This is a genomic window from Streptomyces sp. NPDC047130 (genome assembly GCF_040643475.1).
GTDB lineage: Bacteria > Actinomycetota > Actinomycetes > Streptomycetales > Streptomycetaceae > Streptomyces.
In genome coordinates this window covers 324,154-380,280 of the sequence record NZ_JBEYUK010000001.1, presented here as the reverse complement: position 1 = coordinate 380,280, position 56,127 = coordinate 324,154, and the positions used below count along the sequence as shown (strand labels likewise).

Below are 56,127 nucleotides of genomic sequence, written 5' to 3'. Positions count from 1 at the left end.
CTGCGCAACTCCGGGTTCGCCCGGCAGCTCCTGGTGGACGCCCGGGCCGACTTCCGGCGCGCGGGGGTGGTGCACGGCGAGGCGTGGACCTGCCTGGAGCTGGCGGTGATCGACGCGGGCAACTCCCGCGAGGAGCGGGCCCTGAGCCTGTGCGACGAGGCGATCGAGCTGGCGGCGTCCTGCGGCGACACCCGCGCGGAGGCCTGGGGCCGGTTCCTGCGCTGCACGCTGCTGCCGTGCACGTCACCGGACGGGGCGGAGGCGGCCCAGCGGGAGCTCACCGCGCTGGCCCCGGACGTGAAGGACCCCCGCCTGGCGGACTGCGTCACCACCTGGGAGCTCTACCTCCGCCGCGGGCTCCCCCCGGCGGACCCCTGGCCCGCCTGGCGCCTCGGCCTCACCCCCACCAGGGCCGCCCGCGAGATCCTCGGCTGACCGCCACGGCACGGGCACCGCACCGGGCGCCCGCGTGCCGCGCGGTGCCGTGCCGGACGGGCGCGTGCCGCGCGGTCTCGTGCCGCGCGGTCTCGTGCCGCGCGGGCAGCACGACGACCCGCGCCTCGCGTCCCGGCGCATCACGCCGGAGCGGCGGTGCGGGGACCGGGCACGGGCACGCCGTGCGGGCGGGGACTACTTCTCGGCGGTGGTCGGCGCGGAGGACGCCGCGTCCGCCCGGGCCGACGCGTCCGCGCCGCCCGTGCCGTCCGCGGGCTCCTCCTCGCGGCCGACCATCTTGGCCCGCTCCATGTGCTTGCTCATGGACTTCATGAGCCCCCACACCGCCAGCGCCATCACGGCGAAGACGATGAAGCCGAGGACACCCGGGGTGACCTTGTCCTTGTCGAATTCCTCCGCGGCCAGAACCAGGAGGCTTGCGCTTGCGCTCATGTCAGCCATTGTCCCGGATGCCCGCGAAGAGGTCCGACTCGGGGAGGTCGGTGGTGACCAACGACTTCGCCAGCTCGTAGTCCTCGGTGGGCCAGACCTCCCTCTGGAGGTCCAGCGGGATCCGGAACCAGCCGCCGTCGGGGTCGATCTGGGTGGCGTGCGCGATCAGCGCCCGGTCCCGGGTCTCGAAGAAGTCGCCGCAGGGCACGAACGTGGTGAGGGTGCGCTCGACCCGCTCGAACTCGTCCCACCGCTTGAGCCAGTCGCCGTAGGGGGAGTCCAGGCCGCGCTCGATCATCGCCTCGTGCAGCGCGACCGTGCGCGGGCGGTTGAAGCCCTGGTTGTAGTAGACCTTCAGCGGCTGGAAGGCCGGCCCGTACTCGGACTCGGGGTACTTCTCCAGGTCGGTCGCGCCCTCGAAGGCCACCATCGTGATCTTGTGGGTCATGATGTGGTCGGGGTGCGGGTAACCGCCGTTCTCGTCGTAGGTGGTGATCACCTGCGGCCGGAAGGACCGGATCTGCCGCACCAGCTCGCCGGCCGCCTTGTCGACGTCCTCCAGCGCGAAGCAGCCCTCGGGCAGCGGCGGCAGCGGGTCGCCCTCCGGGAGGCCCGAGTCGACGAAACCGAGCCAGGCCTGCCGCACGCCCAGGATCTCGCGTGCCGCGTCCATCTCCTTGCGGCGGACCTCGTGGATGTTCTCCTCGATGTACGCGTCGCCCTGGAGCTTCGGGTTCAGGATCGAACCGCGCTCACCGCCGGTGCAGGTCACCACGAGGACGTCGACGCCCTCGGACACGTACTTGGCCATGGTGGCGGCGCCCTTGCTCGACTCGTCGTCGGGGTGGGCGTGGACTGCCATCAGTCGCAGCTGCTCGGTCAAGGCTCAATCCTCAGAGATCGGTCGGCGCCCGGGCGGCGCACACGCGTGGGCGGCGGTCCCCCGTGCGGAGGGGCGACAGCCGCGCCTTCTATAGTGACGGAATCGGGGGACGATTGATTCCGGGGTCCGGACACCGCTCCCCGGCCCCGCCCGAGAGGACCAGCATGAGCACGGCCAGCCCGCAGCCCCCGGCGCCCCAGCCGCCCGCCGGCCGCTACGGCCGTGCCGCGGACACCGCGGACGACCGCCGCGCCGACCGCACGCTGAAGATCGTCGGCTCGGTCCTGGGCGCCCTGCTGCTCGCGCTCGTCGTCTGGTTCGGCGTCCACCACGTGGGCGGCAAGGAGATCAGCGGCCAGATGATCACCTTCCGGACCGCCGAGGACTCGGTCCGGGTGGAGCTGGAGGTCTTCAAGGACACCGGCGTCACCGGCTACTGCACGGTCCGCTCCCAGGCCGAGAACGGCGCCGAGGTCGGCCGCGCCGACTTCCGGTTCGACGAGGACACCGACCGGGTGCACAAGACGGTCACCCTGCGCACCACCAGCCGCGGCACCACCGCCGAGCTGCTGGGCTGCCACACCGACTGAGCCCCGCGGGGGCTCCCCCGACCGGCGGGCATTTCTTCTCCCACTTTCCCGGCCTGATTGTTAGGCTCGTGGTTTCGCCCACCCATGAGGGACCATTCTTCTGGGTAGGGCGTTGCTTTGTATTCCCAGTACGGACGAGGAGCACCTGTGACCCAGACCAGCGAGAACGTCACCTGGCTCACCCAGGAGGCGTACAACAAGCTCAAGGACGAGCTTGCGTACCTTACTGGTCCTGCGCGCACCGAAATCGCCGCCAAGATCGCGGCCGCGCGCGAAGAGGGCGATCTGCGGGAGAACGGTGGCTACCACGCCGCCAAGGAGGAGCAGGGCAAGCAGGAGCTCCGGGTGCGGCAACTCCAGCAGCTGCTGGAGACGGCGAAGGTCGGCGAGGCGCCGGCCGCCGACGGCGAGGTCGCTCCGGGCATGCTCGTCACGGTCGCCTTCGACGGCGACGAGGACGACACCCTGACCTTCCTGCTCGCCTCCAGGGAGTACGCCAGCGAGGAGATCGAGACGTACTCCCCGCAGTCCCCCCTCGGCCGGGGCGTGACCGGCCACAAGGTCGGTGAGGACGCGGAGTACGAGCTGCCGAACGGCAAGAAGGCCTCCGTGCGCATCCTGAAGGCGGAGCCCTACAAGGGCTGAGCCGCGGGGCGCGGACGCGCAGGCACCGCACGCGAGACGGAACCCCCGGGCGTCGGCCCGGGGGTTCCGGTGCGTCCGCGTCCTGGGCGGCGCCTCACACCGTGGCGTTCCGGTACTTCCGCACCGACAGCGTCCGGAAGATCACGATGATCGCCACCGAGTAGATCAGCGACGCCCACACCGGGTGCTGCATCGGCCAGGCGGTCGAGGTGGACTGCCCGGGGTTGGCGAACAGCACCCGGCAGGCCTGCACGATGGCGCTGAACGGGTTCCACTCGGCGATGTGCCGCAGCCACGGCGTCATGTTGGCCGGGTCGACGAACGCGTTGGAGATGAAGGTCACCGGGAACAGCCAGATCAGCCCGCCGTTGGTGGCGGCCTCGGGGCTGCGCACCGAGAGGCCGATCAGCGCGCCGATCCAGGTGAACGCGTAGCCGCAGAGCAGCAGCAGCCCGAACCCGGCGGCCACCCGGAACGGGCCGGTGTCGCCGTCGGTGCCCACCCGCCAGCCCAGCAGCAGGGCGACGGCCGCCAGGATCAGCACGGTCAGCGCCGTCTGCACCAGGTCGGCCAGGGTCCGTCCGGTCAGGACCGCCCCGCGCGCCATCGGCAGGGCGCGGAACCGGTCGATCAGTCCCTTGTGCATGTCCTCCGCGATGCCCGCCCCGGCGCCGGCGGTGGCGAAGGTGACGGTCTGGGCGAAGATGCCGGCCATCAGGAAGTTCCGGTAGTCCGCGGCGCTGGTCGACCCGCCGACCATCAGCGACCCGCCGAAGACGTAGGTGAACAGCACCACGAACATCACCGGCTGGATCAGCCCGAACAGCACGATCTCGGGGATCCGGGTCATGCGGATGAGGTTGCGCCGCGCCACGATCAGCGAGTCGCGCAACGACTGCCGCACCTTTCCCCCGCGGCCTTCCACGGGGCGGCGCTCCCGGGTCCCGGCGACGACACTCATGCGGAGCCCTCCTCCTCGGCCGCGGCGGACTCGGCCATGTGGCCGGTGAGCGAGAGGAACACGTCGTCCAGCGTCGGACGCCGCAACCCGACGTCGTCGAGTTCGATCCCGCGCTCGTCCAGTTCCCGGATCACCGACGCCAGCAGCCGCGGGCCGCCGCTCACCGGCACGGTCATCTTGCGGGTGTGCTCCTCCACGGAGACCTCGCCGACGCCGACCCGGGCCAGCACGGCCCCGGCGTCCGGCATCAGCTCCCGGGCGCGGACGATCACCTCCACCCGCTCCCCGCCGGTTCGGGCCTTCAGCTCGTCCGAGGTGCCGCGGGCGATGACCTTGCCGTGGTCGACGACCGCGATGTCGTGGGCGAGGTGGTCGGCCTCCTCCAGGTACTGGGTGGTCAGCAGCAGCGTCGTGCCGCCGGAGACCAGGTCCTTGATCACGTCCCAGAGCTGGAGCCGGTTGCGGGGGTCCAGGCCGGTGGTCGGCTCGTCCATGAACATCACCGGGGGCCGCACCACCAGCGCGGCGGCCAGGTCCAGCCTGCGGCGCATGCCGCCGGAGTAGTTCTTGGTGATGCGGTCCGCCGCGTCGGTGAGGTGGAACTGCTCCAGCAGCTCGGCCGCGCGGGTCTTCGCCTCGCGGCGGCCCCGCTGGTACAGCCGCCCCACCATCACCAGGTTCTCCCGCCCGGTGAGGTACTCGTCCACGGCGGCGAACTGGCCGGACAGCCCGATGTTGTGCCGCACGGCGTCGGGGTCCTTCAGCACGTCGATCCCGGCCACGACGGCGTGCCCCGCGTCCGGCCGCAGCAGCGTGGTCAGGCACCGCACCGCCGTGGTCTTCCCCGCGCCGTTCGGGCCGAGCAGCCCCAGCACGGTCCCCTCCGGGACGTCCAGGTCGACGCCGTCCAGCGCCCGCACGTCCCCGAAGGTCTTGACCAGCCCTTCAGCCCGAATGGCCCCCGGCATCTCGCCTCCGGCCCGCATCGACAACGATCCGCCTCCGAGCCTAGGTTTCCCGCGCCGGTTCCGCCCGTCGGGAGCCGCCCGCGGCGGCGGGGTCCGGGGCGGCGCGGGGTCCGGGGCGGCGCGGGGTCCGGGGCGGCGCGGGGTTCCCGTCCGACCCGTTACGCTCGGTGCGCATGAGCGACACCCACTTCAGCGAGCACTTCGAGACGCTGGCGATCCACGCGGGCAACACCGCCGATCCCCTGACCGGCGCCGTCGTCCCGCCCATCTACCAGGTCTCCACGTACAAGCAGGACGGCGTCGGCGGGCTCCGCGGCGGCTACGAGTACAGCCGCAGCGCCAACCCCACCCGGACGGCCCTGGAGGAGAACCTCGCCGCCCTCGAGGGCGGCCGCCGAGGTCTCGCGTTCGCCTCCGGCCTGGCCGCCGAGGACTGCCTGCTGCGCACGCTGCTCGCGCCGGGCGACCACGTGGTCATCCCCAACGACGCCTACGGCGGCACGTTCCGCCTGTTCGCCAAGGTCGTCTCCCGCTGGGGCGTGGAGTGGTCCGTCGCGGACAGCGGCGACCCGGACGCCCTGCGCGCCGCGATGACCCCGAAGACCAAGGCGGTGTGGGTCGAGACGCCCTCCAACCCGCTCCTCGGCATCACCGACATCGCCGCCGCCGCGCAGATCGCCCACGAGGGCGGCGCCCGCCTGGTCGTCGACAACACCTTCGCCACGCCGTACCTCCAGCAGCCGCTGGCCCTCGGCGCGGACGTGGTGGTGCACTCGCTCACCAAGTACATGGGCGGCCACTCCGACGTGGTCGGCGGCGCCCTGATCACCGGCGACCAGGCCCTCGGCGAGGAGCTGGTCTTCCACCAGAACGCGATGGGCGCGGTGGCCGGGCCGTTCGACTCCTGGCTGGTGCTGCGCGGCACCAAGACGCTGGCCGTGCGGATGGACCGCCACTCGGAGAACGCCGCCAAGGTGGTCGACATGCTCAGCCGTCACCCCAAGGTGACGAAGGTGCTGTACCCGGGCCTGCCGGAGCACCCGGGCCACGAGGTCGCCGCCAAGCAGATGCGGGCCTTCGGCGGCATGGTGTCCTTCCAGGTGGCCGGCGGCGAGGAGGCCGCGGTGGCGGTCTGCGACCGCGCCAAGGTCTTCACGCTCGGCGAGTCCCTCGGCGGCGTGGAGTCCCTGATCGAGCACCCGGGCCGGATGACGCACGCCTCCGCGGCGGGCTCCGCGCTGGAGGTCCCCGCGGACCTGGTCCGCCTCTCCGTCGGCATCGAGAACGCCGACGACCTCGTCGAGGACCTCCGCCAGGCCCTCGGCTAGTCCCTCCGGTCGGTCCCTGCCTCCGCCCCGGCTTGCCCGTGCTCGCCCGGGTCGGCGGCCGGGGGCCGGGGGCCGGGGCTGTGGGGGTGGCTACCTCCACAGCCCCGTCGCGGCGGCCGCCGCGGCGCCGGCCCCGGTGAGGAAGGCCGCCGCGGCCAGCGCCCGCCTCCACGCCCTCGCGCGCCGCAGCCGCCGGCCGGCCCCGACCGCCGCGTCCGCGAGGCCCGCGGGGACCACCGGAACCGGGAGGGCGCCCAGCACGCGCCGGGCCTCCGCCTCGCACTGCGGCCCGGCCCCGGCCGCGAACCGTCGCGCCGCCCCCGCGGTGAGCGCCTCCACCCGGGCCGTGCCGCATCCCAGCAGCATCGCCGTGCGCTCGGTGTCGATCCCCTCGTGCAGCCGCAGCACCAGCGCCGCCCGGGCGAGCGGCCGCAGCTCGCCCAGTGGACCGCCGATGCCCGCGGCCTTCGCGGGGCCCAGGACGCGGCGCAGCCGCAGTGCCCGCAGGAAGCCCCGCACCAGCTCGGCCCGCGTGCGGTCGTAGGGGTCGTCACCCTCGCCGGAGACCCGGGCCCACACGGCGTACGTCCGGGCCAGCGCGTCCGTCAGCAGCCGCCGGGCCACCGGCCGGTTCCGCGGGCTCTCGCCGGTGAGCAGCGTGGCCGTGAGCAGCAGCCGGCCGCCGGCCGCCGCGGCGAACACCAGGAACTCCCGCTCCCCCGCACCGCTGCCGCGAGCCGCCACCGTTCCGCCACCCCCCTCCCCCTCGGTCCCGCCCCTTCCCCGTCCTCCGGGTCCCGCAGCTCGTACAGGTCTCGCGGGTCCTGCGGGTTCCTGCGGCTCGTACTGGGCCCGCGGCTCGCACGGGTCGCGCGGTTCGTACGGGTCGCGCGGTTCGTACTGGGCCCGCGGCTCGCACGGGTCACGCGGCTCGCACGGGTCGCGCGGCTCGTACGGGTCGCGCGGTCTTACGGGTCGCGCGGTCTTACGGGTCTTGCCGGTAGCGGCTCGTGCCGGTCGGGCGGGTGCCGGTCAGTCGTCCGCCGGCTCCCCCGACGCGCGGCCCCCCGCCTGCACGGACATCCGCTCCGACAACGCCTGGTTCATCCGCGTCAGCAGCGAGCAGAACGCGTCGCGTTCCTCCTGCGACCAGTCCTCGGTCAGCTCGGCCATCAACTGGCGGCGCGACGACCGGACCTCCTCCAGCCTCCCGCGCCCGCGCGCCGACAGGTCGAGCACCACGGCGCGGCCGTCCTCCGGGTGCGAGGTCCGCCGGACCAGGCCGGACTCGACCAGCGGCGCCACCTGGCGGGTGACCGTGGACGAGTCGATGCCCATGCCGGCGGCCAGCGCCTTCACGCCCATCGGGCCTTCCTGGTCGAGCCGGTTGAGGAGCAGGTACGCCGCGCGGTCCATCGAGAAGCGCAGCCGTCCGACCGCGCCGAGCCGGGTCTGCTCGGCGCGGCGCGCGAACAGGGCCATCTGGTACTGGAGCGACTCGAGGAGTCCGTCGTCGGTGGTCGTCACGTCCATCGACTCCGTCGACTTGTCGGGTGCAGTGGGCATGGCCGGAAGCTCACTTCGATCTGGGCCGGTAGTGGTGGACAGGCTACGCGGACTCGCACCCGTCCGTAACGAGCCTGTGGAAAACACGTTCGCCCTCCGGGGGCCCTGTGGACGGGCCGCGCGCGCGGCCCGCCGGGTTCTCCACAGGGCGGGTGAGCCGCCTCCGCTCCTGCGAGACTGAGGCCATGAACCACCGCACCACCGCGGCTTCGCATCCCGTCACGCTCGACGACGTGCGCGGCGCCCAGAAGATGCTCTCCGGGATCGCGCGGGTCACCGGACTCGAGGGCAGCAGACACCTGTCCCGGCTGGTGGGCGCGCCGGTACACCTGAAGTGCGAGAACCTGCAGCGCACGGGTTCCTTCAAGCTGCGCGGCGCCTACATCCGGATCGCCGGCCTCCTCCCGGAGGAGAGGGCGGCCGGCGTGGTCGCCGCCAGCGCGGGCAACCACGCGCAGGGCGTCGCCCTCGCCGCCTCGCTGCTCGGCGTGCGGGCGACGGTCTTCATGCCCAAGGGCGCGCCGCTGCCGAAGATCAGCGCCACCCGCGAGTACGGGGCGGAGGTCATACTCCACGGCCAGGTGGTCGACGAGACGATGTCCGCGGCGACGGCGTACGCGGAGGAGACCGGCGCGGTCTTCATCCACCCCTTCGACCACCCCGACGTGATCACCGGCCAGGGCACGGTCGGGCTGGAGATCCTCGAGCAGTGCCCCGAGGTCCGGACGATCGTGGTCGGCGTCGGTGGCGGCGGGCTGGCCGCCGGGGTGGCGGTGGCGGTGAAGGCGCTCCGGCCGGACGTCCGGATCGTGGGGGTGCAGGCGGAGGGGGCCGCCGCCTATCCGCCCTCGCTGGCCGCGGGCCGTCCGGTGGCGGTGCCCCGGCCGGTGACGATGGCCGACGGCATCAAGGTGGGCCGCCCCGGCGAGGTGCCGTTCGCCCTGGTCAGCGAGCTGGTCGACGAGGTGCGGACGGTCGGCGAGGACGACCTGTCGGCGGCGCTGCTGCTCTGCCTGGAGCGGGCCAAGCTGGTGGTGGAGCCGGCCGGGGCCAGCCCGGTCGCCGCGCTCCTCGCCGATCCGCGGGGGTTCCGGGGGCCGGTGGTGGCCGTGCTCTCCGGGGGCAACGTCGACCCGGTGCTGCTCCAGGGCGTGCTGCGGCACGGCATGGCGGTCCAGGGCCGGTACTTCGCGGTCCGCGTCCGCCTCACCGACCGCCCGGGCTCGCTGGCCACGCTGCTGTCCGTGCTCTCCGAGATGGACGCCAACGTCCTGGACATCAGCCACCGCAGGACGGCCCCGCGGCTGGGCCCCGCCGAGGCGGAGGTGGAGGTCCACCTGGAGACCAAGGGACCGGAGCACTGCGCGGAGGTGAGCCGGGCGCTGCGCGCGGCCGGGTACGCGACGACGGACTGACCGGCACCGGCACCAGGCACCGCCGGCCGCCACCGGCACCGGCACCGCCGTCCGGCACCGACCCCGGTCCCGGTGAGGCCGACGGCCGTGCCGGGGGCGGCGCGTCCTTCCTCCGACGGAGCGGCCCTCCGGGCCCAGGGGCCAGGACCGGGGGGGAGGGGCCGGGGGCCCGGACCGGAGGGCCCGGACCGGAGGGCCCGGACCGGAAGGCCAGGACCGGAAGGCCAGGACCGGAAGGCCAGGACCGGAAGGCCAGGACCGGAAGGCCAGGACCGGAAGGCCAGGACCGGAAGGCCAGGACCGGAAGGCCAGGACCGGAGGGCCCGGACCGGAAGGCCAGGACCGGAAGGCCAGGACCGGAAGGCCAGGACCGGGAGGCCCGGACCGGGCCTAGACCGGAGGGCCCGGACCGGGAGGCCCGGACCGGGCCTGGACCGGGGGCCCGGACCGGGCCTGGACCGGGGGCCCGGACCGGGCCCGGCCGGCCGAGCCCGATGCGGGCCCCCGCGGCCACGAAGACGGCCGTGAGCCCGAGCACGACCGGCCCCCGCCTCACCGACCGGTGCGGGCGCCCGGCGTCGGCACCGGCGCGCCCGGAGCGCAGGTGGGCCCCACATTGGCCCTTCCCCCACCCCGTCTGGTTCGCTGGTGGCATGGAGATTATCTGGGTGCTCTTCGCCGTCGCCTTCCTCGGCTTCGTCGTGGCGTCGATCTACCGCCGCAGGAACGCCGGGGGCGGCATAGCGCTGGCCCGTCCCGGTGACCCCGACGCGGCGGACCCGGCGGCCTACGGCTTCCTCCGCCAGGAGGACCTGGACATCAGGCTGCCGGGCCCCGACCAGGACCTGGTCGACGTGCTGGACCTGGTGCAGCGCACCCAGGACTACCGGGCAGCGGCGCAGCTCCTGGCCGGCACCGAGAAGGAGGGGGAGCGGCGCTGGCAGCGTGTGCAGGCCTTCGCGGGCGCGGCCTCGCTGGAGCTGCTGCGCAAGCCGGCCGGCGACCCGTCGCAGACCCCCGGCGGCCAATGGCTGCGGGTGTGGCGCAGCGAGCAGCCGAAGGACGCGGGCGGCGCGGCGGTGCACGCGGAGTTCCTGGTGCAGCAGGCCTGGCGCACCGCGACGCCGGGCAGCGACGAGTTCCGCATCATCATGGAGGAGGCCAAGGAGGCCTGCGCGCGGGCCGCGCTGCTCGCCCCGGGCGACCCGGTGCCGTACATCACCGAGCTGTCGGTGGCCCGCGGTCTCGGCTACTCCCGCGAGGAGTTCGAGCAGCTGTGGCTGAAGCTGCTGGACCGGGCCCCGCACCACATGGGCGCCCACCTCGCCGCGCTGCACTACTGGTGCGAGAAGTGGTACGGCTCCCGTGAGCTCGCCTACTCCTTCGCCGAGGCGGCCGCCGCCCGGGCGCCCCAGGGTTCCCTGCTCTCCTCGCTCCCGCTGTTCGCCGTCTTCGAGCACCTGCAGGACCTGACGCTGGTGGCGAACCTGTACGAGAGCGAGGTCGTCACCAAGGCGATGCACGGCGCGCTGTACGCCGCGAGCCAGGCCCGGCCGGACGACGCGGTGCTGCCGCACGTGCGGCACCTGCTGATCTGGTTCCTGGTCAACGGCTCCCGCTGGTCCGAGGCGATGGGTCAGCTGGTCCACGTCGACGGGCACGTCGGCGCGCTGCCCTGGACCCTCAGCCAGGACCCCGCCGCCGAGTACGCGGTCTACCGCGCGCTCGCGGTGGCCGGCTTCGAGGCCAACGGCGGCAGCCCGGCCTCGCTCCTGCGCTGACCCGTCACCACCGGCGCTGACCGGTCACCACCGCCGCTGACCCGCCGTCACCCCCCGGTACTGACCCGCCGTCACCCCCCGGTGCGCCGACCGGTCCTGACCGGCGCTTCTCCCGCCGGGCAGGGCGCCCGGCCCACCACCGTCCGCCGCCCCGAACACCTTTGCGGTTCGGGGCGGCGGTGCGTCATAATCCGCTTCCCCCCACCCGGCCCCGGCCGTGCCTTGTCATGCCCTTTTCCGTGATGTGTAGGGAAGCTCCATGAGTTCCACGCTGCGGGCCGTCCGGGCCCTGATCCTGCTCGCGGGATTCCAACTGCTCAGTCTGGTGCTGCTCGCGCTGCTGCTGGCCGTCGACTGGGCCGCCGTCCATGCCCCGAGCGGCGTCACCGGCAAGGTCTGGCTGGTGTCGGTGGTGCTCGCGATCCCGGTGGTCCGCGGCATGTTCATGCTCCGTCTGCCGAAGATCGAGGAGCCGCCGGGCGTGCCGCTCACCGAGGAGGCCGAGCCGCGCCTGTGGGCCATGGTCCGTGACCTGGCCGAGGCCGCCGGCACCCGCGCCCCGGACACCATCGTCCTGACCGCCGACGTCAACGCCTCCGTGATGGAGCGCCCCCGCCTCGGTGGCCTGCTTCCCGGCCGCCGCAGCCTGCACATCGGCCTGCCGCTGCTCACGGGCCTGAGCGAGGCCCAGTTCCGCTCGGTCCTCGCCCACGAGTACGGCCACTACATCGGCGGCGACACCCGCCTGGGGCCCGTCGTCGTCCGCGGCCGCCTGCAGATCGAGCGCACCATCGCCCACTTCCAGGAGAAGGCCGACAAGAAGGTCGCCAAGGAGCGCGCGGCGCAGGAGAAGAAGGCCGCCCGCCGGGTCGCCAAGGGCAGGAAGGCCAAGGAGGTCGACACCACCGGCGTCGGGATCACCTACCGGGCCATGGCCCGCGTCTACACCTGGTACGGCAGGTTCTTCCTGCGCGCCTCCCGGTCGACCGCCCGCGCCCAGGAGTTCGCCGCCGACCGCAACGCCGCCCGCCTGGCCGGGCGGGACGCCACCGCCTCGGCCCTCCGCGAGGTCCCGGTCCTCTCCTCCGCCTACGACTTCTACCTCGAGTCGTACGCGACGCTGGGACTCGACGCCCGCACCATGCCGCCGCACGGCGCCTTCTTCGGCGGTTTCGGCGACCTGCTGAGCGCCCGCGAGCTCCAGCTCGCCGAGATGCGCGTCCAGCTCCCCGAGCAGGAGCTCTCCCCCTACGACTCCCACCCGCCGATCGCCGAGCGGGTCCGCGCCGTCGAGGCGCTGCCCGACGACGGCCGGGCGGACGACGGCCGCGGCTCCGCCCTGGACCTGCTCGCCGACCCCCGCGGCGCGGCCGCCGCCCTGGAGCCGGCCGTCCTCGCCGGGGAACTCCTCGGCTTCCGCCGCGCCGAGGACTGGCACGAGCTGCTGGACACCGGCATGACCGCGCGCCTCGGCGAGCTGGACACCCCGCTGCACCGGGCCGTCGCCCTGCACACCAAGTCCGCCCCGACCCTGCGCGCCCTGCTCCAGGTGATCGACGACGGCCACCTCTGGCAGCTCGCCCGCCGTCTGCCCCTCTCCGAGGAGGCCTCCACCGCGCAGGGCCGCGCCTTCCGCGAGTTCGTCCGGCCCGCCCTGGAGGGGCTGCTGCGCACCTGGGCGATCTCGGAGCTGAGCCGGCACGGGCTGCTGAGCTGGGAGTTCTCCTGGTCCGAGTCGGCGACCGTGATCCTCCCCGGCGGCGACCCGGAGGCCGCGGGCGAGGCCCTGGACGCCGCGGTCACCGCCGCGCTCGCCGACCGTCCCGACACCGCGCCGCTGCGCGCCCTGCTGCCCCCGACGCCCGCCGAGACGGGCACCGGCACCGACATCGAAAGCGTGTGATGACCGTACTGCTCTGGATCCTGGGGATCCTCGCCCTGCCCCTGGTCGCCTTCGGCGTCTGGTGGGTGGCCGTCTTCGTCAAGGCGTTCGTCAAGGCCGACCCCGAGGCGGAGGAGGAGGCGGAGAAGAAGGAGGAGGCCGTCCGCGTCCTGGGGCTGCTGCCCGCCTCCGCCCAGAACACCTCCATGGCCCGCCCGGTGCCCGCCGAGTGGTCGGCCGCCCAGGCCGCCGCGCGGCAGGGCGAGTGGCAGCCGGCCGCGGCGCTGCTGCGGAGCATCGGCGAGGACTGGAACCTCCGCTCCGGCTTCGTCGGCGTGATCGGCGACGTCGCGGTCGACGACGACACCTGGCTCCTGGCCTGGGAGAACGCCCTCCCGGACGACCCCGACGCCGCGGTGGTCCGCGCCTGGAGCACCGTCGGGCTCGCCGGGAAGGTGCGCGGCGCCAAGCGGGCGCAGCACACCAGCCAGGAGCAGTTCGCCGGCTTCCACCGGACCCTCGCCCGGGCCCGCGAGGAGATCGCCCGGGCCGTCGAGCTCAACCCGGCCGATCCCACCCCGTTCGTCAGCGAGATCTCCGTGGCGCTCGGCCTGGGCTACCCGAACTCCGAGATGAACAAGCTGTGGGAGCAGATCGTCCTGCGCGCCCCGCACCACTACGACGCCCACTACTGGGCGCTCCAGTACTGGTGCGCCAAGTGGCGTGGGTCGAAGAAGCTGGCCATGGACTTCGCCGAGCGGGCGGCCCGTTCGGCGCCGCTGGGCAGCCTGCTCACCGTCCTGCCGCTGGTCGCCCACTTCGAGCACGACGACTCCGACAGCGCCGACGTCGACCGCACCCCCCGGATGATCGCCCGGGTCGACGCCGCCCTCGCCGACGCGGCGGCCTCGGACCCGGCCCACCCCCGGCTGCCCGCGGTCCGGCACGTCCTCGCCTACTTCCTGGCCCTCCAGGACCGGCACGAGGCCGCGATCGAGCAGTTCACGATGGTCGACGGCCACATCGGCGCCCTCCCGTGGTCCTACAAGGGCGACCCGGCGCACTACTACTGCCACCTCCGGGACATCTCCGCCGCGGCGGTCGTCGCCGCGAGGAACGGCACCGCGGCCTGACACCGCGGCGAGGACCGGGCGGGCGGCGGCGCGGGAGCGGGTCGCCCGCACCGCGGGGGCGGTCGCCGGAGGAATCCGGCGGCCGCCCCGCGCGTTGTAACGGCGACGCCCGCGGAACCTTCCGCCACGCGATCACGATCTGGAGGAACGCCATGCTGTTCGGCCGAACGACGCCCGTGATGGTCACCGCGGACCAGGCCCTGCCCGGCCGTCCCGCGCCGGTCCTCACGCCGCAGGCCGCCGGTGCCCACACCGTCCTCGGCACGCCGCTGCTGGACCACCCCGAGGGCATGGCGACGGCCGACTTCGCCCTCGGCTGCTTCTGGGGCGCGGAGCGGAAGTTCTGGCAGCTCCCGGCCGGGGTGTGGACGACGCTCGTCGGCTACCAGGGCGGCTTCACCGAGAACCCCACGTACGAAGAGGTCTGTTCCGGCCTCACCGGCCACACCGAGACCGTCCGCGTCGTGTACGACCCGGACGTCCTCTCCTACGAGGAGCTCCTGAAGACCTTCTGGGAGGCCCACGACCCCACCCAGGGGTACCGCCAGGGCAACGACGTCGGCACCCAGTACCGCTCCGCGATCTTCACCCACACCCCCGAGCAGGCCGCGGCGGCCGAGGCGTCCCGCGCCGCCTACCAGGAGGTGCTCACCGGGGCGGGCTACGGCGCCGTCACCACGGAGATCGCGCCCGCCGCCGCGCACCCCTTCTACCCGGCCGAGCTCTACCACCAGCAGTACCTGTCCGACGCCAAGAACCCGGGCGGCTACTGCGGCATCGGCGGCACCGGCCTGTCCTGCCCGGTCGGCGTGGCCCCGGCGCCGGACGCGGGCTGACGCGACGCACGCACGCACCGCCCGTTCGGCTCACCCGTCCGAGCGGTGCGGGCGGAGCGCCGCGCGCCCGCCCTACTCCCGCGTCGACTGGTCGGTGACCTCGCAGTCGACCGGCCGTTCCCGTTCGACGTCGCCGGGGCCCTCGTAGTCGGCGCTCACCGCCGACTTCAGGTAGCCCTCCGTGTTCATCGGGACGAGGTGGTCGACGGCCTTCCCGACGACCGTGCCCTCCTCCGTGAACTCCACCGTGACGGTGTACGACGCGTGCTCCCCCGCACGGTTGTCGACGATCACCGTGCCCCGGAGGCCTATCTCGTCGACGACGCAGTCCGTGACGGAGACCTTCCGGTCGGTCCCCCCGGCCGTGGGCGTGCTGGTGGCCGAGGAGCCGGAGCCGGTGCCTCCGGTCGAGCTCGCGTGGTAGTCGTCGTCGTAGTCGGTGCCGGTGTCGTGTTCGGTGCCGGTGTCGTGGTGGTACCCGGTGTCGTGGTCGCTGTCGTCCGATCCGCCGCCGTGGCTGCTGCTGCCGCTGCTGCCGCCGTCGCACCCACCGCCTCTCGATCCCCGGGCCCCGGTGAGCGCGAGGACCACGACGACGAGGACGGCGACGGCACGGACATGCCGGCTTCTCATACGGACTCCCCCCGTACTGCATGACAGGCGCGCGACACCCTACCGGGCGCGGGGGCCGCACAGGGCCGGAACTCAGTACCCCCGCTCGACCGGGACCCTCAGCGGCACGGGCTCACCCGCCGCGATCGCCCGCCAGCACGCCAGGAGGTCGGTGACGACGTCCTCGTCGGTGGTGGGCCCGGAGGTGTGGGAGGTCAGGACGGTGCGGGGCAGCGCCCAGGCGGGGTCCTCGGGCTCCGCCGGTTCGACGGCGAGGACGTCCAGGACGGCGGAGCGCAGACGGCCCGCGGTCAGCGCGGCCTCCAGCGCCGCCCGGTCGACGGTGGCGCCGCGGCCGACGTTGACGAAGGTCGCGCCGCGCACGGCTTCCAGGCGGCGCGGCCCGAAGAAGCCACGGGTGGCGGGGGTGAGGGGCAGCACGTCGACCACCCAGCGGGCCTCGGGGAGCAGGGCGTCCGCCTCCGGCACGGCGGCGCGGCCCGCCTCGACCACCCGGATGCCCGCCCCGCGCAGGTACCGCGCGACGCACGAGCCGATGCGCCCGGCACCGTAGACCAGGGCGAGCTGCCCGGCCGCCAGCTCCGTCTCCCGCCGTGACCACGCGCGGCGGTCGTGGGCGTCGAGGAAGTCGGGCACGCGCTGGCACTCGGCGAGGATCCACCCCAGCACGTACTGGGCGATCCGCTCCCCCATCCGGCCGACGGTGCGGGTCAGCAGCACCCCGGCGGGCCAGTCGCCGTCCCGCAGCAGGGCGTCGACACCGGCGTTGACGCTGTGGAACCAGACCAGCCGCTCCCCGGCCGCGAAGGACGGGCGACGGGCTCCCACGCGGACGACGGGCCGCCCCGCGGATCCGGGAGGGCCGTACCGGACGGGGCGCCCGAGCGCCCGGGCGAGGTCCTGCCGCAGGCCCTCCGGGAGCTGGTCGTCGGCCACCACGACCGCCTCGTCGAGTTCCGCCGGCGTCGGTGCCCGCATCGTTCCTCCCGCCGCATCACGCCGTCGGCCCGCCATGCGACCGCCAGCCGTCCGTCACTTTGAGGTACCGGCGCGTTACCTACCGCTCCCTACCGTCGTGAGCATGACCAGGGAAACGCGTAGCCGAACCCTCAGGCCCACGACCGTACTGGTGATCAGCCTCGTGCTCACCGCCGGGGCGTCCGCGCCGTCGGCGGTGGCCGCCGACGTGCCCCTGCGGCAGGGTTCCCCCGCCACCGCCGTGCCCGCCCCCGGCGCCACGGTGGTCAGCCAGACCTTCGGCGGCACCTCGCTCCCGTCCGGGTGGAAGGCGGTCAGCGGCACCTGGAAGGTGCAGAACGGCCGTCTGGTCGGCACCGGCGGAAGCCGCGCCCGGATCACCTTCGGCACCCCCCTCACCGACTACCGCTTCGAGGCGACCGCGCGGTTCGTGAAGGTGGACAACACCTCCCGCTGGTTCGCCCTCGGCCTGGACCTGCCGTCGAGCGGGGCCACGCCCTGGTGGATCGCCACCCTGCGCTCCGGCTCCACCGCCTCCAACGGCGTGGAGTTCGCCCGGCGCACCCCGTCGGACACCTGGAACGTCACCGACACCGCCGCTGCCGTGGGCGCGGCCGGCACCGGCAAGGACGTGCGGGTGCGGGTCGACGTCCGCGGCATGAGGGCGACCTGGTACCTCGACGGGCGGAAGGTGCTGACCACCGACAAGCTGCGGCGGTCGGCGAACGGCCGCCAGGCGCTGCTGGTGGACGGCGCGACGGTCTCCTTCGACAACGTGAAGGTCACCTCGCTGCCGTCGGCCAACCCCTTCCTGCGCGGCGCGGGCGAGCCCGCTCTGGCGGTGGCCCACCGCGGGGCGTCCGCCGCCGCGCCGGAGAACACGCTCGCCGCGCAGGAACTGGCGCGGCGCGCGGGCGCCGACTGGATCGAGACGGACGGTCAGATCAGCAAGGACGGCGTCCCGTACGTCATGCACGACAGCACCGTCGACCGCACCACCGACGGCACCGGGGACCTCACCACCCTCACGTCCCGGCAGCTCGACGCGCTGGACGCCGGCTCCTGGTTCTCCGCGCGGTACGCCGGGGAGCGGGTGCCGACCCTGCGCGCGCAGGGCGCCGACATCAAGGCGCGCGGCGGCCGGCTGCTGCTGGAGATCAAGCGGGCGGCCTCCAAGGACCAGGTCGCGCGGATGCTCGGCGTGCTCCGGGAGGCCGGGATCCTCACCCCCGACCGGGTCTTCGTGCAGAGCTTCAGCAAGCAGCACCTGATCTGGGCGCGCGAGCTGGCGCCCGAACTCCCCCGCGGCTACCTGACGTCCACCCTGGACGCCGACCCGGTGGCGGTCGCCCGCGAACTGGGCCTGACCGCGTACAACCCGAAGGCGACGGCGCTCACCGCCAGGCCGTCGGTGGTCGGCGACCTGCACCGGTCGGGCGTGGCCACGATGGCGTGGACGGTGGACACCACCGCGCAGTGGAAGACGCTGGACTCGCTCGGCGTCGACGCCGTCATCACCAACCGCCCGGCGGAGCTGGTCGCCTGGCAGGACGCGCAGGGCTGAGCGACGCGCGAAGGGCCCCGGCGTGCGAACACGCCGGGGCCCTTCGTCCCCGCGGGGCTCTCCGCCCCGTCACGGGCGGGTGCGGCCGTCCGTCAGATGGTCGCGGTGTCGATCACGAAGCGATAGCGCACGTCGGAGGCGATGACGCGCTCGTACGCCTCGTTGATCCGGTCGGCGGAGATCAGTTCGATCTCCGCGCCCAGCCCGTGCTCGGCGCAGAAGTCCAGCATCTCCTGCGTCTCGGCGATGCCGCCGATCATGGAGCCGGCCAGGTTCTTGTTGCCGCCGATGAGGGCGAAGAGCTGGAGCGAGATCGGGTTCTCGGGGGCGCCGACGTTGACGAGGGTGCCGCCGGTCTTCAGCAGGCCCAGGTAGGCGTTGAAGTCGACGTTGGCGGAGACCGTGGAGACGATCAGGTCGAAGGAGCCGCGCAGCTCCTCGAAGGTGCGCGGGTCGGCGGTCGCGTAGTAGTGGTCGGCGCCCAGCTTGAGGCCGTCCTCCTTCTTGCGCAGCGACTGCGACAGCACCGTGACCTCGGCGCCCATGGCGTGGGCGATCTTGACGGCCATGTGGCCGAGGCCGCCCAGGCCGACCACGGCGACCTTCTTGCCGGGGCCCGCGCCCCAGTTCTTCAGCGGCGAGTACGTGGTGATGCCCGCGCACAGCAGCGGGGCGGCGACGTCCAGGGAGAGGCCGTCGGGTATGCGGACGGTGTAGTTCTCGTCCACCACGATGTGGGTGGAGTAGCCGCCCTGGGTGATCTCGCCGTCACGGCCCACCGAGCCGTAGGTGCCGACGTTGCCCTTCAGGCAGTGCTGCTCCACTCCGGCCTTGCAGTTCTCGCACTCGCGGCAGGAGTCGACCATGCAGCCGACGCCCACGCGGTCGCCGACCTTGAACCTGGTGACACCGGGACCGACCTCGGTGACCACACCGGCGATCTCGTGGCCGGGGGTCAGGGGGAAGTGGGCCTGGCCCCACTCCTCGCGGACGGTGTGGATGTCGGAGTGGCAGATGCCGGCGTACTTGATGTCGATCAGGACGTCGTGCTCACCGACCTCCCGGCGCTCGACGGTGGTGCGCTCCAGGGGAGCCTTGGCGGCGGGGGCGGCGTAGGCGGCGACAGAAGTCATGCCGGTGGTTGCTCCGGTTTCCTCGGGGATCGTGCGTCGTGGCCGGACAGGCAGGCGTTCTCCGCCGCCGGTCCGATTCCGGTTCAACACCGGACCACCCCCGTCTATGCCCGTCCCGCCCCGCCAAACCTCCGGCCGCGCGACTTTCCGGGCGACCCACCGCGCGACTCCCGCGCGAGCCACCACGTGACTCGCCGCGTGATTCGCCGCGTGACTCGCCCCGCCTTCCGGCCGCACCGCCGCCCCGCGCGCGTCGGGGCGGGCGGGGCGGTGGTGCGGCGGCTCCGCGCCCGGGGGCGGTGCGGAGCCGCCGGGCCGGGACCGGGCGGGGGGGGTTCCTAGGCGGCGCGGCGTTCCGTGACGGTCAGGCGGCCGTTGCGGAGGGTCACCCGGCGCGGGGCCTGCGCGGCGAGGTGGGAGTCGTGGGTGACCATCACGAAGGTCAGCCCGTCCTCCTTCCACCGGGTCTCCAGCACGTCCATGATCTCGTCCCGCGTGGACTCGTCCAGGTTCCCCGTGGGTTCGTCGGCCAGCAGCACCCTCGGCTGCTTGACCAGGGCCCGGGCGATGGCGACCCGCTGCTGCTGGCCGCCCGACAGTTCGCCGGGCACGTGCGCCCGCCGCTCCGCGAGCCCCACCGAGGCGAGCGCCTCCGCGGCCCGCTCCCGCCGCTCCGCCGGTTTCACGCCCAGCGGGACCAGGGCGGTCTCGACGTTCTCCTGGGCGGTCAGGATGGGGATGAGGTTGAAGCTCTGGAAGACGAAGCCGATCTTCTCGCTGCGGATCCGGGTGAGGCGCGCCTCGGACAGCCGGGCGAGGTCCACGCCGTCGAGCACCACGCTGCCGGAGGTGGGCCGGTCGAGGCCGCCCAGCATCTGGAGGAGGGTCGACTTACCGCCTCCGGTGGGGCCCTGGACGACCAGGCGGTCGCCGTCGGCGATGGTGAGGTCGACTCCGGCGAGCGCGTCGACGACGTCCTTGCCCCGGGTGTGACGGCGGGTGACGCCGGTGAGTTCGTACATGGTGTGGTTGCTCCTGCTGAGAGGGGAGGGCGGCGGGCCGGTCAGGCCACGCGGGCGAGGGCGTCGGCGGGGCGGAGCCGGGAGGCGCGCCACCCTCCGAAGGCTCCGGCCACCAGGCCGCCCGCCACGGCCAGGCAGACCGCCAGCGCGATCGCGGAGAGGCTGACCGGCGCGGTGAGGGCGACGTCCAGGGTCCGGGACGCCGTCTCGCGCATCCCGCCCCCACCCCCGACGCCGGGTCCGCCCATGCCGCCCGCCATGCCGCCCGTGCCGCCGCCGGCGCCCGGCCCTCCGGCGCCCGCGGTGCCGCCGAGCTCCGCCGAGAGGGACGGCCCGAACGCGGTGATCGCCCACGCCGCGGCCACGCCGAGCGCGATGCCCAGGACGCCGCCGAACAGGCCGGTCACCACGGCCTCGCCGACCACCTGCCCGGTGACCCGGCGCGAACGCCAGCCGAGCGCCTTGAGGGTGCCGAACTCACGGACCCGGCGGGCGACGGCGGAGGAGGTGAGCAGCCCGGCCACCAGGAACGCCGCCGCCAGGACGACCACGGACAGCCACCGTCCGACCGTGACGGCCACGCCGGACGCGGTGGACAGGGAGCCGGAGACGGTGTCCGCGAGGTCCTCGGAGGTGGTCACGGTGGCGTCCGGAACGGCCTTCAGCACGGCCGCCTTCACCGTGCCCAACTGCTGGGCGTCGTCGGCCCGCACGTAGACGGTGGTGATCTCGCCCTTGGCGTCGGCCAGGGTCTGCGCCGGGCCGAGCGGCAGGTAGACGTCGGCGGAGGCGTCGCCGCTGGTCGCCGTGGCGAGGCCCACGATCTCGAACTTCGTGCCGCTCACGGTCAGCGTGTCACCGGTCTCCAGCTCCTGCTCCTTGGCGTAGGCGCTGTCCACCACGGCCACCTTCGCCGAGGCGTCGGCCTTCTCGAAGCCGCGGCCGTCGGTGATCTCGGAGGAGGTCAGCGGGCCCAGCGCGGGCCGGGTGACGTCGGTGCCGAAGACGCTGAAGCCGTCGATGGAGAAGTCGGCGCCGCCGCCCTCCACCTGGCCGCCGGGCGCCGTGCCCGGCCGGCCGCCACCGCCCTGCTGGAACTGACCGGGCGTGAACTCGCCGTCCACCGACACCACGTCGAGGCTCAGTCCACCGACGGCCGCGGCCACGCCGTCCGCCGCGGCCACCTCGGTGACGGTGCCGGCGTCGAGCGTCCGGAAGCCCTGGACCATCACCCGGTCGCTGCTCTGCCGCGTGCTCTCCCCGGCGCCCTCGCCGCCCTCGCCGTCCTCACCGTCCTCGCCGCCGCGGGCGTCGAAGCGGAAGCGGGGCCGGCCGCCGTCCTCCTCGCCCTCGGCGGGCGGCTCCGGCGCCTTGGTGACGGTCATGTCGGTGCCGAGTCCGTAGAGCGACTCCAGGACCCGGGCCTGGGCGCGTCCCATGCCGGTGGAGACGGCGTCGACGACGACGACCAGGGCGATGCCCAGCGCCAGGCCCGAGGCGACGACCAGCGCCGCCCTTCTGCGGCGGCGCAACTCGCGGCGCAAGTAGGTGAGGAACATGCCGCGCACGCTAGGGCGGCACGCTGGCAGCCCCCGGTGCGTTGTGTGAGAGAAACGGGAGTGCGGGCGGAACGGGAGAGGCGCCCGTGCTCCGCGGGTGCGGGTCACGGGCGCCTCGTCGGGCCTCCGCCGGATGCCGGCGGGACGTCAGGGGGTCAGGCGGCGGAGCCGGCCACCCACTGGTCCCACGCCATGTTCCAGCCGTTGAAGCCGTTGTCCGGGGCGACGGTCTTGTCGCCGGTGTTCTGGACCACCACGACGTCGCCGATCATCGAGTTCTCGTAGAACCAGGAGCCCGGCGTGTTCGGGTCGTCGGCGCCCTTGGCGTCCTCCAGGCCCACGCAGCCGTGGCTGGTGTTGACCTGGCCGAAGACGCCCTTGCCCCAGTAGTTGCCGTGGATGAAGGTGCCGGAGGTGGTCAGGCGCATGGCGTGCGGCACGTCCTTGATGTCGTACTCGCCCTTGCCGTCGTCGTCGGTGAAGCCGACGGTCGCGCCGTTCATCCGGGTCTCCTCGAACTTCTCGGAGATCACCATCTGGCCCTCGTAGGTCTTGGTCTCGGGGGCGCCGGCGGAGATGGGGATGGTGCGGACGGTCTTGCCGTTGCGGGTGACCGTCATCTGCTTGGTCTTGGCGTCGACGACGGAGACCTGGTTGCGGCCGATGTTGAAGCTGACGGTCTTCTGCTGGACGCCGTAGACGCCGGGGGCGCCCTCGACACCGTCCAGCGCGAGCTTCATGGTGACCGTGGACCCCTCCTTCCAGTACTCCTGGGGGCGGCAGTCCATGCGCACGGTGCTGAACCAGTGGCAGACGACCTCCTGGCCGCTGCTCACCGAGACGTCGATGCCCTCCTGGACCGCCTTCTTGTCGGCGATCTCCTTGTCGAACTTGATCGACACGGGCATCCCGACGCCGACGGTGGAACCGTCCTCGGGGGTGAAGTTGCCTATGAAGCTGTTGCTGGGCGAGACCGTGGTGAAGGTCGCGTTCTCGTGGGAGGCGCGGCCCTCGGAGTCCTCGGCGGTGACCGAGACCTGGTAGGTGGTGGCCCGCTCGAGCTGCACGGACGGCTTCCAGCTGGTCCGGTCGGCGGACATCTCGCCCTCGACCTTCTGGCCGTCCTTGGTCTCCACCGCGACCTCGGTCAGCTTGCCCTTCTTCACCGAGACGTGACCGGCGTTGTTGATGGACGCGTTGTCCGTGCCGTTCTTCGGTGTGATGGAGATCTCGGCGACCGAGGTCTTCTCGGCGGCCGCCTCGTCGACCTTCTCCTGGGCGTCGGGGCGGGTGGGTTCCTCGTCACCGTCACCGCTGCACCCCGACAGGACCATCACGCCGCCCAGAAGTGCGGACGCGACCGCAAGCCCCCTGCGGCGCCGCCGCCGCTCACCGACCGTCTTCACACGCTTCTCCATCGTCACTGGTCACCCGACCCCTTGGGGGAGGCCCTGCTTCCCGACCCGGTGGGGAGACTCCCCGTCAGCATTCTCAACGCCGAGACCGGGTGCTCCGGTTCCAGGTCATGGCGAATTGTGCAATGCGCCACGCCATGGACCGCCGCGGGATCCCCTGCTCGGGCGAGACCGAGCGGGGCCGCGGCGGACCGGAGCTCATCGTTCCGCAGGGATCGCCTTCCCCGCCAGGGCTCAGGCGATGCCGGTGCGTACCGGTTCGTCCTCGCCCTCGGCGAAGTCGTCGTCCCCGTCCCCCGCATCATCGCCGTACGGGTCCGCTTCGAGCGAATCCGTCCCGCCCCCGACGTGCTCCGCGCTCCAGGAGGTCTGGGTCAGTTCGATCCCCGGCAGCGCGCTGACCAGGTCGAAGGGGTCCACGAGATAGGCCAGGGCCTCCGCCGTGTCGTACGTCACCACGGCCTCGATCCGCTCCCGTTCGCCGTCTGGCAGGGAGCCGTCCTCGGCGACGCGGGCCCGGGCGGTCCGCCGCAGGGGCTCGGGGTCGGCCACCTCCACGATCAGCCGGACATCGAGACGGACATATCGGTTGTTCTGGGGTGAATTCATGACAGGGAGCGTAAGGCGGGGAGGGGCGCCGGGTTTCCCGCGACCCGCGCCTTTCACTAGCATCGGCTCACACGGTCAATTCGCCAGCGCCACAAGGGGATCGATATCCGTGTCCACCACGCGCCGCTCTCTGCTGACCGCCGCCGCCGCGGGCGCCCTGCTGGGCGCCCTCTCCTTCGTCCCGTCCGCCAACGCGTCGGTGACGCCGGAGCGGCCCGAGTCCCGGTCGGCCGACGTCCTCACCGCCGAGGGCGTCCCCGCGCACGACGTCCCGCGTGCCTCCGGCACCTTCGAGACGTCCGCCGAGACGTCCGGCGAGACGTCCGGCCTGCGGACGATGACCGGCGCGGCCTCCGACGACTCCGGCCCGGACTCCGCCCCGGGGGCCTCCGACGGCTCCGACCCCGCTCCGGTGACGGTCCCGGCCCGCACCGGCGACGTCGAGCTCGCCGACACCGGAGCCTTCGACACCACGCCGTACGTCCTGGGCGGCACCGCCTTCCTCGGCATCGGCGCGGGCTTCGTCGCGTACTCGGTGCGACGGGAACGGCTGGGGCTGTAGACGCACGGCGCCCCGCGGCGGGAACCGTGACCGTAATGTCGTTGACCCAGACATGACCGAGGGCCCATAGTCCGGCACATGATCATTTCTTCGCGGGCGCGCCTCAGCGCCCTCACGCTCGCCGGCGCGCTGTCCGTGACCCTGGTCGCGGGATGCAGCAGCGGCTCCGACGAGAAGTCGGACACGGCCGCCAAGCCGTCCGGCGCCTCCTCCTCCGCCGCCGAGGCCCCCGCGGCCGAGGCGCTCTCCGAGGAGGAGCTCACCAAGCTGATCGTCGCGTCCGGCGACGTCGAGGGCTTCAAGGTCGCCGAGCCCGGCAAGGGCGACATCTTCTCCGGCTCCTGGGACGACGTGAAGGTCGAGGGCGGCGACGGCTGCAAGCCGATCGTCCAGGCGCTCAGCGGCTCCCCGGTCGGCGAGGTGAAGGCGGACGTGTCCCGCCAGGTCACCCAGGAGAAGGCACCCGGCGCGTCGAAGGACGGCGAGATGCCCTCCTTCGAGGACGCCATGCGGATGGACGTCACGATGGTGACGCTGGCCACCTACGAGGGCGACGGCGCCCAGCAGGCCGTGAAGAGCGTGGCGGACGCCGTCGGGAAGTGCTCCGGCGGCTTCACCTTCACCGTGCCCGGCGAGGAGGCCGCCTCCTACAGCAAGGTCTCGACCGACAAGGGCGTCGCCGCCGACGGCTCCGACGAGACCGTCGCCTTCGGCCTGACCGGCGAGCCCTTCGAGGAGGGCGCCAAGCCGTCCACCGTGCACGGCCAGGTGGTCCGCCACGGCAACAACGTGGTGACCTACCTGACCGTCAACCTGGGCAACATGGCGGAGGGCAAGCCGTACGAGGTCTCCGCCCCGGTCGTCACGGCCCAGTCGAAGAAGCTCGGCTGACGCGCCGGCTCCCGAAGCCCGGCCGACGCCGAAGAAGCCCGGCCGACGCCGCCGTCCCGTGCCGCCGCCCCGGCGGCACGGGACGCACGCTCCACACCCACCGCCCGGCCGCCGTCCCGCGACCGGGCGGTGCGCCGTTCTACCGCAGCGGCCCGGTGACCGCCTCCGCCGCGCGGAGCGCGCCGCCGGAGCGGACGAACGCGGCCGCCGCCTCCAGGTCGGGGGCGAGGTAGCGGTCGGGGCCGGGGCCCTCGACTCCGGCGGCGCGGGCGGCCTCGACCACCGCCCGGGTGGCCGGGGCGGGGGCCAGGCCGGTCGCCGTGCGGCGCAGTTCCAGGGCGCGGGAGGCGGCGACCAGTTCGACGGCGACGACCCGCGCGAGGTGGTCCACGACGTGCCGCAGCTTGCGTGCCGCGGACCAGCCCATGGAGACGTGGTCCTCCTGCATCGCCGAGGTGGGGATGGAGTCCACCGAGGCCGGGACCGCCAGCCGCTTCATCTCACCGACCAGCGCCGCCTGGGTGTACTGGGCGATCATCAGCCCGGAGTCCACCCCGGGGTCGTCGGCGAGGAACGCGGGCAGGCCGTGCGAGCGGGTCCGGTCCAGCAGCCGGTCGGTGCGGCGCTCGGCGATGGAGGCCAGGTCGGCCGCGGCGACGGCGAGGAAGTCGAGGACGTAGGCGACCGGCGCCCCGTGGAAGTTGCCGTTGGACTCCACCCGGCCGTCGGGCAGCACCACCGGGTTGTCGACGGCGGCCGCCAGTTCCCGGCCCGCGACCAGCTCGGCGTGGGCGAGGGTGTCCCGGCCGGCACCCGCCACCTGCGGCGCGCACCGCACCGAGTAGGCGTCCTGGACCCGCGGCTCGTCGCCCTGGTGCCGGCCGGTCATCTCGGAGCCGCGCAGCACGGCCAGCATGTTGGCCGCGGAGTCCGCCTGCCCCGGGTGCGGCCGGACGGCCTGCAGCTCGGGCGCCAGCACCCGGTCGGTGCCCAGCAGCGCCTCCAGGGTCATCGCCGCGGTGACGTCCGCGGAGGCGTACAGCAGGCGCAGGTCGGCCAGGGCCGCCAGCAGCATGCCGAGCATGCCGTCGGTGCCGTTGAGGAGCGCCAGGCCCTCCTTCTCCTTGAGCTCCACCGGGCGCAGCCCGTGCGCCGCCAGCAGCTCGCGGACCGGGCGGAGGACGCCGTCGGGGCCCTCGGCCTCGCCCTCGCCCATCAGGGCCAGCGCGCAGTGCGACAGCGGCGCGAGGTCTCCGGAGCAGCCGAGCGAGCCGAACTCGTGCACCACGGGCGTGATGCCGGCGTTCAGCAGGTCCGCCATGGCCTGCGCGACCTCGGGGCGGACGCCGGTGCGGCCGGAGCAGACCGTCTTCAGCCGCAGGAACATCAGCGCGCGCACCACCTCGCGCTCCACCCGCGGGCCCATCCCGGCGGCGTGCGAGCGGACGATGTTCCGCTGCAGCCGGGTGCGCAGTTCCGGGCCGATGTGCCGGGTGGCCAGCGCCCCGAAGCCGGTGCTCACGCCGTACACCGGGTCGGGCTTGGCGGCGAGGGCGTCGACGACCTCGCGGGCGGCGGCGAGCGCGCGCACCGCCTCGTCGGACAGCTCGACCCGCGCGCCGTTCCGCGCCACGGCGAGCACCTGCTCCGGCGTGAGGCCGGAGGGGCCCACCACCACGGTTTCCGTCGACCCCTTGTGCATATCCATATTCAGGAGCCTAGGGCTTGAATTCTCCGCTGTCATCGGTGGGTTCGGCCGGATCGGAACCAAGGGTTCCGGGCGGGGTAGGTAGCTCGCGCCCGCGCAGCGCCCGCCGCTCCCCGCCGCCCTCCGGCGGAGGTGCGTCGGCGAGCCGGAGGACGGGATCCTGCGGCCCTTCGACGCCCGCCACCACGGGTCCGCGGGCCCGGCCCGCCTTGGCCCGGTACTGGGCCGCGTCAGCCAGCCGGAAGAGCCGCCGGGCCGAGGTCACCGGGCCGACCGGCTCCTCGGTGGTGGCGATCCCGCAGGCCACCCCCTCGCCCGGTTCGAGCTCCCGGGCCCGTCGGCAGAGCTCGTCGGCCACGCGGACCACCTCCTCGGTCGAGGGCCCGACCGCGAGCAGGCAGAACTCGTCCCCGCCGAGCCGGGCCGCCAGCGTGCCCGGCAGCATCGCCCCGCAGAGGGAGAGCACCGAGCCGAAGCGCTCCAGGAGGCGGTCCCCGGCCGCGTGCCCGTGGGAGTCGTTGACCTGCTTGAGCCCGTTGAGGTCGCAGACCACCAGGCTGACCACCGCGCCCTCGGTCCGGTGCCGTTCGACGGCCTCGTCCAGCCTGGCGTCGACCGCGCGGCGGTTGGCGAGGCCGGTGAGGGCGTCGGTGAAGGCCAGGCGCTCGGCCTCCTCCAGCCGCTTCATCTGGGCGAGCCCGGCCGCGACCACGGCGGCCAGCACGGTGGCGAAGTCGGCGTCGCGGCGGTCGAAGACCGGGGCGCCCAGCGGCCGGGCCACGTACAGCTCGCCCCAGGCGCGGCCGTGCAGCACGATCGGGGCGATCACGCAGCAGCCGCGACCGCGGCGGCGCAGCGCCGCGACCCGCTGGTGGCAGTACCCGGCGCGGTCCCGGGTGGGTCCGCCGCGCGGGCCGTCCGCGGTCTCCACCCAGGCGTCGGGTTCGCCCCCGTTGGCCCAGCGCTCGTGGAGGAACTCGGTGATCTCCGGGAACTGGTGCACCGGGTAGGACTCGGCCTCGGGGAACTCCTCCTCGTCCCGGGCGCGGTCGCCGACGTTCACCAGGACGCGCAGCCGGCCCATCTCGCGCTCCCACACCGACAGCGCGGCGAAGCTCCCGCCCAGCGCGTGGCTCGCGCCCAGGGCGGCGGCCCGCCAGGACTCCCTGGGCGTCCTGGCGGCGGCCATGCCCTGGGCCAGCGTGACGACCGCGCGCAGGCGGTTCTCCTCTGCCATGCGTTCAGGCTAGGGATGTTTCGCCCGGAACGTGACGTCGAACGATCTGAAGCGATCACTCACCGTGACGTAACGGTCGTCCGCGACGGGCTGTGCGACGTCCTTCGCCGGGGGGTCAGGCCCAGAGTTCCGTCACACTGACGTCCAGCTTGCCCAGCAGGCGGCGCAGGAGGGGGAGGCTGAGGCCGATCACGTTGCCGTGGTCGCCGTCGATGCCCTCGATGAACGGGGCGGAACGCCCGTCGAGGGTGAAGGCGCCCGCCACGTGCAGGGGCTCCCCGGTGGCGACGTAGGCGGCGATCTCCTCGTCGGTGGGGTCGCCGAAGCGGACCACGGTGGAGGCGGTGCCGGAGGAGTACCGGCCGGTGGTGGTGTCGTACACGCAGTGCCCGGTCTGGAGGACGCCGGCGCGGCCCCTCATGGCCTGCCAGCGGGCCGTCGCCTCGGCGGCGTCGGCGGGCTTGCCCAGCGGCTCGCCGTCCAGGTCGAGCACCGAGTCGCAGCCGATCACCAGGGCTCCGGACGCCTCGGGGCGGGCGGCGACGACGGAGGCCTTGGCCTCGGCCAGCGCGAGGGCCAGCTCCGCGGGGGTGGGGGCGGTCACCGCCTCCTCGTCCACCCCGCTGACGATCACCTCGGGGGCGAACCCGGCCTGCCGGAGCAGGCCGAGACGGGCGGGGGACTGGGAGGCCAGGACGAGCCGCCGCTGCGGTCGTCCGGCCCGGTCGTTGCGCTGATCGGTCATGGCGGAAGCGTATCGACGCCGAGCACCGCCATGGCGACGATCATGGCGAGGGCCATCAGCACGCCGAGCCGCCGGAGCATCACCTGCGTGCGCCGCAGGTCCTCGGGCGGCCCGGCCTCGGGATCGGGGTCGGGGTCGGACCAGAGCACACCACCGAGCATGCGTCCCCGACGGCGCCGCCGCCTGAGTACCCGTACTCAGGCGGCCTCCGGTGTCGCCCGCCTCACACCGGCCCGCCTGATCACACGGGCCAGTACGTGCGGCTCCAGGCCGCCGGCCCCGGCCGCGGGGTCCGCCGCCCGGCGAGCACCGCCGGGTCGCCCCAGGCGTCACGGACCGCGCCCGCGTCCTCCTCGGACCCGGCGGCGACGGCCGCCGCCCGCGCCCGCACCACCGCCAACGCCGCCGCCAGCTCCTCCGGCGTCGGATTCCCCCGCACGACCTTGATCGTCATAGCCACGCGACCTTCCTGAGCGCTGGGACCCTAGAGCGGGATGTTGCCGTGCTTCTTCGGCGGAAGTGATTCCCGCTTGGTGCGCAGATGACGCAGCCCGCGGACGATCTGCGAGCGCGTCATGCTGGGCGCGACCACCGCGTCCACATAGCCGTTCTCGGCGGCGATGTACGGGTTGAGCAGGGTGTCCTCGTACTCCCGGATCAGCCGGGCGCGCACCTCCTCGAGGTCCTCGCCGTTGGCCTCGGCCTCGGCGAGGGTGCGCCGGTGCAGGATGTTGACCGCGCCCTGCGCGCCCATCACCGCGATCTGCGCGGTGGGCCACGCCAGGTTGAGGTCGGCGCCCAGGTGCTTGGAGCCCATCACGTCGTACGCGCCGCCGAACGCCTTCCGGGTGATCACGGTGATCAGCGGGACCGTGGCCTCCGCGTAGGCGTAGATCAGCTTGGCGCCGCGGCGGATGATGCCGTCGTGCTCCTGGCCGACGCCCGGCAGGAAGCCGGGCACGTCCACGAAGGTCAGCACCGGCACGTTGAAGGCGTCACACGTCCGGACGAACCGCGCCGCCTTCTCGCTCGCCTTGATGTCCAGGCAGCCCGCGAACTGCATCGGCTGGTTGGCGACCACGCCCACCGGCCGGCCCTCGACGCGGCCGAAGCCGGTGAGGATGTTGGGCGCGAACAGCGGCTGGGTCTCGAAGAACTCGCCGTCGTCCAGGACGTGTTCGAGCACGGTGTGCATGTCGTACGGCTGGTTGGCGCTGTCCGGGATCAGCCGGTCCAGCTCCAGGTCCTCCTCGGTGACCGTGAGGTCGGCCTCCTCCGGGAAGGACGGCGGCTCGCTCAGGTTGTTCGAGGGCAGGTACGACAGCAGCTGCTTGATGTACTCGACGGCGTCCTTCTCGTCGCCCGCCATGTGGTGGGCCACGCCGGACAGCGAGTTGTGGGTGTGCGCGCCGCCCAGCTCCTCGAAGCCCACGTCCTCGCCGGTGACCGTCTTGATGACGTCCGGGCCGGTGATGAACATGTGCGAGGTCTTGTCCACCATCACGGTGAAGTCGGTGATGGCCGGCGAGTACACCGCGCCGCCCGCGCACGGACCGACGACCAGGCTGATCTGCGGGATCACCCCGGAGGCGTGGGTGTTGCGGCGGAAGATCTCGCCGTAGGCGCCGAGCGAGGCCACGCCCTCCTGGATGCGGGCGCCGCCGGAGTCGTTGATGCCGACGACCGGGCAGCCGGTCTTCAGCGCGAAGTCCATCACCTTGGCGATCTTCTGGCCGTAGACCTCGCCGAGGGCGCCGCCGAAGACGGTGAAGTCCTGGGAGAACACCGCGACCGGACGGCCGTCCACGGTGCCGTAGCCGGTGACCACACCGTCGCCGTAGGGCCGGTTCCTCTCCAGGCCGAAGTTGGTGGAACGGTGCCGGGCGAACTCGTCCAGCTCCACGAACGACCCCTCGTCCAGGAGGAGTTCGATCCGCTCACGCGCGGTCAGCTTGCCCTTGGCGTGCTGCTTCTCCACCGCGGGGCCCGAACCGGCGTGCGTCGCCTGGTGGATGCGGTCCTGGAGGTCCGCCAGCTTGCCCGCGGTGGTGTGAATGTCGCCCTGCTGCAGCTCTTCCGGCTCGGCCATCGGGGGTGCGGCTCCCTGCTGGTGGTGGTGTGGAGGTCGTCGGCGGCGTATGCCGTCGGCGTAAGGGGATGTCGGCGGGAGGATGGTTACTCAGCCGTAGCGTAATGGCGGACCGCCTGTCCGGCAGTGCGGCGTATCCCACACCTACGCTGGGTTGCATGACGCCGCGTGATCGCTCAGAACACCCCACCTCCCCCCTCGGCGGGGCGGGCCGCTGGTCGGACCTGGACCGCCCTCCGCTGAACGCCGTCGCGCTGCGGCGGGCGCTGGTGCGGGAGGAGTCGCTGTGGACCTCCCTCGACGTCGTGCCGGTCACCGGTTCCACCAACTCCGACCTGGTGGAGGCGGCGCGGGCGGGCCGGGCCGAGGAGGGCGCGGTGCTGGTGGCGGAGGAGCAGTCCGCGGCGCGCGGCCGGCTGGACCGCGTCTGGTCGGCGCCGGCCCGCTCGGGGCTGTTCCTCTCCGTGCTGCTGGCGCCCAACGACGTGCCGGTGCCCCGCTGGGGCTGGCTGCCGCTGCTCACCGGGGTCGCGGTGGCCACCGGCCTGGCGCGCACCGCCGGCCTGGACACGGCGCTGAAGTGGCCCAACGACCTGCTGGTCACGGTCGGCGGCGAGGAACGCAAGGCCGGCGGCATCCTCGCCGAGCGGGCCGGCACCGAGGGCGTGGTGGTCGGCGTCGGCCTCAACGTCACGCTGCGGGAGGACGAGCTGCCGGTGCCGACGGCCGGGTCGCTGGCGCTCGCCGGGGCGGCGGTCACCGACCGGGACACCCTGCTGCGGGGCGTGCTGCGTTCCCTGGAGCAGTGGTACACGCGGTGGCGGGTGGTCGGCGGCGACCCCGAGCTGAGCGGGCTCCTCGAGACCTACGCGGCCGGCTGCGCGACCCTGGGCCGCCAGGTGCGGGCCATGCTCCCCGGCGGGGACGACGTGGTGGGCGAGGCCACCGCCCTGGACGGCGACGGCCGCCTCGTGATCACCGCCGGCGACGGCTCCCGGCATCCGGTGGGCGCCGGGGACATCGTCCACCTCCGCCCGGCGTGAACCGGGCGGCGCGGAACGTCGTGCAGGAGGGCGACGGGGTGGTACGGCGGCGCGGCCCCGAAGCGGCGAGCCGGGGGGCGCACCACTCCCGGGACGCGATCCGGGAGTGAGCTGCGGCACACCTGCCGTAGAGTTGAGGCCGGTCGAAACCTGACCTCGGCAGATCGGAAGGGCAACAGGCGTGACCGTCGACGACGCGGGCTCCGGCACCGGCGGACATCCCGGACCGGACGGCGACCCCCGGCCCGAGCCCGGCCCCGCCGACGCCTCCGCGGACGAGGCCCCCTCGGCCCCCGAGGCGCCCGACGCCCCGGAACCGCCCGAGCCCTCCGACGCCGCAGGGGGCGCCGGGTCCACCGGGGACCCCGGGGCCGCCGAGGACTCCCGCCCCACCGGGGACTCCGGAGACCACCGGGCCACCGGGAACTCCGGGACCGCTGAGGGCTCCGGAGCTGCTGAGGGCTCCGGGGCTGCTGGGGGCTCCGGGGCTGCTGGGGATGCCCACACCCCCGGAGACGCCCGCACCTCCGACGCCTCCCAGGCCGCCGAGGCACCCCAGGCTTCCGGGAACCCCGGGAACACCGGTGATTCCGACACCCCCCGGGCCGCCGGGGACTCCCCCGCCTCCGACACCCCCCGGGCCTCCGGGGCCTCCCCGGCCACCGGGGCCTCCCAGCCCCCCGGTGCCGAGGAAGGGAACCGCGCGGACCGGTACGAGGTGCTGTCCGCCGCCGACCGCACCGCCGCCCAGAACACCACCGGCACCTCCGACGAGGACCCGCTGGCCCTGCGCCTGGAGGCCCTGATCCTCGGCGCGGAGCGCCGCTACAGCCCCTTCCAGGCCGCCCGCAGCGCCGGCGTCTCCATGGAGCTGGCGTCCCGCTTCTGGCGGGCCATGGGCTTCGCCGACATCGGCCAGGCCAAGGCCCTCACCGAGGCGGACGTGCTGGCCCTGCGCCGCCTGGCCGGCCTGGTCGAGGCGGGGCTGCTCAGCGAGGCGATGGCCGTGCAGGTGGCCCGTTCCACCGGCCAGACCACCGCCCGGTTGGCGGACTGGCAGATCGATTCCTTCCTGGAGGGCCTCACCGAGCCCCCGGAGCCGGGCATGACCCGCACCGAGGTGACCTACCCCCTCATCGAGCTGCTCCTGCCCGAGCTGCAGGAGTTCCTGGTCTACGTCTGGCGCCGCCAGCTCGCCGCCGCCACCGGCCGGGTCATCCAGACCGCGGACGACGAGGAGATGGTCGACCGGCGCCTCTGCGTCGCCTTCGCCGACCTGGTGGGCTTCACCCGGCTGACCCGCCGCCTGGAGGAGGAGGAGCTGGGCGAGCTGGTCGAGGCGTTCGAGACCACCGCCGCCGACCTGGTGGCCGCGCACGGCGGCCGGCTGGTGAAGACCCTCGGCGACGAGGTCCTCTACGTCGCCGACGACGCGGGCGTGGCCTCCGAGATCGCGCTGCGCCTGATCGAGACCCTCGCCAACGACGAGACCATGCCGGAGCTGCGCGTCGGCATGGCCTTCGGCACGGTCACCACCCGGATGGGCGACGTCTTCGGCACGACGGTGAACCTGGCCTCCCGCCTCACCTCCATAGCTCCGCGGGACGCGGTCCTGGTCGACAGCGAGCTCGCCCAGGAACTGCGGCGCACCCGGGACGCCCCGGCGGCCGAGGAACAGGTCAAGGAGGACGAGGAGCAGGACCACCGGTTCGCGCTGCAGCCGATGTGGCAGCGGCCGGTGCGCGGGCTCGGCGTGGTCGAGCCGTGGCTGCTCACCCGGCGCGGCGGTCAGGCCTGAGCCCCTGAGATGATCCCCGGCGACACCGATGAAGTCGTCGATCCCGGGAGGCTGTCCACCATGAGCCGGAACGAGCACGAGGTCCTGACGGAACGCGAGGACGGCGAACGCCACGGGGATTTCGTCCGCGTGGTGCGGCACGGGCACGTCGCCGAGCTGGTGCTGGACCGGCCGCGCGCGATGAACGCGGTCTCCACGGAGATGGCCCGCTCGCTCACCGCCGCCTGCGAGGCGCTCGCCGCCGACCGCGACGCGCGGGTGGTGGTCCTGACCTCCAGCCACGAGCGGGCGTTCTGCGTGGGCGCCGACCTCAAGGAGCGCAACGGCTTCACCGACGACCAGCTGCGCCGTCAGCGGCCGGTGAACCGGGCGGCGTACACCGGCGTGCTGGAGCTGCCGATGCCGACCATCGCCTCGGTGCACGGCTTCGCGCTGGGCGGCGGCTTCGAGATCGCGCTCTCCTGCGACCTGATCGTCGCGGACCGCACGGCGGTGGTGGGGCTGCCCGAGGTGTCCGTGGGCGTCATCCCCGGCGGCGGCGGCACCCAGCTGCTGCCCCGGCGGGTCGGGGCGGCCCGGGCCGCCGAGCTGATCTTCACCGCGCGGCGGGTGGAGGCCGCCGAGGCCCGGGAGCTGGGCCTGGTCGACCTCCTGGTCGACGAGGGGACCGACCGCGAGGAGTCCCTGGCCCTGGCCGCGCGCATCGCCGCCAACTCCCCCGTGGGACTGCGCGCCGCCAAGCGGGCGATGCGGCTCGGCTGGGGCAAGGACCTCCCCACCGGCCTCGACCTCGAGGACAACGCCTGGCGCACGGTCGCGTTCTCCGCCGACCGCGCCGAGGGCGTCGCCGCGTTCAACGACAAGCGCCGCCCCGAGTGGCCGGGCGAGTGACCCTCCCCTGACGCGACCGCACCCCCGGGGGCGCCTCGGCCCCCGGGGTTCGCGGTCAGGCCGCGGCCGGCGCCCGGGTCTCCGCCGGGGCCGCCGGGGGCTGTTCCGCGGTGGGCCGCGGGCGGCCCGGCGAGGAGAGGAACAGGAGGATCAGCACCAGCACCGCCGCGAGGACCGCGAACGCCTTGACCCCCACCAGCGCCAACGCCGCCGCGCCCAGCACGCCGTGGACGACGGCCATGGTGACCAGCAGCCCCGTGCCGAACCGCCCGAGGGCGCGCCCCCGGATCGCGGAGACCAGCACCATCACGCCGCACGCCACGAACACCAGGGCGAACAGCACCGCCCCGATCCTGGAGGCCCGCGCGACCGTGTCCGGGTCGAGTCCGTCCAGCGACATCCGCTGCCCCTCGACCACCATGGCCAGGAACCAGTTGAGCCACGCCACCCCGGCCGCCTCGGCGAACATCGCCGGCGCCAGGACGAAGGCCACCGTCCTGCGCACCACCGGCCCCACCCACTTCCGCTGTCTTCCGTCGCGCCCGACGGGCCGCGGACCTGCCTCTTCCACGAGGCGTCCGCTCCCCCACCCGGGCTATTACCCGGGGTATCTCCCAGGGTGGCAGGAACGTTACTCACGGGTATACGCAGCGACAAGAGTTATGACGACCGCAAAGATTCACCGAGGTGTTCGTAGGGACCCCACAAAGAAACACGGCCCGCGGCGGCGTGGCTTTACAGAGACCTGAGCCACATCACCCGGCTAGGGTTTCCGGGAGGAGTCCCGCGCCGCCCGGCGCTACAAGGGATTTCACCGCTCGGTACCCGCCGTCAGGCCCTCGTTTCACCCTCCGTGTGGGCAAGCTCACCACTGGGGACGGGTCGTAGTGACGTGTCGGCAGTCCCTAAACTCGGCTTGTTTCAAGGAGGGAGCCTCAATCGTGCGCAAGGTGCTCATCGCCAACCGTGGCGAAATCGCAGTCCGCGTCGCCCGGGCGTGCCGGGATGCCGGTATCGCGAGCGTGGCCGTGTATGCAGACCCCGACCGGGACGCTCTGCACGTGCGTGCCGCGGACGAGGCGTTCGCCCTCGGCGGTGACACCCCGGCGACCAGCTACCTGGACATCGCCAAGGTGCTGAAGGCCGCCGCGGATTCGGGTGCGGACGCGATCCATCCCGGCTACGGCTTCCTGTCCGAGAACGCGGAGTTCGCGCAGGCGGTCATCGACGCGGGCCTGAACTGGATCGGTCCGCCGCCGCAGGCCATCCGCGACCTGGGCGACAAGGTGGCGGCCCGTCACATCGCGCAGCGCGCGGGCGCGCCGCTCGTGGCCGGCACCCCGGACCCGGTGTCCGGCGCCGACGAGGTCGTCGCGTTCGCGAAGGAACACGGCCTGCCCATCGCCATCAAGGCGGCGTTCGGCGGCGGCGGCCGCGGCCTGAAGGTCGCCCGCACCCTCGAAGAGGTGCCGGAGCTCTACGACTCCGCGGTCCGCGAGGCCGTCGCGGCGTTCGGCCGGGGCGAGTGCTTCGTCGAGCGCTACCTGGACAAGCCGCGTCACGTCGAGACGCAGTGCCTGGCCGACAAGCACGGCAACGTGGTCGTGGTCTCCACCCGTGACTGCTCCCTCCAGCGCCGCCACCAGAAGCTGGTGGAGGAGGCCCCCGCCCCGTTCCTCTCCGAGACGCAGGTCGCCGAGCTGTACCGGGCGTCCAAGGCCATCCTCAAGGAGGCCGGCTACGTCGGCGCGGGCACGGTCGAGTTCCTGGTGGGCGTCGACGGCACGATCTCCTTCCTGGAGGTCAACACCCGCCTGCAGGTGGAGCACCCGGTGACCGAGGAGGTCGCGGGCGTCGACCTGGTGCGCGAGATGTTCCGCATCGCCGACGGCGAGGAGCTCGGTTACGACGACCCGGTCCTGCGGGGTCACTCCTTCGAGTTCCGCATCAACGGCGAGGACCCGGGCCGCAACTTCCTGCCCGCGCCGGGCACCGTCACCTCCTTCGCCCCGCCGTCCGGCCCGGGCGTCCGCCTGGACGCCGGCGTGGAGTCGGGCAGCGTGATCGGCCCGGCCTGGGACTCCCTCCTCGCCAAGCTGATCGTCACGGGCCGCACCCGCAAGGAGGCCCTGGAGCGGGCCTCGCGCGCCCTGGAGGAGTTCAAGGTCGAGGGCATGGCCACCGCCATCCCGTTCCACCGCGCGGTGGTCAGGGACCCGGCGTTCGCCCCCGAACTCACCGGTTCCCAGGACCCGTTCACCGTCCACACCCGGTGGATCGAGACCGAGTTCGTCAACGAGATCCCGCCGTTCTCCGCCCCGGCCGACGCCGACTCCGAGGACGAGGGCGACCGCGAGACCGTCGTGGTCGAGGTCGGCGGCAAGCGGCTGGAGGTCTCGCTGCCCGCCTCGCTCGGCATGTCCCTGGCCCGCACCGGCCTCGCCGCCGGCGCCAAGCCGAAGCGCCGCGCCGCCAAGAAGTCCGGCCCGGCCGCCTCCGGCGACACCCTCGCCTCGCCCATGCAGGGCACGATCGTCAAGGTCGCGGTCGAGGAGGGCCAGGAGGTCAAGGAGGGCGACCTGATCGTCGTCCTCGAGGCCATGAAGATGGAGCAGCCCCTCAACGCGCACCGGTCCGGCACGGTCAAGGGCCTCTCCGCCGAGATCGGCGCCTCCATCAGCTCCGGCGCCGCCATCTGCGAGATCAAGGACTGACCCGGCACAGCCCCCAGGAGGGCGCGTGAGGCCCCCGGCCCCGCGCGCCCTCCTCCGTTACACCCCCGCCCCCTCCCCACACACCGGCACCGGCCCCCACCGGCCGGGGCCCCTGCCCGCTCCCACCGCGGTCGGCCGGGCCGCCCGGCGGTACGACGACGGCCCGCCGAGCGGGGAACGCGCGCCGCACACGACGGCGGCACACCGCGCACGGCGGCGTCGACCGCGGCTCAGGCCGCCCGCGCTTCCCGGCCGCACGGGACCGGCGGCACGGGACCGGCGGCACGGCACCGGCCGCACGGGCGCACCTCCACCCGCACGGTCCGCCGGCACCCGCACGGTCCGCCGGCACCGCTCACGCGGGGCCGGCGGCGAGACCTACCGGCGGCGGAGGTCCGCCACGCGGGCGCGCTCCGCCTGGGCCGCGTCACCGAGGACCGCGGCGGCGCGGAGCTGGGGCCCACCGGGAGCATGGCCGCGGCGGGGGCCCGGAAGGGGCACGTCCCGGCGCTGCCGCCCGCCCCCCTGCGGCTCCGCCCGCTGCTCACCGCGCTCGGCCCCCGGCGCCCCGGCCACGGCGATCTGCACGCCCTGGTCGGCCAGCGCCTGCAGCTCCGTCGCGGCGCGGTCCTCGTGGCCCGGCGGCTCGTCGGTGACCAGACGCGTGATCAGCTCCGTGGGAACCGTCTGGAACATCGTGTCGGTGCCCAGCTTGGAGTGGTCCGCCAGGACCACCACCTCGGAGGCGGCCTGCACCAGCGCACGGTCGACGGAGGCGGAGAGCATGTTGGAGGTGGACAGGCCGCGCTCCGCGGTGAGCCCACTGCCCGACAGGAAGGCCTTGGAGACCCGCAGCCCCTGCAGGGACTGCTCCGCACCGCTGCCCACCAGCGCGTAGTTGGAGCCCCGCAGGGTGCCACCGGTCATCACGACCTCCACGCGGTTGGCGTGGGCCAGCGCCTGCGCCACCAGCAGGGAGTTGGTGACCACGGTCAGCCCGGGCACCCGCGCCAGCCGCCGGGCCAGCTCCTGGGTGGTGGTGCCCGCCCCGACCACGATGGCCTCGCCCTCCTCGACGAAGCCCGCGGCGAGGTCGGCGATGGCGGTCTTCTCGGCGGTCGCGAGATGGGACTTCTGCGGGAAGCCCGACTCCCGGGTGAAGCCGCCCGGCAGCACCGCACCGCCGTGCCGGCGGTCGAGGAGTCCTTCTGCCTCCAGCGCGCGCACGTCCCGCCGCACGGTCACTTCGGAGGTCTGGACGACGCGGGCGAGCTCACGGAGCGACACCGCTCCGTTGGCGCGCACCATTTCGAGGATCAATTGACGACGTTCTGCAGCGAACACGAAACTGACAGTAACCCCAACGACCGACTGCTTTCAGCAGTTTGCGGCGAATTGCAGAAGATGTACGTGATCAGGGGCCGGGGATGATATAAGGCACCGTCCGCGCGACTATGCCACACGCATGGGCGGCGACTCCCCGTGATCGCCGGACCCGTCCCCCGGACAAACGACAGGCGCCGGCCCCGAGTTGGGACCGGCGCCGCGTCGCGGGCTGCGACGGATCAGGCCTTGCGGGTGTGCAGCTGACGCGCCACCTCGGCGATCGAACCGGACAGCGAGGGATACACGGTGAACGCGTTTGCGATCTGCTCCACGGTCAGGTTGTTGTCCACCGCGATGGAGATCGGGTGGATGAGCTCCGAGGCGCGCGGGGCCACCACGACACCGCCGACCACGATGCCGGTGCCCGGCCGCGCGAAGATCTTGACGAAGCCGTCCCGGATGCCCTGCATCTTGGCGCGCGGGTTGCGCAGCAGCGGCAGCTTCACCACCCGGGCGTCGATCTTGCCCGCGTCCACGTCGGCCTGGGTGTAGCCGACGGTGGCGATCTCCGGGTCGGTGAAGACGTTGGAGGAGACGGCCTTCAGGTTGAGCGGGGCCACCGCGTCGCCCAGGAAGTGGTACATCGCGATGCGGCCCTGCATGGCCGCCACCGAGGCGAGCGCGAAGACGCCGGTGACGTCGCCGGCCGCGTAGACGCCGGGGGCGGTGGTGCGCGAGACCTTGTCGGTCCAGATGTGGCCCGAGTCCTTCAGCCGGACGCCGGCCTCCTCCAAGCCCATCTCGTGGGTGTTGGGGATCGCGCCGACCGCCATCAGGCAGTGCGTGCCGCTGATCACCCGGCCGTCCGCGAGGGTGACCTCCACCCGGTCGCCCACCCGTTCGGCGGACTCGGCGCGGGAGCGGGCCATCACGTTCATCCCGCGGCGGCGGAACACGTCCTCCAGCACGGCGGCGGCGTCCGGGTCCTCGCCCGGCAGCACCCGGTCGCGGCTGGAGACCAGCGTGACGCGGGAGCCCAGCGCCTGGTAGGCGCCGGCGAACTCGGCGCCGGTGACGCCGGAACCGACCACGATGAGCTCCTCGGGGAGCTCGTCCAGGTCGTAGACCTGGGTCCAGTTCAGGATGCGCTGCCCGTCCGGGCGGGCGGCGGGCAGCTCCCGCGGGTGGCCGCCGGTGGCGATCAGCACGGCGTCGGCGGTCAGCGTCTCCTCGCTGCCGTCCGCCGCCCGCACGACCACCTTGCGCGAGCCGTCGGCGGCCTGCAGGCCCTCCAGCCGGCCCCGGCCCCGCAGCACCCGGGCGCCGGCCCGGGTGACGGAGGCGGTGATGTCGTGCGACTGGGCCAGCGCCAGCCGCTTCACGCGGCGGTTGACCTTGCCCAGGTCGACGCCGACCACGCGCGCGGGGGTGTCCACGTGGGGGGTGTCGTCCGCGACGATGATCCCCAGTTCCTCGTACGACGAGTCGAAGGTGGTCATCACCTCGGCCGTCGCGATGAGCGTCTTCGACGGCACGCAGTCGGTCAGCACCGACGCGCCGCCCAGACCGTCCGCGTCGACGACGGTCACCTCCGCGCCGAGCTGCGCGGCGACCAGCGCCGCCTCGTATCCGCCGGGCCCGCCACCAATGATCACGATCCGAGTCACGTGCCCCATTGTCCCGCACCCTTCAAGCTCGCACCGCCCGGGGTCCACCGACCGCCGCCACCGGCCGCAGCCACCGGCCGCCGTCCACCCAGCGCGTACCCTCCCGGGCGACGGAAACGACACGGCAACGATCGCGCTCCGATTCCTCCCAGATCTACGCGCGTAGGGATGGAAGGGATAGGGTCTGGCGGGTGAACGCTTCTCTTCTTCGGGACGACCCGTACGCCGCCGCCGTGGCCGCCGCCGACCGCCTCCGGCAGCTCACGGGCGCCGAGACCCACGACGTCGCACTGGTACTGGGCTCCGGCTGGGCCCCTGCCGTCAACGCCCTGGGCGAGCCGGAGGCCGACCTGGAGGTCACCGAGCTCCCCGGCTTCCCGCCCCCCGCGGTCGAGGGCCACGGCGGTCGCGTCCGCTCCTACCTGCTCGGCGAGCGCCGGGTCCTGGTCTTCCTCGGCCGCACCCACTACTACGAGGGCCGCGGCGTGGCCTCCGTGGTCCACGGGGTGCGCACCGCGGTCGCGGCCGGCTGCCGCACGGTGGTGCTCACCAACGGCTGCGGCGGCCTGCGCGAGGGCATGCGCCCCGGCCAGCCGGTGCTGATCTCGGACCACATCAACCTGACGGCCACCTCCCCCATCGTGGGCGCCAACTTCGTGGACCTCACCGACCTGTACTCCGCGCGCCTGCGCGAGCTGTGCCGGGAGGTCGACCCGAGCCTGGAGGAAGGCGTCTACGCGCAGTTCCCCGGCCCGCACTACGAGACGCCCGCCGAGATCCGGATGGCCCGCGCCATCGGCGCCGACCTGGTCGGCATGTCGACGACCCTGGAGGCGATCGCGGCGCGCGAGGCGGGCGCCGAGGTGCTGGGCGTCTCCCTGGTCACCAACCTGGCCGCCGGCATGACGGGCGAGCCGCTCAACCACGAGGAGGTCCTCCAGGCCGGACGCGACAGCGCCACCCGGATGGGCGAACTCCTCGCCCGGCTGCTGCCGCGCCTCTGACGCGCGACGGCCTCGCCGGGGGCCGCTCCGGACGCCGCGGGCCGCGGGCGTCCGGGGCGTCCCGGCCGGGCGGGACCGCGACGGCGGTGTGGTCCCGCCGCGGCGGGGTTCCCGTTCCGGGAGGGCCGCCGTCCCGCGGACGGCGGTGCCACGGTCCCGGGCGGGCGGCCCGGAGCACCGTGAACCGAACACCGAACCGGAGGATGAACCGACCGTGCAGGACACCCTGATCGCCCGGGCCCAGGCCTGGCTCGCCGAGGACCCCGACCCGGACACGCGGGCCGAGCTGAGCGCCCTGCTGGAGGCGGGCGACGAGGCCGCCCTCGCCGAGCGCTTCGCCGGCACGCTGCAGTTCGGCACCGCCGGTCTGCGCGGCGAGCTGGGCGCGGGACCGATGCGGATGAACCGCTCGGTGGTGATCCGCGCCGCCGCGGGGCTGGCCGCCTACCTGCGCGCCCGCGGGCAGGGCGACGGCCTCGTCGTGATCGGCTACGACGCCCGGTACAAGTCCGCCGACTTCGCGCGGGACACCGCCGCCGTGATGACCGGCGCGGGCCTGCGCGCGGCGGTGCTGCCCCGGCCGCTGCCGACGCCGGTGCTGGCGTTCGCCGTCCGCCACCTGGGGGCGGTGGCCGGCGTCGAGGTGACCGCGAGCCACAACCCGCCGCGGGACAACGGCTACAAGGTCTACCTGGGCGACGGCTCGCAGATCGTGCCGCCGGCCGACGCGGAGATCGCCGCCGAGATCGCCGCGGTGCGCTCGCTCGCCGACGTCCCCCGGCCGGAGTCCGGCTGGGAGGTGCTGGACGACGCGGTGCTGGAGGCCTACCTGGCCCGCACCGACGCGGTGCTCGCCCCGGGCTCGCCGCGCACCGCCCGGACCGTGTACACGGCGATGCACGGCGTCGGCAAGGAGGTGGTGCTGGCCGCCTTCGCGCGGGCCGGGTTCCCCGAGCCGGTGCTGGTCGCCGAGCAGGCGGAGCCGGACCCGGCGTTCCCCACGGTCGCCTTCCCCAACCCGGAGGAGCCGGGGGCGATGGACCTCGCCTTCGCGGCCGCCCGGAAGGCGGAGCCGGACCTGGTGATCGCCAACGACCCGGATGCGGACCGGTGCGCGGTCGCGGTGCCGGACGGCTCCGGCGACTGGCGGATGCTGCGGGGCGACGAGGTCGGCGCGCTGCTCGCCGCGCACCTGGTGGCCCGGGGCGCGCGGGGGACCTTCGCCGAGTCGATCGTCTCGTCCTCCCTGCTCGGGCGGATCGCCGGCAAGGCGGGCCTCGGCCACGAGGAGACCCTCACCGGCTTCAAGTGGATCTCCCGCGTGGAGGGACTGCGCTACGGCTACGAGGAGGCCCTCGGCTACTGCGTCGACCCGGAGGGCGTCCGCGACAAGGACGGCGTGACCGCCGCGCTGGCGATCACCGAGCTCGCCTCCGTGCTCAAGGAGCAGGGGCGCACCCTGCTCGACCTCCTCGACGACCTCGCGGTGGAGCACGGCCTGCACGCGACCGACCAGCTGTCGGTCCGGGTCGCGGACCTGTCCGTCATCTCGGACGCCATGCGGCGGCTCCGTGGGACCCCGCCCACGCGACTGGCGGGGCTGGCGGTCACCCGGGCCGAGGACCTCACCGAGGGCACGGAGACGCTGCCGCCGACGGACGGGCTGCGGTACACGCTCGACGGCGCGCGCATCATCGTCCGCCCCAGCGGCACGGAGCCCAAGCTCAAGTGCTACCTGGAGGTCGTGGTACCCGTCCCCGACGCCGCCGCCCTGCCCTCGGCCCGCGCCGAGGCCCGGCGCACGCTGGACTCCCTGCGCACCGCCCTGGCCGAGGCCGCCGGCCTCTGACGCACCGGGCGGAGCCCTGCCCGGACCGGCCGCACGGCGACGTCCGCGCCCGTCGCCGTGCGGCACTCCGCGCGCTTCCCCGCGCCGGTGTCCGCGCGCTTCCCCGCGCCGGTGTCCGGGGCGTCAGCCCAGGAGCTGGAGGACCAGGAGGAGGACCGCTCCGGCGACCGCGGGGACGAAGACCTCGTACGCCCGCCGCACGGTGACCTCACCCTGCGCCGTGGACACCTCCGCCTGCCGGTCCCGCCGCTCCCGCAGCTCCTCCACGATCCTGTCGGTGCCCCGCCGGGTGGACACCACGGCGCCCCCCGCGTCCCCGCCCGGCGCCGCCGCCCCGGTCCACTTCGGCATCGGGCCGCGCGCGTCCGCGTCCCGCTCCGACGCGGCGGTCGCCCGCAGCGACTTCCGCCGGTCCCGCAGCGACACCGGCAGCGCCCACAGTTCGTACCTGCGCCCGTCCTCGGCGACCACCTCGTGGGACAGCCCGGACCGCAGCCCCGCGACCTGTCCCCACGGCAGGGTGATCACCCGGAACGGGTTGCGGACCCGCAGCCGCTCGTCGTTGGCGTACACCGCGGGGCGGAAGCTGAAGGCCACCACCAGCGGGACCACGAGCAGCAGCACCCCCACCGCGGTCAGCACGGCCCGCCCCGAGCCGTTCAGGAGCGCGTCGACGGCGAGCCCTCCGACGATGAACAGGGTCAGCGAGCCGCCCACCAGGGCGGTGGGAGACCGGTAGACCGTGTCGGGACTGGGGACGCTCGTGTTCATGCCTCCGATTGTGCACGAGTCCGAGCGTTCTCCTCCGCCCCGCGACCGATCCGGAACCGGATGGAGACCTGCGGGACTGGGCAGCCGCTACACGCGTAGATATGCTCGCCTGGTGACCATGTCGACAACACCCTCCCCCACCCACGCACTGAGCGACGTCGCCGCGTCCGACGCCTCGCTGCGCCGCTTCCTGCACGGGCTGCCCGGTGTGGACGCGGTCGGCCTGGAGGCCAGGGCCGCCGCCCTCGGCACCCGGTCGATCAAGACGACCGCCAAGGCGTACGCCCTGGACCTGGCGATCTCCATGGTGGACCTGACCACGCTGGAGGGCGCCGACACCCCCGGCAAGGTGCGGGCGCTCGGTGCCAAGGCCGTCCTGCCCGACCCCTCCGACCGCACGGCGCCCGCCACCGCCGCGGTCTGCGTCTACCCGGACCTGGTCGAGGCCGCCAAGAAGGCCGTCGCCGGCTCCACCGTCAAGGTCGCCTCGGTCGCGACCGCCTTCCCGGCGGGCCGCGCGCCCCTGGAGGTCAAGCTGGCCGACGTCCGGGCCGCCGTGGCCGCCGGCGCCGACGAGGTCGACATGGTCATCGACCGCGGCGCCTTCCTGGCCGGTCACTACCTCACGGTGTTCGAGGAGATCACCGCCGTGAAGGAGGCCTGCGGCGCCGCGCGCCTCAAGGTCATCTTCGAGACCGGCGAGCTCTCCACGTACGACAACATCCGCCGCGCGAGCTGGCTCGCCATGCTGGCGGGGGCCGACTTCATCAAGACCTCCACCGGTAAGGTGGCGGTCAACGCCACCCCCGCGAACACGCTGCTGATGCTGCAGGCGGTCCGCGAGTTCCGCGACCGCACCGGCGTCCAGATCGGCGTGAAGCCGGCCGGCGGCATCCGCACCGCCAAGGACGCGGTCAAGTTCCTGGTCATCGTCAACGAGACGGCGGGCCCGGACTGGCTGGACAACCACTGGTTCCGGTTCGGCGCCTCCTCCCTCCTCAACGACCTGCTGATGCAGCGGCAGAAGCTGGCCACCGGCCGCTACTCCGGCCCCGACTACGTGACGGTGGACTGATTTCCATGACTTTCGAGTACGCACCGGCGCCCGAGTCCCGCTCGGTGGTGGACATCGCCCCGTCCTACGGGCTGTTCGTCGACGGCGAGTTCACCGAGGCGGCCGACGGGCGCGTCTTCAAGACGGTCTCCCCCTCGACGGAGGAGGTCCTCTCCGAGGTCGCCCGGGCCGGCGAGGCCGACGTGGACCGCGCCGTCGCCGCGGCCCGCCGCGCCTTCGGGACCTGGTCCGCGCTGCCCGGCAGCGAGCGCGCCAAGTACCTGTTCCGCATCGCCCGGATCGTGCAGGAGCGCTCCCGCGAGCTGGCCGTCCTGGAGACCCTGGACAACGGCAAGCCGATCAAGGAGACCCGCGACGCCGACCTGCCGCTGGTCGCCGCGCACTTCTTCTACTACGCGGGCTGGGCCGACAAGCTGGAGCACGCCGGGTTCGGCGCGAACCCGCGCCCGCTGGGCGTGGCCGCGCAGGTCGTCCCGTGGAACTTCCCGCTGCTGATGCTGGCGTGGAAGATCGCCCCGGCGCTCGCCACCGGCAACACGGTCGTCCTGAAGCCGGCCGAGACCACCCCGCTGTCCGCCCTGTTCTTCGCGGACATCTGCCGCCAGGCGGGGCTCCCCAAGGGCGTCGTCAACATCCTCCCCGGCTACGGCGACGCCGGCGCCGCGCTGGTCGCCCACCCGGACGTGGACAAGGTCGCCTTCACCGGCTCCACCGCGGTCGGCAAGGCGATCGCCCGCACGGTGGCCGGCACCCGCAAGAAGCTCACCCTGGAACTCGGCGGCAAGGGCGCCAACATCGTCTTCGACGACGCGCCGGTCGACCAGGCCGTCGAGGGCATCGTCGGCGGCATCTTCTTCAACCAGGGCCAGGTCTGCTGCGCCGGCAGCCGCCTCCTCGTGCAGGAGTCGGTGCACGACGAGGTGCTGGACGCCCTCAAGCGCCGCATCTCCACGCTCCGCCTCGGCGACCCGCTGGACAAGAACACCGACATCGGCGCGATCAACTCCGCCGAACAGCTGGCCCGGATCACCACGCTGGCCGACCAGGGCGAGGCGGAGGGCGCCGAGCGCTGGACCGCCCCCTGCGACATCCCGTCCCAGGGCTACTGGTTCGCGCCCACCGTCTTCAGCGGCGTGACCCAGGCCCACACGGTCGCCCGGGACGAGATCTTCGGCCCGGTCCTCTCGGTGCTCACCTTCCGCACCCCGGACGAGGCGGTCGCCAAGGCCAACAACACCCCTTACGGCCTCTCCGCGGGCATCTGGACCGACAAGGGCTCCCGCATCCTCGCCGTGGCGAACAAGCTGCGCGCGGGCGTCGTCTGGTCCAACACGTTCAACAAGTTCGACCCCACCTCGCCGTTCGGCGGCTACAAGGAGTCGGGTCACGGCCGCGAGGGCGGTCGCCACGGGCTGGAGGCCTACCTCGATGTCTGAGCGTCCGATGTCTGAGCGCCTGAGCGTTTTCAAGACCTACAAGCTGTACGTGGGAGGCAGGTTCCCGCGTTCCGAGAGCGGCCGGGTGTACGAGGTGACGGGCTCCAAGGACGGTAACTGGCTGGCCAACGCCCCCCTGTCGTCCCGCAAGGACGCCCGCGACGCGGTGGTCGCCGCGCGCAAGGCGTTCGGCGGCTGGGCGGGCGCGACCGCGTACAACCGCGGGCAGGTCCTCTACCGCGTCGCGGAGATGCTGGAGGGCCGCCGCTCCCAGTTCACCCGCGAGGTCGCCGAGGCGGAGGGGCTCTCCAAGGCCAAGGCGGCCGCCCTGGTCGACCTCACCGTCGACCGCTGGGTCTGGTACGCGGGCTGGACCGACAAGATCGCCCAGGTGGTGGGCGGCGCCAACCCGGTCGCGGGCCCCTTCTTCAACCTCTCCACCCCGGAGCCCACCGGCGTGGTGGCGGTCCTGGCCCCGCAGGAGTCCTCGCTGCTCGGCCTGGTCTCCGTCCTCGCCCCGGTGATCGCCACCGGCAACACCGCGGTGGTGGTGGCGAGCGAGCGCTCGCCGCTGCCCGCGCTGTCCCTCGGCGAGGTCCTGGCCACCTCCGACGTCCCCGGCGGCGTGGTCAACGTCCTCTCCGGCCGCACGGCGGAGATCGCCCCGACGCTGGCCTCCCACATGGACGTCAACGCGATCGACCTCACCGGCGCGGACGCGGAGCTCGCGACCGAACTGGAGGTCGCGGCGGCGGACAACCTCAAGCGGGTGCTGCGCCCGCGCGCCGGCGAGGACTTCGCGGCGACGCCGGGCCTGGAGCGGCTGACGTCGTTCCTGGAGACCAAGACGGTCTGGCACACCACCGGTTCCCTGGGCGCCTCCGGCTCGTCCTACTGACCCGGCCCGTCCTCCCGGCCGACGCAGGACCGCGGCGCGCGCCCCCTCAGGAGGGGAGGGGGCGCCGCCGCGCACCGGATGCGGGCCGACCGCCCCCCGTCCCGCATCCGCCGGTGCCCCTCCCGCCCCGGCCGGCTCCGCCGCTCAGGCCGCCGGGGCGGGAGCGAGGCCGCCCAGCAGCCCGGTGACCTGCCCCACCGCGGGCAGCGCGTTGATCGTCTCCGCCTGCGTCAGCGGGCCGGTCACCATCCTGCTGTTCACCGGCTTGAAGTCCGCGACCTGTGTCCCGACGCCGTTGTCCGTCGGGTCCACCCCGGTGCCGGCCAGCGGGTTGGGCTTCAGGTTCCCCACCGGTCCGGTCGTGTACCCGACCGTGTTCTTCAGCGTCTCCATCCCGGTCTCGAGATCGATCACGCTCAACGCCACCTTCGGCTCCACCGGTTCCTGCCCCGGTCCGGGCGCGGCCGCCGCCACCGCCGCCCCGCCCCCGAGTGCCAGTCCGGCCCCGGCGAGGACCACCGCGGCGCGGCCCGCGCTCGCGTGCCCGGCGTGCTTCCGGTGCTTCCGGTGCTCGGGGTGCTTCGGTGCGGCGTGACGTCCCATGGTGCTCTCGCCTGTTCTCTTCGGTGACCGGGGAACCACGAAGAGTAGTGGAGCGCCCGCGACCGGCCAAAGTGGCGTGCCACCTGTTCCCGTCCTGTTCGAAGACGCCGCCGGGACGGAGGGGGGAGCGCGTGCGCGCCGCCGCCCACCGGGGCGGCGGAGGCCGGTGGTCCTCCTCCGGGGGCCGCGCCCGGACCCGGGCCACGGCGGGTCCGGTGTGACGTCCGCGCCACAGTCGGGTCACCGACTCGTTCGAGGGCCGTTCGATGCCGCAGACTGGTGTCTCGTGACCACCCAGTTCTCCTTCCCGACGCGTGTTGTTCTGCTCTGCGGCCCCTCGGGGTCCGGGAAGTCGTTGCTCGCCGCCCGCACCGGACTTCCGGTGCTGCGGCTCGACGACTTCTACAAGGAGCACGACGACCCGACGCTTCCGCTGGTGGCGGGCAGCGAGGACATCGACTGGGACCACCCGCTGTCCTGGGACGCGGACACCGCCGTCGCCGCGATCGAGTCGCTGTGCCGCACGGGGCGGACCGAGGTGCCGGTGTACGACATCTCGCGGAGCGCCCGGACCGGGCGGACGGAGCTGGACATCACGGGCGCCCCCGTCTTCGTGGCGGAGGGGATCTTCGCCGCGGAGATCGTCTCCCGCTGCCGCGAGCTGGGGCTGCTGGGCGACGCGCTGTGCCTGACCCGGGGATCGGTGACGACGTTCCGGCGCCGGTTCCTGCGGGACCTGCGCGAGGGCCGCAAGTCGGTGCCCTTCCTGCTGCGCCGGGGCTGGCGGCTGATGCGGTCGGAGCGGACGATCGTGGCCCGGCAGACGGCGCTCGGGGCGCACGCCTGCGACCGGCCGGAGGCCGAGGCCCGGGTCGCGTCCGTGGTCGCCGCCGCCGTCCGTTCCGGGGAGACGCCCGCCACGAAGGCCTGAGCCGGGGCCCGGCTTCCGCCGCGGAGGCCCGGTCGGCGCCCGGTTCCCGCCGCGGAGGCCCGGACCGGGGCACCGGTCCCCGCCGCGGAGGCCCGGACCGGGGCACCGGCTCGGGTCTCCGCCGCCCCGGGCACGCAAGAGGGCGGGACCGGAAAGCCCCCGCTTCCGGTCCCGCCCTTCCCCCGTTTCCCCCGTGGTCCCCCGTTTCCCCCGTCCCCCCGTGGTCCCCCGGCCCGGCCGGCTCCCCCCGGAACCGCCCGGACCCGTTCCCCCGTTTCCCCCAAGGGCTCCGATCCCCCGTGAGCCCTTCACCTTCAGGCGACGAGTTCGCCGAAGGCTTCCTCCTCGTCACGGCCGAGTCCCAGGACCTGGTCCTCCCGCAGCCGCCGCAGCGACCGCCAGATGCTGGACTTGACCGTGCCGACACTGATGTTGAGGATGTCCGCGATCTCCGGATCGGTGCGGCCCTCGTAGTACCGCAGGACCAGCATGGTCCGCTGCGGCTCGGGAAGCCGGGCGAGCGCCTGCCACAGGACGGTGCGCAGCTCGGTGCCGCGCATGGAGTCCAGGTCGCCGGCGGTCTCCGGCAGTTCCTCGGTCGGGTATTCGTTGAGCTTGCGGCGGCGCCAGGCGCTGATGTGCAGGTTGGTCATGGTGCGCCGCAGGTAGCCGCCCACCGCCGCCTTGTCGCTGATCCGGTCCCACGCCCGGTAGGTGGAGAACAGCGCGCTCTGCAGCAGGTCCTCCGCCTCGAAGCGGTCACCGGTCAGGTGGTAGGCGGTGGCGTACAGCGCCGCCCGCCGCTCCCGCACGTAGGCGGTGAACTCCGCCTCCGACAGTCCGCCCCCGGCGGCGGGGCGCCCGGCCCGGTCCCCCCGGACCGGCTCGGACGACACCCGCTGCACCGGAAGCGGCGCCGACGGCGCCACGGACGCGGAGGCCGCCGTCGACGGCTGGGCCGCGAGCCCGTGCCGGCCGGCGCTCCCCCGTACGCAGCCCCGCGCCCCCACGACGCCGGACCGCTCCCCCCGGATCACCACGTCGTGCAGACGCGTGGCCACTGCGCCAGTGCCATTGCTGAGCAGAGTGCTCATCCCGCGCCTCCCGTCATGTTCCTGTCCGTGCACAACGATGTTGCCGGGGACACTTCATGACGGTGTCCGCCGACTGTCACAGACCTGTCACAGGCTCCCCGCACCGTGCGCGCCTCCCGCGGGGCCGGCCGGCGGCCCGGTGAGGGGGCGGTGAACAGCCGGTCCGGTAAGCGGAATTCCTTCTGTGGAGGCCATGGGCCAGAATGAGCCCGTGCCTTCCCTGTTGCTGATCGAGGACGACGACGCCATCCGTACGGCCCTGGAGCTCTCCCTGACCCGCCAGGGGCACCGCGTGGCGACCGCTGCGAGCGGTGAGGACGGTCTCCAGTTGCTGCGCGAACAGCGACCGGATCTGATCGTGCTGGACGTCATGCTGCCCGGAATCGACGGTTTCGAGGTCTGCCGGCGCATCCGCCGGACCGACCAGCTGCCGATCATCCTGCTGACCGCGCGCAGCGACGACATCGACGTGGTGGTCGGTCTGGAGTCCGGCGCGGACGACTACGTGGTGAAGCCGGTGCAGGGCCGGGTGCTGGACGCCCGGATCCGCGCGGTGCTGCGCCGCGGGGAGCGTGAGTCCAGCGACTCGGCGTCGTTCGGCTCGCTGGTCATCGACCGGTCCGCGATGACGGTCACCAAGAACGGCGAGGAACTGCAGCTCACGCCGACCGAGCTGCGGCTGCTGCTGGAGCTCAGCCGCCGCCCCGGTCAGGCGCTGTCCCGCCAGCAGCTCCTGCGGCTGGTGTGGGAGCACGACTACCTGGGCGACTCCCGCCTGGTGGACGCCTGCGTGCAGCGGCTGCGCGCCAAGGTGGAGGACGTGCCGTCCTCCCCGACGCTGATCCGCACGGTGCGGGGCGTGGGTTACCGCCTGGACCAGCCGCAGTGACCGGACCGCACTCCTCCGGGGTGACGCCGGAGAACCCGTCGGGGAACCCGCCGGGGAATCCGTCGAAGCGCCCGGCCGGTACGGCCGCCTCCCCCGACCGGGGCGGCGCCTCCGAGGCGGGCGGCGGCTCGTCCGGCAGGGCCCCGAGATCCCGCTTCCGCCTCCTGCGGTTCACCAGCCTCCGCCTCCGCCTGGTCCTCGTCTTCGGCCTGGTGGCGCTGACGGCCGCGGTGACGGCGTCCGGCATCGCCTACTGGCTGAACCGGGAGGCCGTGCTGACCCGCGCCCAGGACGCGGTGCTGCGGGACTTCGAGCAGGAGATGCAGAACCGCGCGGGCGCGCTGCCGAGCGAGCCGACGCAGGAGGAGCTGCGCCGGGCGGCCGAGCAGATGTCCAACGGGAGCCAGCACTTCAGCGTGCTGCTGATATCCGTGGCGCCCGACGGGCGTCTGGTGGTGGAGAGTTCGGGGATGCTCGACTCCTTCACCCTGGAGGACGTGCCGCGCTCGCTGCGCGAGGCGGTGAACCGCAAGCAGAAGCTGACCTCCGCCAACTCCTCCCCGTACCACCTCTACTGGCAGCGGACGGTCGGCGAGGACGGCACCCCCTACCTGGTGGCCGGCGCGCGGGTGGCGGACGGCCCGACCGGCTACATGCTGAAGTCGCTGGAGCCGGAGGCCAAGGACCTCAACTCGCTGGCCTGGTCGCTGGGCATCGCCACGGCGCTGGCGCTGGTCGGTTCGGCGCTGCTGGCGCAGGCGGCCGCCACCACCGTGCTGCGGCCGGTGCACCGGCTGGGCATCGCCGCCCGCCGGCTCGGCGAGGGCAAGCTGGACACCCGCCTGCAGGTCTCCGGCACGGACGAACTGGCCGAACTGTCCCGCACGTTCAACCGCACCGCCGCCGCGCTGGAGCAGCGGGTGGCGGAGATGAGCGCCCGCGACGAGGCGTCCCGCCGGTTCGTGGCCGACATGTCGCACGAGCTGCGCACCCCGCTGACCGCGATCACCGCGGTGACCGAGGTGCTGGAGGAGGAGCTGGACGCGGAGACCGGCGGCATCGACCCGATGATCGAGCCGGCCGTGCGGCTGGTGGTCAGCGAGACGCGGCGGCTGGGCGACCTGGTGGAGAACCTGATGGAGGTGACCCGCTTCGACGCGGGCACCGCCCGGCTGGTCCTCGACGACGTCGACATCGCCGACCAGATCACCGCCTGCGTGGACGCCCGGGCCTGGCTGGACGCCGTGGAGCTCGACGCGGAACGCGGGGTGACGGCGCGGCTCGACCCGCGCCGGCTGGACGTGATACTCGCCAACCTGATCGGCAACGCGCTCAAGCACGGCGGCTCGCCGGTGCGGGTCTCGGTGCGGGTGGAGGACGCGCCGGACGCGCCGCTCGCGCCCCACGCCCCGCACCCGCCCCACGCCGCGCACGCCCCGCACGACGCGGCGGCCGAGCACCCGGAGCGGGTCCCGGACGCGGACGCGGCGGCCGGGGCCGACGAGGCAGCCGCCGAGGCGGCGCGGAAGGTGCTGGTGATCCGGGTCAGGGACCACGGTCCGGGCATCCCGGAGGAGGTGCTGCCGCACGTCTTCGACCGGTTCTACAAGGCGAGCGCCTCCCGGCCGCGGTCCGAGGGCTCCGGCCTGGGGCTGTCCATCGCGCTGGAGAACGCGCACATCCACGGCGGTGAGATCTCCGCGGCGAACTCGCCGGAGGGCGGCGCGGTGTTCACCCTGCGCCTGCCGCTGGACGCCTCCTCGGTGACGGAGGAGGCCCCGGCGGAGCAGCAGGCGGGCGGCAGGCAGCGGCAGAGGCAGAGGAGCGGACGGTGAGGCGCAGGGGCACGGCGGCGCTGCTGCTGGGTGCGGTGCTGACGTCCGCGCTGGCGGGATGCGGGATCCGGGCGACGGAGGTGCCGACGGACTTCGGCGCGGCCCCGTCCCGGATGCCGTGCGCCGCCCCGGGATCCTCCCCGGGGGCGACGGACGACTCCCAGGTGCAGGTACGCGTGTACCTGCTGTGCGCGGGCCAGCTCACGCTGGTGGAGCGCGCGGTGCGGCTGCCGGCGGACGCGGACGGCTCGATGCGGCGCACGCTGATCGCGCAGGGCCTGGTCGACGAGTTGACCAGCCGGCCCTCGCCGGGCGAGCAGCAGAACGGCTACCGGACGGTGGTGCCCTTCGGCACCGAGGTGAAGGGGCCGATTCCGAGCGATCCGGGGGAGGCCTTCCGGCTGAACGGTCCCCCGGAGCGGCTGCCGGCCGGGGCGCTGGCGCAGATCGTCTGCACCTTCGCCGAGTCCGCGGCCACCCAGGGCTCGGGCTCGGTCACCCTCGGCGGCCCCGAGGGTCCGCTGACCCGCTACGCGTGCCCGCAGTCGGTACGGACCCACCCCACCGCCACACCCGTCCCGTCGGACACCCGGGTCGCACAGCGGTGACGCCCGCCCCGGGCCCGCGCCCGCACCACCTCGCGGGTGCCCGGGGCCCGGAACCGCGCGGCCGGGAGGCGGCGTCTAGACCGACGTGCAGCGTCAACGCCCGGGCGACGGCAGCATCGCCACCGGTTTCCGCACGGCAGGTGTCCTCCTCCTCGCCGCACACCTCGCCGTCGTCGGGTGGCTGACGCTGCGACCACTGGACGTCCCGTGGATCACCCCGGCGAACATCCGGCCGATGGCGGGGATACGCGCCGACCTGGCGCTCGGCTGGGAACCCGCCGCGCGCCGCATCCTGCAGGACCTGGCCCTGCTGGCGCCGCTGGGCGTCCTGTTCCCCCTGGCGGGCGGCCGGCTCTGGTCGCCGCCGCTGTTCTCCCTGGCCCGCACCATGGCGGCGGGGGCGCTGATCGCCCTGGGCATCGAGCTGCTGCAGACGGGCGTTCCCGGGCAGGTCGTCGACGTCGACTCGCTGATCCTCAACACGGCGGGGCTCACCCTGGTCCATCTCGCGGTGGTGCCGGCGGGCCGTGCCGCGCTGCGCCGACGGGCCGCCGGGCGCGGCGGCCGGGTCCCCACGGGGCTCGACCAGGAGACGGCTCAGGGTCCGTCCCCGAGGTTTCCCAGGGTCCCGATCGCCCCGTAGAGCGATGCCTTGCACCCTTTTGCGTCCGTAGCTTTGGGGTAGAGGGGACGGCCGGGGGGTCGTTCCCGACACCGAGACGGCACACCGAGCCCTTCGCGGCCCCTCGTGCCGACGTAGCTACGGAGGAACAGCCATGAGCAGCCTCGTTCGCCCCACCCACGGCCGGATGATCGGCGGCGTGTGCGCCGCGCTGGCCCGGCGCTTCGGCGTCTCCGCGACGACGATGCGCACGATCTTCCTGGTGTCCTGCCTGCTGCCGGGCCCGCAGGTGCTGCTGTACCTCGCGCTCTGGCTCCTGCTGCCCAGCGAGAAGAAGGCCGCGCGCAAGGCCGCCGCGTTCTGAGCGGGCCCGCACCGAGCGCGACCGTTCCGTACGGGCCCGCACCGCACGCGACCGTTCCGTACGGGCCCGCACCGCACGCGGCCTCCGCACGACGCGCCGAGGGGGCGCGACCGGAATGCCGGTCGCGCCCCCTCGGTCGGGGAAGCGTGGTGCTGGCGGACGGACGGGGCCGGTTCAGCCGAGCGGCAGGCCGTTGAGGCCGCTGCCGTTGCCCATGTTCATCTCGCCGAGGCCGAGGCCGCCGAGCAGCGCCGGGACCTCGCCACCGAGCGGCGCGGCCTGCGCCTCGCCCTCGTTGGCCTGGGCGCTGGCGTCGCGCTCCTGGGCCGCGCCGGAGACGCGCTCGGCGCTGCCCATCGCGGCCGCCATGCCCGCGCCGCCGAGCTGGTCGCCGATGCCGCCGAGCTGGTCGCCGGCGCCCTGGAGTCCGCCGACCAGCGGGCCCTGCAGGGCGTCCCCGATGCCGTCCGCCGGCAGCGCGCCGGTGACGCCGCTCAGGGCGGGGCCGGCGTCCGGCAGGGCCGGGGCAGCCGTGGCGGCACCCGCGCCGACCGCCGCGAAGGCGGTGCCGAGGGCGGCGACACCGAGGGTCTTGGCAAGAGACTGCTTCATGATGAACGCGTCCTTGTATTGCAGTGACGGGGGACTGAGCGGTCCACGACCGTAAACACGCCCCGCCGTCGGCCGCAAACACCGAAATGCGGTGGATTCGTGAAGAGGGAGCCGGGCGTATTTTCCGCCCGGCTCCCTCCGTTTCCGCGTCACCGCAGTTCAGCAGCGTCTCACCGGAACAGCCACTCGGCCTTCAGCGTGGCGTATCCGGGCTTGATCACGTCATCGATCATCGCCACCCTTTCATCGAAAGGAATGAATGCTGATTTCATCGCATTGACGGTGAACCACTGCATCTCGTCGAGCGTGTAACCGAACGTCTCGACAAGGTGCTCGAATTCGCGGCTCATGGTGGTGCCGGACATCAGGCGGTTGTCGGTGTTGACGGTGACCCGGAAGTGCAGGCGCCGCAGCAGCCCGATCGGGTGGTCCTCGTAGGAGCCGACGGCGCCGGTCTGCAGGTTGGAGGTCGGGCAGAGCTCCAGCGGGATCCGCTTGTCGCGCACGTAGGCCGCGAGCCGGCCGAGCTCCACCGTGCCGTCCTCGGCGACCTCGATGTCGTCGATGATCCGCACGCCGTGGCCGAGCCGGTCCGCGCCGCACCACTGGATGGCCTGCCAGATCGACGGCAGCCCGAAGGCCTCGCCGGCGTGGATGGTGAAGTGGTTGTTCTCCCGCTTCAGGAACTCGAAGGCGTCCAGGTGGCGGGTGGGCGGGTAACCGGCCTCCGCGCCCGCGATGTCGAACCCGACCACCCCCGAGTCCCGGTAGCGGTTGGCGAGTTCGGCGATCTCCAGCGAACGGGCGGCGTGCCGCATCGCGGTCAGCAGGGCGCCGACGCGGATCCGGTGGCCGTTCTCCCGGGCGCGCCGCTCCCCCTCGCGGAAGCCGGCGTTGACCGCCTCGACGACCTGCTCCAGCGTCAGCCCGCCCTCCAGGTGCTGCTCGGGGGCGTACCGCACCTCGGCGTAGACCACGCCGTCCGCGGCGAGGTCCTCGGCGCACTCGGCGGCGACCCGGCGCAGGGCGTCCTCGGTCTGCATGACGCCGACGGTGTGGGCGAAGGTCTCCAGGTA

At 73.8% G+C, this 56,127-nt stretch carries 53 protein-coding genes and 1 pseudogene (2 of these 54 cut by a window edge); 27 read left to right on the top strand and 27 right to left on the bottom strand.

Features of this window, described 5'->3' with window-relative positions:
• A protein-coding gene (locus ABZ836_RS01710) for a tetratricopeptide repeat protein (protein ID WP_361138294.1) crosses the window boundary here: on the top strand, positions 1-435 show its end. The gene continues 2,769 nt to the left of window position 1, outside the view; the window shows 435 of its 3,204 coding nt (coding positions 2,770-3,204); its start codon lies off the left edge, out of view; its stop codon occupies positions 433-435.
• A gap of 195 nt (positions 436-630) precedes the next feature.
• Here the strand turns inward: ABZ836_RS01710 and ABZ836_RS01705 are convergent, their stop codons facing one another.
• Positions 631-897 carry a hypothetical protein gene (locus ABZ836_RS01705; RefSeq protein ID WP_356129149.1) on the bottom strand — a complete coding sequence of 89 codons (267 nt, stop codon included), beginning with the start codon at positions 895-897 and terminating at the stop codon, positions 631-633.
• Positions 890-1,771: a mycothiol conjugate amidase Mca gene (gene mca, locus ABZ836_RS01700; RefSeq protein WP_356129146.1), complete on the bottom strand. Its 882-nt coding sequence runs from the start codon at positions 1,769-1,771 to the stop codon at positions 890-892. Before mca ends, ABZ836_RS01705 begins: the two co-directional genes overlap by 8 nt.
• Before the next feature lie 164 nt (positions 1,772-1,935).
• Between mca and ABZ836_RS01695 the strand changes: the two genes are divergently transcribed.
• Positions 1,936-2,361, top strand: coding sequence for a DUF4307 domain-containing protein (locus ABZ836_RS01695; protein ID WP_361138291.1), 426 nt, complete (start codon positions 1,936-1,938; stop codon positions 2,359-2,361).
• A 147-nt stretch (positions 2,362-2,508) separates the two neighbouring features.
• On the top strand, positions 2,509-3,006 hold the full coding sequence (gene greA, locus ABZ836_RS01690) for a transcription elongation factor GreA (RefSeq protein WP_356129140.1): 498 nt from the start codon (positions 2,509-2,511) through the stop codon (positions 3,004-3,006).
• A gap of 94 nt (positions 3,007-3,100) precedes the next feature.
• On the opposite strand, the gene ABZ836_RS01685 is transcribed toward greA, so the two are convergent.
• A complete protein-coding gene (locus ABZ836_RS01685; protein ID WP_356129137.1) occupies positions 3,101-3,967 on the bottom strand; it encodes an ABC transporter permease in 867 nt (288 codons plus the stop codon).
• A complete protein-coding gene (locus tag ABZ836_RS01680) occupies positions 3,964-4,935 on the bottom strand; it encodes an ATP-binding cassette domain-containing protein (protein WP_356129134.1) in 972 nt (323 codons plus the stop codon). Before ABZ836_RS01680 ends, ABZ836_RS01685 begins: the two co-directional genes overlap by 4 nt.
• Positions 4,936-5,108: 173 nt before the next feature.
• Here ABZ836_RS01680 and ABZ836_RS01675 point away from each other — a divergent pair, with 173 nt between their 5' ends.
• Positions 5,109-6,263 carry a cystathionine gamma-synthase gene (locus ABZ836_RS01675; protein ID WP_356129132.1) on the top strand — a complete coding sequence of 385 codons (1,155 nt, stop codon included), beginning with the start codon at positions 5,109-5,111 and terminating at the stop codon, positions 6,261-6,263.
• A 90-nt stretch (positions 6,264-6,353) separates the two neighbouring features.
• On the opposite strand, the gene ABZ836_RS01670 is transcribed toward ABZ836_RS01675, so the two are convergent.
• Entirely contained in the window at positions 6,354-7,007 is a 654-nt protein-coding gene (locus tag ABZ836_RS01670) for a hypothetical protein (RefSeq protein WP_361138288.1), read from the bottom strand.
• A 288-nt stretch (positions 7,008-7,295) separates the two neighbouring features.
• Positions 7,296-7,829, bottom strand: coding sequence for a MarR family transcriptional regulator (locus tag ABZ836_RS01665; RefSeq protein ID WP_356129127.1), 534 nt, complete (start codon positions 7,827-7,829; stop codon positions 7,296-7,298).
• A 185-nt stretch (positions 7,830-8,014) separates the two neighbouring features.
• Here ABZ836_RS01665 and ilvA point away from each other — a divergent pair, with 185 nt between their 5' ends.
• From ilvA to msrA, 5 genes are all read left to right on the top strand, one after another.
• Positions 8,015-9,244 carry a threonine ammonia-lyase gene (gene ilvA, locus ABZ836_RS01660; RefSeq protein ID WP_356129125.1) on the top strand — a complete coding sequence of 410 codons (1,230 nt, stop codon included), beginning with the start codon at positions 8,015-8,017 and terminating at the stop codon, positions 9,242-9,244.
• Positions 9,245-9,897: 653 nt separating this feature from the next.
• Complete coding sequence (locus ABZ836_RS01655; RefSeq protein ID WP_356129122.1) at positions 9,898-11,025, top strand: hypothetical protein; 1,128 nt, start codon at positions 9,898-9,900, stop codon at positions 11,023-11,025.
• Between the two features lie 259 nt (positions 11,026-11,284).
• Positions 11,285-12,928 carry a M48 family metallopeptidase gene (locus ABZ836_RS01650; RefSeq protein ID WP_356129119.1) on the top strand — a complete coding sequence of 548 codons (1,644 nt, stop codon included), beginning with the start codon at positions 11,285-11,287 and terminating at the stop codon, positions 12,926-12,928.
• Positions 12,928-14,040, top strand: a complete 1,113-nt coding sequence (locus tag ABZ836_RS01645) for a hypothetical protein (RefSeq protein ID WP_361138285.1) — start codon at positions 12,928-12,930, stop codon at positions 14,038-14,040. Before ABZ836_RS01650 ends, ABZ836_RS01645 begins: the two co-directional genes overlap by 1 nt.
• Positions 14,041-14,192: 152 nt before the next feature.
• Entirely contained in the window at positions 14,193-14,876 is a 684-nt protein-coding gene (msrA, locus tag ABZ836_RS01640; RefSeq protein ID WP_356129113.1) for a peptide-methionine (S)-S-oxide reductase MsrA, read from the top strand.
• 72 nt (positions 14,877-14,948) lie between these two features.
• On the opposite strand, the gene ABZ836_RS01635 is transcribed toward msrA, so the two are convergent.
• Entirely contained in the window at positions 14,949-15,509 is a 561-nt protein-coding gene (locus tag ABZ836_RS01635) for a hypothetical protein (RefSeq protein WP_361138282.1), read from the bottom strand.
• Between the two features lie 72 nt (positions 15,510-15,581).
• Positions 15,582-16,487, bottom strand: a complete 906-nt coding sequence (locus ABZ836_RS01630; protein WP_356129109.1) for an NAD(P)-dependent oxidoreductase — start codon at positions 16,485-16,487, stop codon at positions 15,582-15,584.
• A gap of 103 nt (positions 16,488-16,590) precedes the next feature.
• On the opposite strand from ABZ836_RS01630, the gene ABZ836_RS01625 reads away from it, so the two are divergent.
• Positions 16,591-18,051, top strand: a complete 1,461-nt coding sequence (locus tag ABZ836_RS01625; RefSeq protein ID WP_361138280.1) for a glycerophosphodiester phosphodiesterase family protein — start codon at positions 16,591-16,593, stop codon at positions 18,049-18,051.
• Between the two features lie 92 nt (positions 18,052-18,143).
• On the opposite strand, the gene ABZ836_RS01620 is transcribed toward ABZ836_RS01625, so the two are convergent.
• The 5 genes from ABZ836_RS01620 to ABZ836_RS01600 form a co-directional block, all read right to left on the bottom strand.
• Positions 18,144-19,184 (bottom strand): NAD(P)-dependent alcohol dehydrogenase, encoded by a 1,041-nt coding sequence (locus ABZ836_RS01620; RefSeq protein ID WP_356129103.1) that lies wholly within the window; start codon positions 19,182-19,184, stop codon positions 18,144-18,146.
• Positions 19,185-19,522: 338 nt separating this feature from the next.
• Entirely contained in the window at positions 19,523-20,206 is a 684-nt protein-coding gene (locus ABZ836_RS01615; RefSeq protein WP_361138278.1) for an ABC transporter ATP-binding protein, read from the bottom strand.
• A 41-nt stretch (positions 20,207-20,247) separates the two neighbouring features.
• Positions 20,248-21,765, bottom strand: a complete 1,518-nt coding sequence (locus ABZ836_RS01610; protein ID WP_361138276.1) for an ABC transporter permease — start codon at positions 21,763-21,765, stop codon at positions 20,248-20,250.
• A gap of 155 nt (positions 21,766-21,920) precedes the next feature.
• Positions 21,921-23,183 (bottom strand): Ig-like domain-containing protein, encoded by a 1,263-nt coding sequence (locus tag ABZ836_RS01605; protein ID WP_356129094.1) that lies wholly within the window; start codon positions 23,181-23,183, stop codon positions 21,921-21,923.
• 231 nt (positions 23,184-23,414) lie between these two features.
• Complete coding sequence (locus ABZ836_RS01600; RefSeq protein ID WP_356129091.1) at positions 23,415-23,789, bottom strand: hypothetical protein; 375 nt, start codon at positions 23,787-23,789, stop codon at positions 23,415-23,417.
• A gap of 109 nt (positions 23,790-23,898) precedes the next feature.
• Between ABZ836_RS01600 and ABZ836_RS01595 the strand changes: the two genes are divergently transcribed.
• Complete coding sequence (locus ABZ836_RS01595; protein ID WP_356129088.1) at positions 23,899-24,351, top strand: cell wall protein; 453 nt, start codon at positions 23,899-23,901, stop codon at positions 24,349-24,351.
• Between the two features lie 78 nt (positions 24,352-24,429).
• On the top strand, positions 24,430-25,242 hold the full coding sequence (locus tag ABZ836_RS01590; RefSeq protein ID WP_356129085.1) for a hypothetical protein: 813 nt from the start codon (positions 24,430-24,432) through the stop codon (positions 25,240-25,242).
• A gap of 139 nt (positions 25,243-25,381) precedes the next feature.
• Here the strand turns inward: ABZ836_RS01590 and hutH are convergent, their stop codons facing one another.
• From hutH to ABZ836_RS01560, 6 genes are all read right to left on the bottom strand, one after another.
• Positions 25,382-26,950, bottom strand: a complete 1,569-nt coding sequence (hutH, locus tag ABZ836_RS01585; protein WP_361138273.1) for a histidine ammonia-lyase — start codon at positions 26,948-26,950, stop codon at positions 25,382-25,384.
• A gap of 10 nt (positions 26,951-26,960) precedes the next feature.
• Positions 26,961-28,187 (bottom strand): GGDEF domain-containing protein, encoded by a 1,227-nt coding sequence (locus tag ABZ836_RS01580; protein WP_361138272.1) that lies wholly within the window; start codon positions 28,185-28,187, stop codon positions 26,961-26,963.
• A gap of 115 nt (positions 28,188-28,302) precedes the next feature.
• Complete coding sequence (locus ABZ836_RS01575; protein ID WP_361138270.1) at positions 28,303-28,932, bottom strand: nucleoside triphosphate pyrophosphatase; 630 nt, start codon at positions 28,930-28,932, stop codon at positions 28,303-28,305.
• Positions 28,929-29,093, bottom strand: a complete 165-nt coding sequence (locus ABZ836_RS01570) for a hypothetical protein (RefSeq protein WP_361138562.1) — start codon at positions 29,091-29,093, stop codon at positions 28,929-28,931. The genes ABZ836_RS01575 and ABZ836_RS01570 overlap by 4 nt, the downstream gene beginning before the upstream one ends.
• Positions 29,094-29,173: 80 nt before the next feature.
• Positions 29,174-29,386, bottom strand: coding sequence for an acyl-CoA carboxylase epsilon subunit (locus ABZ836_RS01565; RefSeq protein WP_356129226.1), 213 nt, complete (start codon positions 29,384-29,386; stop codon positions 29,174-29,176).
• A gap of 30 nt (positions 29,387-29,416) precedes the next feature.
• Complete coding sequence (locus ABZ836_RS01560) at positions 29,417-31,021, bottom strand: acyl-CoA carboxylase subunit beta (protein WP_356129071.1); 1,605 nt, start codon at positions 31,019-31,021, stop codon at positions 29,417-29,419.
• Between the two features lie 158 nt (positions 31,022-31,179).
• Between ABZ836_RS01560 and ABZ836_RS01555 the strand changes: the two genes are divergently transcribed.
• The 3 genes and pseudogenes from ABZ836_RS01555 (at position 31,180) to ABZ836_RS01545 (ending at position 34,753) form a co-directional block, all read left to right on the top strand.
• Positions 31,180-32,064 (top strand): biotin--[acetyl-CoA-carboxylase] ligase, encoded by an 885-nt coding sequence (locus ABZ836_RS01555; RefSeq protein ID WP_356129068.1) that lies wholly within the window; start codon positions 31,180-31,182, stop codon positions 32,062-32,064.
• A gap of 619 nt (positions 32,065-32,683) precedes the next feature.
• Positions 32,684-33,862: pseudogene (locus ABZ836_RS01550) on the top strand (adenylate/guanylate cyclase domain-containing protein); the annotation flags it as partial.
• A 60-nt stretch (positions 33,863-33,922) separates the two neighbouring features.
• Positions 33,923-34,753, top strand: a complete 831-nt coding sequence (locus ABZ836_RS01545) for an enoyl-CoA hydratase-related protein (RefSeq protein ID WP_356129062.1) — start codon at positions 33,923-33,925, stop codon at positions 34,751-34,753.
• Between the two features lie 55 nt (positions 34,754-34,808).
• Here the strand turns inward: ABZ836_RS01545 and ABZ836_RS01540 are convergent, their stop codons facing one another.
• Entirely contained in the window at positions 34,809-35,261 is a 453-nt protein-coding gene (locus ABZ836_RS01540) for a hypothetical protein (protein ID WP_361138267.1), read from the bottom strand.
• A 433-nt stretch (positions 35,262-35,694) separates the two neighbouring features.
• Here ABZ836_RS01540 and ABZ836_RS01535 point away from each other — a divergent pair, with 433 nt between their 5' ends.
• Positions 35,695-37,467 (top strand): biotin carboxylase N-terminal domain-containing protein, encoded by a 1,773-nt coding sequence (locus ABZ836_RS01535; protein ID WP_356129056.1) that lies wholly within the window; start codon positions 35,695-35,697, stop codon positions 37,465-37,467.
• 378 nt (positions 37,468-37,845) lie between these two features.
• On the opposite strand, the gene ABZ836_RS01530 is transcribed toward ABZ836_RS01535, so the two are convergent.
• A complete protein-coding gene (locus ABZ836_RS01530; protein WP_356129053.1) occupies positions 37,846-38,811 on the bottom strand; it encodes a DeoR/GlpR family DNA-binding transcription regulator in 966 nt (321 codons plus the stop codon).
• A gap of 221 nt (positions 38,812-39,032) precedes the next feature.
• The gene (locus tag ABZ836_RS01525) at positions 39,033-40,469 is read right to left on the bottom strand and encodes an NAD(P)H-quinone dehydrogenase (RefSeq protein WP_356129050.1); all 1,437 of its coding nucleotides are present in this window, start codon (positions 40,467-40,469) and stop codon (positions 39,033-39,035) included.
• Positions 40,470-40,651: 182 nt separating this feature from the next.
• On the opposite strand from ABZ836_RS01525, the gene ABZ836_RS01520 reads away from it, so the two are divergent.
• A complete protein-coding gene (locus tag ABZ836_RS01520; protein ID WP_356129047.1) occupies positions 40,652-41,464 on the top strand; it encodes a purine-nucleoside phosphorylase in 813 nt (270 codons plus the stop codon).
• A gap of 214 nt (positions 41,465-41,678) precedes the next feature.
• Positions 41,679-43,313 (top strand): phospho-sugar mutase, encoded by a 1,635-nt coding sequence (locus ABZ836_RS01515; protein ID WP_361138264.1) that lies wholly within the window; start codon positions 41,679-41,681, stop codon positions 43,311-43,313.
• A 123-nt stretch (positions 43,314-43,436) separates the two neighbouring features.
• Here the strand turns inward: ABZ836_RS01515 and ABZ836_RS01510 are convergent, their stop codons facing one another.
• Positions 43,437-44,084, bottom strand: a complete 648-nt coding sequence (locus ABZ836_RS01510) for a PH domain-containing protein (protein ID WP_361138262.1) — start codon at positions 44,082-44,084, stop codon at positions 43,437-43,439.
• Positions 44,085-44,202: 118 nt separating this feature from the next.
• Here ABZ836_RS01510 and deoC point away from each other — a divergent pair, with 118 nt between their 5' ends.
• The 3 genes from deoC to ABZ836_RS01495 are packed head-to-tail and all read left to right on the top strand — an operon-like array spanning position 44,203 to position 47,493.
• Positions 44,203-45,159, top strand: a complete 957-nt coding sequence (gene deoC, locus ABZ836_RS01505) for a deoxyribose-phosphate aldolase (protein WP_361138539.1) — start codon at positions 44,203-44,205, stop codon at positions 45,157-45,159.
• Positions 45,159-46,595 (top strand): aldehyde dehydrogenase family protein, encoded by a 1,437-nt coding sequence (locus ABZ836_RS01500; protein ID WP_361138536.1) that lies wholly within the window; start codon positions 45,159-45,161, stop codon positions 46,593-46,595. The genes deoC and ABZ836_RS01500 overlap by 1 nt, the downstream gene beginning before the upstream one ends.
• A 7-nt stretch (positions 46,596-46,602) precedes the next feature.
• Positions 46,603-47,493 carry an aldehyde dehydrogenase family protein gene (locus ABZ836_RS01495; RefSeq protein WP_361138260.1) on the top strand — a complete coding sequence of 297 codons (891 nt, stop codon included), beginning with the start codon at positions 46,603-46,605 and terminating at the stop codon, positions 47,491-47,493.
• A 144-nt stretch (positions 47,494-47,637) separates the two neighbouring features.
• On the opposite strand, the gene ABZ836_RS01490 is transcribed toward ABZ836_RS01495, so the two are convergent.
• Complete coding sequence (locus tag ABZ836_RS01490; RefSeq protein WP_361138258.1) at positions 47,638-48,096, bottom strand: hypothetical protein; 459 nt, start codon at positions 48,094-48,096, stop codon at positions 47,638-47,640.
• Positions 48,097-48,382: 286 nt separating this feature from the next.
• Between ABZ836_RS01490 and ABZ836_RS01485 the strand changes: the two genes are divergently transcribed.
• Positions 48,383-49,027, top strand: a complete 645-nt coding sequence (locus ABZ836_RS01485) for a uridine kinase (protein ID WP_361138256.1) — start codon at positions 48,383-48,385, stop codon at positions 49,025-49,027.
• Between the two features lie 314 nt (positions 49,028-49,341).
• Here ABZ836_RS01485 and ABZ836_RS01480 read toward each other — a convergent pair whose 3' ends face one another.
• Positions 49,342-50,121 carry a SigE family RNA polymerase sigma factor gene (locus ABZ836_RS01480; RefSeq protein WP_361138254.1) on the bottom strand — a complete coding sequence of 260 codons (780 nt, stop codon included), beginning with the start codon at positions 50,119-50,121 and terminating at the stop codon, positions 49,342-49,344.
• Between the two features lie 211 nt (positions 50,122-50,332).
• On the opposite strand from ABZ836_RS01480, the gene afsQ1 reads away from it, so the two are divergent.
• From afsQ1 to ABZ836_RS01455, 5 genes are all read left to right on the top strand, one after another.
• The gene (afsQ1, locus tag ABZ836_RS01475) at positions 50,333-51,010 is read left to right on the top strand and encodes a two-component system response regulator AfsQ1 (protein WP_151771635.1); all 678 of its coding nucleotides are present in this window, start codon (positions 50,333-50,335) and stop codon (positions 51,008-51,010) included.
• 164 nt (positions 51,011-51,174) lie between these two features.
• The gene (locus ABZ836_RS01470; protein WP_361138533.1) at positions 51,175-52,845 is read left to right on the top strand and encodes a HAMP domain-containing sensor histidine kinase; all 1,671 of its coding nucleotides are present in this window, start codon (positions 51,175-51,177) and stop codon (positions 52,843-52,845) included.
• Positions 52,842-53,453, top strand: a complete 612-nt coding sequence (locus ABZ836_RS01465; RefSeq protein WP_356129026.1) for a hypothetical protein — start codon at positions 52,842-52,844, stop codon at positions 53,451-53,453. Before ABZ836_RS01470 ends, ABZ836_RS01465 begins: the two co-directional genes overlap by 4 nt.
• A gap of 85 nt (positions 53,454-53,538) precedes the next feature.
• Positions 53,539-54,096 carry a VanZ family protein gene (locus ABZ836_RS01460; protein ID WP_356129023.1) on the top strand — a complete coding sequence of 186 codons (558 nt, stop codon included), beginning with the start codon at positions 53,539-53,541 and terminating at the stop codon, positions 54,094-54,096.
• A gap of 133 nt (positions 54,097-54,229) precedes the next feature.
• Positions 54,230-54,439: a PspC domain-containing protein gene (locus tag ABZ836_RS01455; RefSeq protein ID WP_356129020.1), complete on the top strand. Its 210-nt coding sequence runs from the start codon at positions 54,230-54,232 to the stop codon at positions 54,437-54,439.
• Positions 54,440-54,613: 174 nt separating this feature from the next.
• Here ABZ836_RS01455 and ABZ836_RS01450 read toward each other — a convergent pair whose 3' ends face one another.
• Positions 54,614-55,051 (bottom strand): ATP-binding protein, encoded by a 438-nt coding sequence (locus ABZ836_RS01450; RefSeq protein WP_361138251.1) that lies wholly within the window; start codon positions 55,049-55,051, stop codon positions 54,614-54,616.
• A 170-nt stretch (positions 55,052-55,221) separates the two neighbouring features.
• A protein-coding gene (locus ABZ836_RS01445) for an adenosine deaminase (protein WP_361138249.1) crosses the window boundary here: on the bottom strand, positions 55,222-56,127 show its 3' portion. The gene runs 210 nt beyond the window's last position; 906 of the gene's 1,116 nt are visible here — the last part of the coding sequence; the start codon falls outside the window, past its right edge — the gene reads right to left on this strand; the stop codon is at positions 55,222-55,224.

Bases quoted from the DNA above. Each gene is read 5' to 3' on its own strand.
- ABZ836_RS01705 (WP_356129149.1), bottom strand. From the start codon at position 897: ATGGCTGACATGAGCGCAAGCGCAAGCCTCCTGGTTCTGGCCGCGGAG.
- ABZ836_RS01695 (WP_361138291.1), top strand. From the start codon at position 1,936: ATGAGCACGGCCAGCCCGCAGCCCCCGGCGCCCCAGCCGCCCGCCGGC.
- ABZ836_RS01685 (WP_356129137.1), bottom strand. From the start codon at position 3,967: ATGAGTGTCGTCGCCGGGACCCGGGAGCGCCGCCCCGTGGAAGGCCGC.
- ABZ836_RS01680 (WP_356129134.1), bottom strand. From the start codon at position 4,935: ATGCCGGGGGCCATTCGGGCTGAAGGGCTGGTCAAGACCTTCGGGGAC.
- ABZ836_RS01675 (WP_356129132.1), top strand. From the start codon at position 5,109: ATGAGCGACACCCACTTCAGCGAGCACTTCGAGACGCTGGCGATCCAC.
- ABZ836_RS01665 (WP_356129127.1), bottom strand. From the start codon at position 7,829: ATGCCCACTGCACCCGACAAGTCGACGGAGTCGATGGACGTGACGACC.
- ilvA (WP_356129125.1), top strand. From the start codon at position 8,015: ATGAACCACCGCACCACCGCGGCTTCGCATCCCGTCACGCTCGACGAC.
- ABZ836_RS01655 (WP_356129122.1), top strand. From the start codon at position 9,898: ATGGAGATTATCTGGGTGCTCTTCGCCGTCGCCTTCCTCGGCTTCGTC.
- ABZ836_RS01650 (WP_356129119.1), top strand. From the start codon at position 11,285: ATGAGTTCCACGCTGCGGGCCGTCCGGGCCCTGATCCTGCTCGCGGGA.
- ABZ836_RS01645 (WP_361138285.1), top strand. From the start codon at position 12,928: ATGACCGTACTGCTCTGGATCCTGGGGATCCTCGCCCTGCCCCTGGTC.
- msrA (WP_356129113.1), top strand. From the start codon at position 14,193: ATGCTGTTCGGCCGAACGACGCCCGTGATGGTCACCGCGGACCAGGCC.
- ABZ836_RS01635 (WP_361138282.1), bottom strand. From the start codon at position 15,509: ATGAGAAGCCGGCATGTCCGTGCCGTCGCCGTCCTCGTCGTCGTGGTC.
- ABZ836_RS01630 (WP_356129109.1), bottom strand. From the start codon at position 16,487: ATGCGGGCACCGACGCCGGCGGAACTCGACGAGGCGGTCGTGGTGGCC.
- ABZ836_RS01625 (WP_361138280.1), top strand. From the start codon at position 16,591: ATGACCAGGGAAACGCGTAGCCGAACCCTCAGGCCCACGACCGTACTG.
- ABZ836_RS01620 (WP_356129103.1), bottom strand. From the start codon at position 19,184: ATGACTTCTGTCGCCGCCTACGCCGCCCCCGCCGCCAAGGCTCCCCTG.
- ABZ836_RS01615 (WP_361138278.1), bottom strand. From the start codon at position 20,206: ATGTACGAACTCACCGGCGTCACCCGCCGTCACACCCGGGGCAAGGAC.
- ABZ836_RS01610 (WP_361138276.1), bottom strand. From the start codon at position 21,765: ATGTTCCTCACCTACTTGCGCCGCGAGTTGCGCCGCCGCAGAAGGGCG.
- ABZ836_RS01605 (WP_356129094.1), bottom strand. From the start codon at position 23,183: ATGGAGAAGCGTGTGAAGACGGTCGGTGAGCGGCGGCGGCGCCGCAGG.
- ABZ836_RS01600 (WP_356129091.1), bottom strand. From the start codon at position 23,789: ATGAATTCACCCCAGAACAACCGATATGTCCGTCTCGATGTCCGGCTG.
- ABZ836_RS01590 (WP_356129085.1), top strand. From the start codon at position 24,430: ATGATCATTTCTTCGCGGGCGCGCCTCAGCGCCCTCACGCTCGCCGGC.
- hutH (WP_361138273.1), bottom strand. From the start codon at position 26,950: ATGGATATGCACAAGGGGTCGACGGAAACCGTGGTGGTGGGCCCCTCC.
- ABZ836_RS01580 (WP_361138272.1), bottom strand. From the start codon at position 28,187: ATGGCAGAGGAGAACCGCCTGCGCGCGGTCGTCACGCTGGCCCAGGGC.
- ABZ836_RS01575 (WP_361138270.1), bottom strand. From the start codon at position 28,932: ATGACCGATCAGCGCAACGACCGGGCCGGACGACCGCAGCGGCGGCTC.
- ABZ836_RS01570 (WP_361138562.1), bottom strand. From the start codon at position 29,093: ATGCTCGGTGGTGTGCTCTGGTCCGACCCCGACCCCGATCCCGAGGCC.
- ABZ836_RS01565 (WP_356129226.1), bottom strand. From the start codon at position 29,386: ATGACGATCAAGGTCGTGCGGGGGAATCCGACGCCGGAGGAGCTGGCG.
- ABZ836_RS01560 (WP_356129071.1), bottom strand. From the start codon at position 31,021: ATGGCCGAGCCGGAAGAGCTGCAGCAGGGCGACATTCACACCACCGCG.
- ABZ836_RS01555 (WP_356129068.1), top strand. From the start codon at position 31,180: ATGACGCCGCGTGATCGCTCAGAACACCCCACCTCCCCCCTCGGCGGG.
- ABZ836_RS01545 (WP_356129062.1), top strand. From the start codon at position 33,923: ATGAGCCGGAACGAGCACGAGGTCCTGACGGAACGCGAGGACGGCGAA.
- ABZ836_RS01525 (WP_356129050.1), bottom strand. From the start codon at position 40,469: ATGGGGCACGTGACTCGGATCGTGATCATTGGTGGCGGGCCCGGCGGA.
- ABZ836_RS01510 (WP_361138262.1), bottom strand. From the start codon at position 44,084: ATGAACACGAGCGTCCCCAGTCCCGACACGGTCTACCGGTCTCCCACC.
- deoC (WP_361138539.1), top strand. From the start codon at position 44,203: ATGTCGACAACACCCTCCCCCACCCACGCACTGAGCGACGTCGCCGCG.
- ABZ836_RS01495 (WP_361138260.1), top strand. From the start codon at position 46,603: ATGTCTGAGCGCCTGAGCGTTTTCAAGACCTACAAGCTGTACGTGGGA.
- ABZ836_RS01490 (WP_361138258.1), bottom strand. From the start codon at position 48,096: ATGGGACGTCACGCCGCACCGAAGCACCCCGAGCACCGGAAGCACCGG.
- ABZ836_RS01480 (WP_361138254.1), bottom strand. From the start codon at position 50,121: ATGAGCACTCTGCTCAGCAATGGCACTGGCGCAGTGGCCACGCGTCTG.
- ABZ836_RS01455 (WP_356129020.1), top strand. From the start codon at position 54,230: ATGAGCAGCCTCGTTCGCCCCACCCACGGCCGGATGATCGGCGGCGTG.
- ABZ836_RS01450 (WP_361138251.1), bottom strand. From the start codon at position 55,051: ATGAAGCAGTCTCTTGCCAAGACCCTCGGTGTCGCCGCCCTCGGCACC.